At 45.5% G+C, this 57,671-nt stretch carries 42 protein-coding genes (2 of these 42 running past the window's edge); 19 read left to right on the top strand and 23 right to left on the bottom strand.

From position 1 onward, the window contains the following. Positions 1-796: the 5' portion of a DUF5686 family protein gene (locus HMPREF1212_RS14995; protein ID WP_081693451.1), read on the bottom strand. Its footprint begins 1,487 nt before the window's first position; only the first 796 of its 2,283 coding nucleotides appear in the window; the start codon lies at positions 794-796; its stop codon lies off the left edge, out of view. A gap of 90 nt (positions 797-886) precedes the next feature. On the opposite strand from HMPREF1212_RS14995, the gene HMPREF1212_RS14990 reads away from it, so the two are divergent. Continuing rightward, complete coding sequence (locus tag HMPREF1212_RS14990) at positions 887-1,558, top strand: Crp/Fnr family transcriptional regulator (protein WP_369800839.1); 672 nt, start codon at positions 887-889, stop codon at positions 1,556-1,558. Positions 1,559-1,639: 81 nt separating this feature from the next. Here the strand turns inward: HMPREF1212_RS14990 and kdsA are convergent, their stop codons facing one another. The 7 genes from kdsA to prmA form a co-directional block, all read right to left on the bottom strand. After that, positions 1,640-2,443, bottom strand: a complete 804-nt coding sequence (gene kdsA / locus HMPREF1212_RS14985; RefSeq protein ID WP_028730463.1) for a 3-deoxy-8-phosphooctulonate synthase — start codon at positions 2,441-2,443, stop codon at positions 1,640-1,642. 524 nt (positions 2,444-2,967) lie between these two features. After that, positions 2,968-3,885: a tRNA (adenosine(37)-N6)-dimethylallyltransferase MiaA gene (gene miaA, locus HMPREF1212_RS14980; protein WP_046149894.1), complete on the bottom strand. Its 918-nt coding sequence runs from the start codon at positions 3,883-3,885 to the stop codon at positions 2,968-2,970. A gap of 71 nt (positions 3,886-3,956) precedes the next feature. Further along, entirely contained in the window at positions 3,957-4,958 is a 1,002-nt protein-coding gene (gene gap / locus HMPREF1212_RS14975) for a type I glyceraldehyde-3-phosphate dehydrogenase (protein WP_028730465.1), read from the bottom strand. Between the two features lie 238 nt (positions 4,959-5,196). Further along, on the bottom strand, positions 5,197-5,586 hold the full coding sequence (locus HMPREF1212_RS14970) for a hypothetical protein (RefSeq protein WP_028730466.1): 390 nt from the start codon (positions 5,584-5,586) through the stop codon (positions 5,197-5,199). Then, on the bottom strand, positions 5,534-5,941 hold the full coding sequence (locus HMPREF1212_RS14965; protein ID WP_028730467.1) for a phage holin family protein: 408 nt from the start codon (positions 5,939-5,941) through the stop codon (positions 5,534-5,536). Before HMPREF1212_RS14965 ends, HMPREF1212_RS14970 begins: the two co-directional genes overlap by 53 nt. Positions 5,942-5,947: 6 nt before the next feature. Next, positions 5,948-6,169 carry a YtxH domain-containing protein gene (locus HMPREF1212_RS14960; protein ID WP_028730468.1) on the bottom strand — a complete coding sequence of 74 codons (222 nt, stop codon included), beginning with the start codon at positions 6,167-6,169 and terminating at the stop codon, positions 5,948-5,950. An 88-nt stretch (positions 6,170-6,257) separates the two neighbouring features. Further along, entirely contained in the window at positions 6,258-7,109 is an 852-nt protein-coding gene (gene prmA, locus HMPREF1212_RS14955) for a 50S ribosomal protein L11 methyltransferase (protein ID WP_046150419.1), read from the bottom strand. 335 nt (positions 7,110-7,444) lie between these two features. On the opposite strand from prmA, the gene HMPREF1212_RS14950 reads away from it, so the two are divergent. The 8 genes from HMPREF1212_RS14950 (at position 7,445) to HMPREF1212_RS14915 (ending at position 22,545) form a co-directional block, all read left to right on the top strand. After that, positions 7,445-8,056, top strand: coding sequence for an RNA polymerase sigma-70 factor (locus HMPREF1212_RS14950; RefSeq protein WP_028730470.1), 612 nt, complete (start codon positions 7,445-7,447; stop codon positions 8,054-8,056). A 67-nt stretch (positions 8,057-8,123) separates the two neighbouring features. Then, entirely contained in the window at positions 8,124-9,113 is a 990-nt protein-coding gene (locus HMPREF1212_RS14945) for a FecR family protein (protein ID WP_046149893.1), read from the top strand. 83 nt (positions 9,114-9,196) lie between these two features. Next, the gene (locus tag HMPREF1212_RS14940) at positions 9,197-12,601 is read left to right on the top strand and encodes a TonB-dependent receptor (protein ID WP_046149892.1); all 3,405 of its coding nucleotides are present in this window, start codon (positions 9,197-9,199) and stop codon (positions 12,599-12,601) included. Between the two features lie 27 nt (positions 12,602-12,628). Further along, on the top strand, positions 12,629-14,161 hold the full coding sequence (locus tag HMPREF1212_RS14935) for a RagB/SusD family nutrient uptake outer membrane protein (protein ID WP_046149891.1): 1,533 nt from the start codon (positions 12,629-12,631) through the stop codon (positions 14,159-14,161). A 140-nt stretch (positions 14,162-14,301) separates the two neighbouring features. Continuing rightward, entirely contained in the window at positions 14,302-15,192 is an 891-nt protein-coding gene (locus HMPREF1212_RS14930; protein WP_046149890.1) for a sugar phosphate isomerase/epimerase family protein, read from the top strand. Positions 15,193-15,288: 96 nt separating this feature from the next. Then, entirely contained in the window at positions 15,289-16,545 is a 1,257-nt protein-coding gene (locus HMPREF1212_RS14925) for a Gfo/Idh/MocA family oxidoreductase (RefSeq protein WP_028730475.1), read from the top strand. Between the two features lie 15 nt (positions 16,546-16,560). Next, positions 16,561-20,016, top strand: a complete 3,456-nt coding sequence (locus tag HMPREF1212_RS14920; RefSeq protein ID WP_046149889.1) for a DUF1080 domain-containing protein — start codon at positions 16,561-16,563, stop codon at positions 20,014-20,016. Positions 20,017-20,175: 159 nt separating this feature from the next. Continuing rightward, positions 20,176-22,545: a sensor histidine kinase gene (locus HMPREF1212_RS14915; protein WP_046149888.1), complete on the top strand. Its 2,370-nt coding sequence runs from the start codon at positions 20,176-20,178 to the stop codon at positions 22,543-22,545. Between the two features lie 3 nt (positions 22,546-22,548). Here the strand turns inward: HMPREF1212_RS14915 and upp are convergent, their stop codons facing one another. Continuing rightward, entirely contained in the window at positions 22,549-23,202 is a 654-nt protein-coding gene (gene upp, locus HMPREF1212_RS14910) for a uracil phosphoribosyltransferase (RefSeq protein ID WP_028730478.1), read from the bottom strand. Between the two features lie 340 nt (positions 23,203-23,542). Next, positions 23,543-23,833, bottom strand: a complete 291-nt coding sequence (locus HMPREF1212_RS14905) for an HU family DNA-binding protein (RefSeq protein ID WP_007652950.1) — start codon at positions 23,831-23,833, stop codon at positions 23,543-23,545. Positions 23,834-24,106: 273 nt separating this feature from the next. Here HMPREF1212_RS14905 and HMPREF1212_RS14900 point away from each other — a divergent pair, with 273 nt between their 5' ends. From HMPREF1212_RS14900 to HMPREF1212_RS14890, 3 genes are all read left to right on the top strand, one after another. Next, complete coding sequence (locus HMPREF1212_RS14900) at positions 24,107-25,066, top strand: hypothetical protein (protein WP_028730479.1); 960 nt, start codon at positions 24,107-24,109, stop codon at positions 25,064-25,066. A gap of 232 nt (positions 25,067-25,298) precedes the next feature. Next, positions 25,299-26,312 carry a UDP-N-acetylmuramate dehydrogenase gene (gene murB, locus HMPREF1212_RS14895; RefSeq protein WP_028730480.1) on the top strand — a complete coding sequence of 338 codons (1,014 nt, stop codon included), beginning with the start codon at positions 25,299-25,301 and terminating at the stop codon, positions 26,310-26,312. Beyond that, complete coding sequence (locus tag HMPREF1212_RS14890) at positions 26,312-27,076, top strand: MBL fold metallo-hydrolase (protein ID WP_046149887.1); 765 nt, start codon at positions 26,312-26,314, stop codon at positions 27,074-27,076. Before murB ends, HMPREF1212_RS14890 begins: the two co-directional genes overlap by 1 nt. On the opposite strand, the gene HMPREF1212_RS14885 is transcribed toward HMPREF1212_RS14890, so the two are convergent. From HMPREF1212_RS14885 to gpmA, 7 genes are all read right to left on the bottom strand, one after another. Beyond that, a complete protein-coding gene (locus HMPREF1212_RS14885; protein ID WP_046149886.1) occupies positions 27,040-27,942 on the bottom strand; it encodes a hypothetical protein in 903 nt (300 codons plus the stop codon). The genes HMPREF1212_RS14890 and HMPREF1212_RS14885 overlap by 37 nt on opposite strands. Before the next feature lie 3 nt (positions 27,943-27,945). After that, positions 27,946-28,587, bottom strand: coding sequence for an endonuclease III (gene nth, locus HMPREF1212_RS14880; RefSeq protein WP_046149885.1), 642 nt, complete (start codon positions 28,585-28,587; stop codon positions 27,946-27,948). A 5-nt stretch (positions 28,588-28,592) separates the two neighbouring features. Next, positions 28,593-28,979, bottom strand: coding sequence for a fluoride efflux transporter CrcB (gene crcB, locus HMPREF1212_RS14875; RefSeq protein ID WP_028730484.1), 387 nt, complete (start codon positions 28,977-28,979; stop codon positions 28,593-28,595). Between the two features lie 75 nt (positions 28,980-29,054). Beyond that, entirely contained in the window at positions 29,055-30,074 is a 1,020-nt protein-coding gene (gene pheS, locus HMPREF1212_RS14870) for a phenylalanine--tRNA ligase subunit alpha (RefSeq protein ID WP_028730485.1), read from the bottom strand. 295 nt (positions 30,075-30,369) lie between these two features. Continuing rightward, complete coding sequence (locus HMPREF1212_RS14865; protein ID WP_046149884.1) at positions 30,370-31,251, bottom strand: DUF3078 domain-containing protein; 882 nt, start codon at positions 31,249-31,251, stop codon at positions 30,370-30,372. A 97-nt stretch (positions 31,252-31,348) separates the two neighbouring features. After that, positions 31,349-31,909: an RNA polymerase sigma-70 factor gene (locus HMPREF1212_RS14860; RefSeq protein ID WP_087880928.1), complete on the bottom strand. Its 561-nt coding sequence runs from the start codon at positions 31,907-31,909 to the stop codon at positions 31,349-31,351. Positions 31,910-32,017: 108 nt separating this feature from the next. Next, positions 32,018-32,770 (bottom strand): 2,3-diphosphoglycerate-dependent phosphoglycerate mutase, encoded by a 753-nt coding sequence (gpmA, locus tag HMPREF1212_RS14855; RefSeq protein WP_028730488.1) that lies wholly within the window; start codon positions 32,768-32,770, stop codon positions 32,018-32,020. Between the two features lie 145 nt (positions 32,771-32,915). Here gpmA and HMPREF1212_RS14850 point away from each other — a divergent pair, with 145 nt between their 5' ends. The 5 genes from HMPREF1212_RS14850 (at position 32,916) to HMPREF1212_RS14830 (ending at position 44,077) form a co-directional block, all read left to right on the top strand. After that, positions 32,916-33,944 carry a FecR family protein gene (locus tag HMPREF1212_RS14850; protein WP_046149883.1) on the top strand — a complete coding sequence of 343 codons (1,029 nt, stop codon included), beginning with the start codon at positions 32,916-32,918 and terminating at the stop codon, positions 33,942-33,944. A 174-nt stretch (positions 33,945-34,118) separates the two neighbouring features. Beyond that, on the top strand, positions 34,119-37,223 hold the full coding sequence (locus HMPREF1212_RS14845) for a SusC/RagA family TonB-linked outer membrane protein (RefSeq protein ID WP_082099892.1): 3,105 nt from the start codon (positions 34,119-34,121) through the stop codon (positions 37,221-37,223). A 27-nt stretch (positions 37,224-37,250) separates the two neighbouring features. Beyond that, a complete protein-coding gene (locus HMPREF1212_RS14840) occupies positions 37,251-38,933 on the top strand; it encodes a SusD/RagB family nutrient-binding outer membrane lipoprotein (RefSeq protein WP_046149882.1) in 1,683 nt (560 codons plus the stop codon). Positions 38,934-39,118: 185 nt separating this feature from the next. Then, a complete protein-coding gene (locus HMPREF1212_RS14835; RefSeq protein WP_052725011.1) occupies positions 39,119-42,442 on the top strand; it encodes a SusC/RagA family TonB-linked outer membrane protein in 3,324 nt (1,107 codons plus the stop codon). 15 nt (positions 42,443-42,457) lie between these two features. Then, entirely contained in the window at positions 42,458-44,077 is a 1,620-nt protein-coding gene (locus tag HMPREF1212_RS14830) for a SusD/RagB family nutrient-binding outer membrane lipoprotein (RefSeq protein ID WP_046150417.1), read from the top strand. 9 nt (positions 44,078-44,086) lie between these two features. On the opposite strand, the gene HMPREF1212_RS14825 is transcribed toward HMPREF1212_RS14830, so the two are convergent. The 6 genes from HMPREF1212_RS14825 to HMPREF1212_RS14800 all read right to left on the bottom strand — a co-directional run bounded on the left by HMPREF1212_RS14825 (position 44,087) and on the right by HMPREF1212_RS14800 (position 53,313). After that, positions 44,087-44,860, bottom strand: coding sequence for a prephenate dehydrogenase (locus HMPREF1212_RS14825; protein WP_028730494.1), 774 nt, complete (start codon positions 44,858-44,860; stop codon positions 44,087-44,089). Positions 44,861-44,991: 131 nt separating this feature from the next. Next, complete coding sequence (locus HMPREF1212_RS14820) at positions 44,992-46,059, bottom strand: bifunctional 3-deoxy-7-phosphoheptulonate synthase/chorismate mutase type II (protein WP_028730495.1); 1,068 nt, start codon at positions 46,057-46,059, stop codon at positions 44,992-44,994. A gap of 9 nt (positions 46,060-46,068) precedes the next feature. Further along, positions 46,069-47,253 carry a pyridoxal phosphate-dependent aminotransferase gene (locus tag HMPREF1212_RS14815; RefSeq protein WP_046149880.1) on the bottom strand — a complete coding sequence of 395 codons (1,185 nt, stop codon included), beginning with the start codon at positions 47,251-47,253 and terminating at the stop codon, positions 46,069-46,071. After that, positions 47,228-48,073, bottom strand: a complete 846-nt coding sequence (locus HMPREF1212_RS14810; RefSeq protein WP_028730497.1) for a prephenate dehydratase — start codon at positions 48,071-48,073, stop codon at positions 47,228-47,230. Before HMPREF1212_RS14810 ends, HMPREF1212_RS14815 begins: the two co-directional genes overlap by 26 nt. Before the next feature lie 260 nt (positions 48,074-48,333). After that, positions 48,334-49,260 carry a hydrogen peroxide-inducible genes activator gene (locus HMPREF1212_RS14805; protein WP_028730498.1) on the bottom strand — a complete coding sequence of 309 codons (927 nt, stop codon included), beginning with the start codon at positions 49,258-49,260 and terminating at the stop codon, positions 48,334-48,336. A 6-nt stretch (positions 49,261-49,266) separates the two neighbouring features. Beyond that, complete coding sequence (locus HMPREF1212_RS14800) at positions 49,267-53,313, bottom strand: hybrid sensor histidine kinase/response regulator (protein ID WP_046149879.1); 4,047 nt, start codon at positions 53,311-53,313, stop codon at positions 49,267-49,269. 346 nt (positions 53,314-53,659) lie between these two features. On the opposite strand from HMPREF1212_RS14800, the gene HMPREF1212_RS14795 reads away from it, so the two are divergent. Next, complete coding sequence (locus HMPREF1212_RS14795; RefSeq protein ID WP_046150416.1) at positions 53,660-56,704, top strand: SusC/RagA family TonB-linked outer membrane protein; 3,045 nt, start codon at positions 53,660-53,662, stop codon at positions 56,702-56,704. A gap of 21 nt (positions 56,705-56,725) precedes the next feature. Beyond that, on the top strand, positions 56,726-57,671 hold the 5' portion of the coding sequence (locus HMPREF1212_RS14790) for a RagB/SusD family nutrient uptake outer membrane protein (RefSeq protein WP_028730501.1). 647 nt of this gene lie beyond the right edge of the window; the window shows 946 of its 1,593 coding nt (coding positions 1-946); its start codon is at positions 56,726-56,728; its stop codon lies off the right edge, out of view.

The following is a 57,671-nucleotide window of genomic DNA, read 5'->3' as shown; positions in this document are numbered from 1 at the left end:
CCCTGCCGAACGTCATTACCAGGTTGAACTCTGCGAAGTCGAAACGCCCGTTCACATCGATCTTGTCGATGATCCATGATTTATCGCGGATATACAGGTCGCCGCAGACCAGCTTCTGGCTCCACAACTTAGGCATAAACCTGATTTTATATATCTTCAGTCCGGTAGAGTCGGAGACTTCCTCGAGGTTGAAGGAATAAAACTTCGATGCGCTTTTGGTCATAGGGGTGATGATCCCCTCGTTATAGATAGTGGAGGAATATACGTTGAGGTTCAGGAAACCTAATGCTTCCTGCTGCTTTTTGCTGTTTGGGATGCTGTTCCCGTTCACTGCCTGGAAATTATGCAGGAAACTGTTCGGGGCGGTGAACTTGGAGTTGCTTACCATCTCGAAGATCATGTCTTTGTTTTTCCTGTCGACAGGAAAGAGATGGTGGCCGAACCGTAGCAGAAAGTTGTGTTTGAGTATCTCTGTACGTCCTTTGATGTAGATCTCGGCTTCGTACTTGGATAAGATATGCTGGTATTTATCGGCATTTTTAATTACCTCTTTCATAATGGAATCTGCCCGCACGGACGACTCCGTTTTCTCTTTTGAGTCGGGCAATACCCTGCTTCTATAACCACTTTCCGGTTTGGCGAAAGTCGTTACAGTCAATAAAATCAGAGCAAATATCAAAACGTATCTTTTCAACAAATTATCACCCCTTTTGCTACAAACGTAACGAATAAAATTTGAATTAGTAGTAAAAGAAAGTAAAATGTAATTGAAAATACAATTTATCGTATTAAACATTTTACTAATTCAAAAGAAAAGTTGTACATTTGTGCTTCATAAGTATGTTATAAAACAGTCGTGGTTAAGCAACAAAAAGAAGAGGTCGATCTGTCGGCCAGTTTAGCAGAAGTATGGAGAGTTCTGACCGATAAAGAACGGGAGGTGCTCCGTAATAATTCGACGATCCAGCATTTCAAACGTAACGAGTTGATCTATTGCGAGGGCGACGAACCAAGGGACATGATGTGCTTACTAAAAGGCAAGGTGAAAATCTTTAAGGAAGGTGTTGGCGGTCGAAGCCAGATTATCCGTATGATTAAGCCTGTTCAGTACTTTGGTTACCGTGCTAACTTTGCTCAGGAAAACTATTTGACAAATGCCTCTGCATTTGAAGCATCTGTCGTTTGCCTGATACCGATGACAGTTGTTACTGATTTGCTGATGGGTAATCCGCATCTGGCTATGTTCTTCATTCGTCAGTTGTCGTTTGATCTGGGAGTTGCGGACGAACGCACCGTGAATCTCACTCAAAAGCATATCCGGGGTCGTCTGGCAGAGTCTTTGTTATTCCTGAAAGATAGTTATGGCTTGGAAGAGGACGGTGCTACTTTAAGTATCTACCTGTCCCGTGAAGATCTGGCAAATCTGTCGAACATGACTACTTCCAATGCAATCCGTACATTATCTACCTTTGTCTCCGAACGTATCATCGCTATCGACGGACGAAAAATCAAGTTGATAGACGACGACAAGTTGAGGAAGATCAGTAAGATGGGATAATAAAGACCAGGATATTTGAGAATATAAAAGAAAGGGCTTTCGTTAATCGAAAGCCCTTTCTTTTTATGGTTAAGCGATTGTTTACCGGATCGCTTCGCGAATACGAACCAGGCGTGTCAGCAGTCCTTCCAGTAGATCCAGTTGCAGCATATTGGCGCCGTCGGATTTTGCCTTGGAAGGTTCCGGGTGTGTTTCGATAAAGAGACCGTCTGCTCCTACGGCAATGGCTGCTTTGGCGATTGTCTCTATCAATGCGGGCAGGCCACCTGTTACTCCTGATGTCTGGTTGGGTTGTTGCAGGGAATGGGTTACGTCCATGATAACCGGGTAACCGAATGTCTGCATTTCAGGAATGCCGCGATAATCGACAACCAGGTCGGTGTAGCCGAATGTCGTCCCGCGTTCCGTCACCATGACATTATTATTACCTGCATCGGCGACCTTCTGTACGGCAAACTGCATAGCTCCCGGAGAAAGGAATTGCCCTTTCTTGATGTTGACGATCTTTCCTGTTTGTGCGGCTGCAACCAACAGGTCGGTCTGCCGGCAGAGGAAAGCGGGGATTTGCAGGACATCCACATATTCGGCGGCCATAGCTGCTTCGTGTGTTTCATGGATATCCGTTACCGTCGGGATGTTGAAGGTTTCGCCTACTTTACGGAGTATCTTTAACGCTTTCTCGTCGCCTATCCCGGTGAATGAGTCCAGGCGGGAACGGTTTGCCTTGCGGTATGAGCCTTTAAAGATGTATGGTATATTCAGCTTTTCAGTAATACCAACAACCTTTTCTGCGATACGCAACGCCATATCTTCTCCTTCGATCACACAAGGGCCGGCCATCAGGAAGAAGTTCTCTTTATTCTTAAAATCGTTTACTGTTATCATAATTGTTTGAATTTATATTTCGTTATTAAGGTTCAACATTTTCTATATCTATCCGATATAACAAGGAATAAGCTATTTTAACTAATGCATGATCATTTTGCTCTCAAATAACGATCTGTGCTACTGCATACCGGCGTATTTATCCGTTTCCCCGGACTTTTTTCTTCCAAAGCTATTGCTTTATTACGCCCGGATACCTGCTTTTTGTTTCCGGAATGCCCGTTTCAATACTGTTTACACCCCCGTCTCAATGCCGCTGACACCCGGGTGTCGGGACTGTCAACACCCGGGTGTCAACCAACTTTTATTACTATCTATCTGAACTTTAGTCATATACTTTCTGAAAAAATACTACTTCCCGTTTCATTTTAAAACAGGATAGTGATAGTTCAGTGATAGATGAGTGATAGTTAAAACGACCAACTATCACTGTTCAAATAGCAGATATATAGCTATTTACATCAAAAAGTGATAGTGTGATAGTTTATTTTAAAAAAACATTTATGTATTCCTTTTTATATTGTTTATCCGTTCAATAATTCCAATGTCCTTTCTATCTTTTCTTCGGTCGGCAGGGTGGCATCGATCCAATGGATCGTGCATCCCCGGCGTTCCATTCCGCGGAACCACGTCATTTGCCGTTTGGCAAACTGGTGGATGGCTATCTCCAACTGGGAAACCATCTCCTCGTATGAAAGTTCACCGATGATATATAATGTCAGATACTTATATTCCAGTCCGTAGTAAATAAGATCTTCCGGCTTTACGCCCGAGTCGATGATCCCTTTTACCTCGTCGACCATGCCTTCATCCAAGCGCGTACGCAATCGTCTGGATATTTTTTCACGACGCAGCTCACGGTCTATATCTATACCGATGATCAGGCTGTCGATCGGATCGTATTCGTTGGTATCCGGGGCTTGCGCCTTGTAATACTCTTCGATCTCTATCGCCCGGATCGCTCTCTGGGCAGTGTCGACGTCTGTTTTGTTATGCAAAACCTTGTAGGTCGACAATATTTGCTCCAGTTCTGCCAGTGATTTCTCTTTTAATGACTCACGCAGCTCCGGATTCTGGGGGACATCCAGCAGTTTATATCCCTTTAGTACAGCTTCGATATACATGCCCGTGCCGCCGCAGAGGACAGGCAGTTTCCCTTTCTCCCGTATATCCTGATAGGCACGGAAGAAATCGTGCTGGTATTCGAAAACGTTGTATTTGTATCCCGGATCACAGATGTCGATCAGGTGATAGGGGATAAGCTTACCGTTGACGGTATAATCGGCCAGGTCTTTCCCGGTGCCAATATCCATGCCACGGTAGATCTGGCGGGAGTCGGCACTGATTATTTCCGTATCCAGCCGGTCGGCCAGGGCTGCGGCAAAAGGAGTTTTACCGGAAGCGGTCGGCCCAAGTATCGTAATAAGTTGATATGTTCTCATCTTAGTGCAAAGATACAAAAAAAGCCGTCCACTTTGCAGCGGACGGCTTCCATATACTGATTTGTATTTGATTACTTACCAGCGATAACGCGAGCCATTTCACAAACTTTGTTTGAATAACCCCATTCGTTGTCGTACCAAGATACGATCTTAGCGAAGTTGTCATCCAAAGAGATACCAGCTTTAGCATCGAAGATAGAAGTGTTAGAGCAACCACGGAAGTCAGTTGAAACAACTGCATCTTCTGTGTAACCCAGTACACCTTTCAATTCGCCTTCAGAAGCTTCTTTCATAGCAGCTTTGATGTCGTCCATTGTAGCAGCCTTTTCCAGAACTACTGTCAAGTCAACAACAGAAACGTCAGAAGTCGGAACGCGGAAAGCCATACCAGTCAGTTTACCGTTCAATACGGGAAGAACTTTACCTACAGCCTTAGCAGCACCTGTAGAAGAAGGGATGATATTTTCAAGGATACCACGGCCACCTCTCCAGTCTTTCTTAGAAGGACCGTCTACTGTTTTCTGAGTTGCAGTAGCAGCGTGAACTGTAGTCATCAAACCTTTAACGATACCGAACTTGTCGTTCAATACTTTAGCGATAGGAGCCAAGCAGTTAGTAGTACAAGAAGCGTTAGAGATGATGTCCTGTCCTGCGTAAGAAGTATGGTTAACACCATAAACGAACATAGGAGTAGCGTCCTTAGAAGGAGCAGACATGATCACTTTCTTAGCACCAGCCTGGATATGTTTGCGAGCTGTTTCGTCTGTCAGGAAGAAACCAGTTGATTCAACTACAACGTCAGCACCAACTTCGTTCCATTTCAGGTTAGCAGGATCCATTTCTGCAGTCAAACGGATTTTGTTACCGTTTACAACCAAATTGTTACCTTCTACAGCAACTGTGCCATCGAAACGGCCGTGTACTGAATCATATTTCAGCATGTATGCCAAATAATCAGCATCCAACAAGTCGTTGATACCTACGATCTGAATATCATTGCCGAAGTTTTTAACTGCAGCACGGAACACCATACGTCCGATACGGCCGAAACCGTTAATACCTACTTTAATCATTGTAATAAAACTTTTATGGGTTTATTAAAAATATTACGTAAAATCCATTTAACAGCCACAAGGAGTTGCGCACGAAACCAACATCAGGAGCATTCCTGTGAATGCGATCAAAAGAGAAATACTATGTTTCATTATTTATCCTTGTTTTTAACGACTGCAAATGTAGTCATGTTTTTTCTATTTTACATTTATTATGTAGAGAAAAATATGCCCTCTAACATAAATTAATTGTTCACGGCTATTTCTTTTTCTTGAACAATAAGCCTGTAAACCAGCTCTGAGCCTTTCGTATTCCCCAGGTAAGCAAAAATGGCTTAACAACGTCCCATGCGACGGGAAGAAGGCCTTGCGCTATGCTTAAGTAATCCGAGAAGCCGATAGGGATTGCTGCTTCTGCGGGGGAGGCGGATGAGGCCGACGGGTCGGCAGATTCTGTTTTTTTCGATTTAGTGTTCGGGAATAATAAGGTGGTAAAACCGGAAATCAGCAGATTTCCTGCATTCTCCTGGATATAAGAAAAGTCGTCATTCAGTTTTTGTTCCTGTATAACACATTGCCTGCGGATACGCTCTTTATCAGAAATCAGCTTCTCCAGCGGTGTCAGGGGCTTGTTTTGCTTCTGTTGCATCGTCTTTTTCGTCATTACCGTTTAATGCTGCGATCACTACGTTGAGTACTGTATGGCAGATTTTACCTTTGTTCATTATAATGAGCCCGATCAATAGGAGGTATAGTACTGCCACAAAGGCAAACCCGGTTCCCATCGAACCGAAGATATCTCCCATAAAGAACCCTAAAGCCAGGAATATGAACAGGATAGCGAAGAAAGCCAAAAACAGTAAAATTAAGCCATACGAAAGAACCGCGATCAGTTGGCCGCTTCTTTCGTATGTGCTTAACTTCAAAAGTTCAAGCTTTAACTCTACATAAGCTGAAACGTCTTCTTTCAGCTCACGAAAGATTTTTCCTGAATCCTTTTCCATAAATGATTATTCAGCTACAATTTCTTCTGTAGCTTTTACTACCTCAGCTTTACCTTCTTTGTACTTGGCGAGAGCGGAATTAAAGCCTTCTTTTACTTTTCCAACTACACCGTTCAATTCTTCCAGTAACTGTTCTCTCTTATCGGTAGCTGCCAGATATCCGACTGCTGCACCTACTGCTGCACCCACTACCAAACCTAGTAATAATTTAGAATCTACATTTTTCATAACTCTTACATTTAAATGTGTCTACTAAAATAACGCTTTTCTTCGAATGATAGTTTACTTCTGTGTTAACTTTTACTGTTAAATAAAGTTATGGCTTCTGCGTCTTGACAGCCACCCAGTTGTTTTTTTCGGCATGCGATAGGAATATCAACCCGTTACGTTCGCACTCTTCGCGGATGAAGGGGATATCCTGGGTGTAGAAACCGCTCATGAAAAGGAGCGCGCCCGGCTTCATGCATTCGGTATAATGTTTGATATCGTTCAGCAGGATGTTGCGGTTGATGTTGGCAAACACGATATCGAACTGTCCGAAAGCGGGGATCTGTTCGGCTCCGCCCAGTGCGACCTGTATATCTTCCGTATCGTTCAGGCGTGTGTTTTCAAGGGCGTTGTTGTAAGCCCATTCGTCTATGTCGATGCCGACCACCTTACCGGCTTTCTTCATCTTCGCCAGGATAGCCAGTACGGCTGTGCCGCATCCCATGTCGAGCAGGTCTTTTCCTTCGAGGTCGAGTTTCAGCATTTCGCTGATCATGAGGAAGGTCGTTTCGTGATTACCTGTCCCGAATGCCATTTTGGGGTCTATTACTATATTATATGTATAGCCCGGCTCCGGTTCGTGGAAGGAGGCGCGGATGATACAGTCGTTGCCGATACGGATGGGTTTGAAGTAGTTCTTTTCCCATTCCTCGTTCCAGTCTTTGCCCTCCACCTCTTGTGCGGTGTAATGGATGGCGACGTTTTCAAGCGGAAATTCCTTCAGTTTGTCCTGTAATGTATTTACATTATATAATGAGTCGGATACGTAGGCCAGCAACCCGTCTTCGCTTTCGGTGAAGCTCTCGAATCCGATCTCACCCAGTTCGGCGGCAAGAATGTCGCTGATGACAGTTGTTTCGACAGGCGATTCGTATGTGAATTTTAGTTCGTAGTAATTCATATTTTTATCTTTAGTAATTTGTAGGGGCAAAGGTATTGAATATTTCATATGCTACCTTTGTTTTTATTTATTTTGATACTACCTTTGCCAGACGTACTAAAAAAACGTAGAAGCGTTACATATTATCCTACATTTGAAATCTGGACAATTTCATCATACTGGATAATATCCAAGATGCTCCTACGCCTATGTTGTTATATACTTACCTGAAGAAGGAACCTATATGCAATCATAAGCGTGGGGCTATTGTATATTATAGTGTGATGGGCCGTCCAGAGCCTCAAATGTAGTAATATCAATAGCTTCCACGCTTTCTTTATAAATTTAATACAAGTATGTTTGATGTTGCTTTGTTAAGTCAATTGAAAGAAGGGAACCGGGAGGCTTTTAACAGTCTCTTCCGTCATTATTATCCTCGTGTTATGGCATATGTTACTACTATGGTGGAACAAGAGATTGCTGAAGATATCGTTCAGGATGTTTTTCTGTACGTATGGGAAAACCGCAATAAGTTGTATGCCGGGGATGGTTTTCATTCCTATTTATTTCAATCGGCCTATACCCGTTGCCTCGATCATTTTAAAAAGCAGCAATCAGCAGGAAAATACAACCTTCATGTAGAGGAAACCTATCTAAAGGAGTATGGTGATTTACTGAGGGAGGAAACTTCAGTAATGGAAAAATTATATTCGAAAGATTTCTATAAGCGGTTATATGATTTGTTAGACCAATTGCCTGCTCAGCGGCGTGAAGTATTTATTCTGACTTATATTAATGGATTGAAAGCAAAAGAAGTTGCCGCCCGGACTCAAATACCGCAACGGACGGTGGAGAGTCATATCTATCTGACTGTTAAGTATCTGAAAGAGCATATGTCTAAAAAAGATTTTTACCTGTTGTATATTCTTTTGCTTACAGAAGGAATGGTAATGAAAAATATTTCCTGATAAATCGTATTTGTCTCCGTAGTTTTTCCCGTTCGTTCGTTTCGCTTATAAAAAGAGAAATTGACGAATGGATTTTGATTACGGACTTCTTGCAAAATATTTAGCCGATAATATCTCACCCGATGAAATGCGTGAGGTGGTAGATTGGAGCAATCTGTCTTCCGAAAATAAGCAAGTGTTTTCGGAGGTAGTGCGTTTGCGTATCTCCTGGAATGCAGTGCTTTATGGTGATGCAGAGCGTATTGATGATGCTCTTGAAAAACTGAATGTAAGGATAGATCGTTCCAGCTATAAACGGCTTTTGTATAAGGTAATACAATATGCGGCAATCATCCTTGTTTTATTCTCTTTTTCTTATGGCGGATATGAATATTTCAAGCCTGAAAAACAGATAAGTATTACAGTTAACTCCGGCGAGGATGTAAGAAAGGTGATACTTGTCGATGGAACTACCGTTTGGTTGAGAGGTGGGTCTACACTGAAGTATCCGGAATCGTATTCTACTAAAAAACGTCGGGTTTCTTTACAGGGAGAAGCCTTTTTTGACGTAACGAAGAATGCTGAATCACAGTTCTGTGTTTCTACTGATTATATGCATGTGCGTGTAAAAGGAACTTCATTTGATGTGAAAGTAGACGCCGGAAATAAGAAAGTCGAAACGGTTTTAGTAACCGGAAAAATAGATTTGTTGGATAGAGCCTGGAATAAAGTGCTGGATGTTTCCCCGGGCGAAAAAGTGACATATAACCAAAGCAGGAATGAATATACTATGGAGACTGTAGACTCCAATATTTATACAGCCTGGCGTTTGAATCAGTTCGTTTTTGAAAATGCAACTCTCCGTGAAATAGCAAATAAACTTTCCGTAAAATTTAATGTGAATATAAACATTGAATCTTCTATTCTTGCCCGGCGTAAGTTCCGGTGTGTAATCAATGAGGATGAGAGCCTGCCTGACATCCTGAAACTTCTCACGTTTTTAGCTCCGATCCGGTACCGGATAGAGGGAAAAGAGGTCTTTATATATGAACAACAAAATGGAATGCCTATGGAGTAAAAAGAAGAGAGAGAAAGCGTATTCAGAAAATACGAAAAGAGAAGTTATAACTGAAATTAATACTAATTTATAAATCACATATTATGAATAGCAAAGCATATATTGCGACATTGGTTTTATTGCTAGGGGTTGTTCCGCCATCATTAGCTGTAAGCTCCCCTCAAACATATGTAAATTTGGAACTTTCATTGAATAAAACGACAGTTGGTGTTTTAGTCGAACATATCAGTAAACAAACCGGATATGAATTTTCTTATGATGAAGCCTTATTGGATAGAGAAATAAGAGATATCTCGGTTAAGATGAAAAACGAATCTATAAAGAATGTTTTGAACAGAGTTTTTAATAATACTGGTATAAGCTATAAAATTATAGATAATCGTATCTTTTTGAAAGATAATCTGAAATCAAAAGGGGAGAACGTTGTGAATAACGTTTTAGCGGTTGTGCAACAAGGCAAAAAAATATCGGGAACTATACTTGATGACTCTGGTATTCCTGTTATCGGAGCTAATATTGTAGTAAAAGGTACGACAAATGGAACGATTACCGATGTGGACGGTCAGTTTGTGCTTGATAATATTCCGGAAGGAGCCATATTGGTGGTTTCTTATATAGGCTATTTAGATCAGGAAATACCGGTTTCCGGAAAGAGCGTATTGAATATCAATCTGAAAGAGGATACACAAAAACTGGATGAAGTTGTGGTGGTTGGATATGGAGTCCAGAAGAAAGCAAATCTGACAGGCTCGGTGTCGACTGTAAAATATGGTCAGGAATTAGAAAATAGGCCTATTACCGACCCATCTCAGGCTTTGTCTGGAAAAGTGACGGGCGTTTGGGTTAGCCAGAATTCGGGTGCACCCGGTTCTGATGGGGCTACTATCAGAGTGCGTGGTTATGGTACGTTGAATAACACGGATCCGTTGGTTCTTATCGATGGGGTGGAAGGACGGATGTCAGAACTGGCTCCTAATGATATCGCTTCCATTACTGTTTTGAAAGATGCGGCATCTGCTGCTATTTACGGCTCACGTGCTGCAAACGGTGTTGTCCTGATCGAGACGAAGAAAGGTTCGGGCGATAAAGTCTCTGTTAATTATACGGGATATTTTGGTGTGCAGCAATTAGGTCGAAAATATGATATCATTACGGACAGTCCGGAGTATATGGAACTTTGGAACTCTGCATTTACCAACAGTGGTAGTAATCCTTTGTTTCCGGATGATGTGATCCAGGCATTCCGGAATGGAAATGATCCTTATAAATATCCAAGTACGAATTATTTTGATGAAGTATTCCATAATTCGTTTACGACCCAGCATAATTTATCGGCAACGATAGGTGGGAAAAAATCTAACAGTTATATCTCGCTGGGTTATTTAAAGAATAACGGTATTGTGAAAAATACGGATTCGGAACGTTATAGTTTGACTGTAAATACGGAAGCGAAAGTAAGTAACTGGTTGCGTTTGGGAGCAAGAGCCCGTTTAATGCGAAAGGTGAGTAATCAACCTTATGATGGGATTAGCCGTGTTATTTATATGATGGCAAACGGTCATCCGTTCTCTACTCCTTATCTACAGGATGGAAAAACATTTGGAGGAACGCAGGCTTTGTATCTTTCCGGGGATAAAGCCGGACAACCGATAGTTGATACCCGTAATCCTTTCCCTGATTTATATAATGGACAAAATCAGTCTATTAATAATTTTATGAAGGGAAATGTCTATGCCACGATTGACTTTATGGAGGGTTTGAGTCTGACTGCACAATATAGTGGACAATATAACAATAATAACCAGGATAAATATAACCAGCTTCATTATTGTTATACCGATCTGGATGGTTCCAATAAAAGTAAACCGTTAGATTTTCCTTCCACTTTAAATGTTTACCGTAAAGTGTCGGATGAGTTTTACTCCACATTCTTTGCCAATATCAATTTTAATAGAACCTTTGGTGAGATACATGATATATCGGCATTGCTCGGATATCAGCAGGAAGCTTTAACCAAGCGGGTGACCGAAGCTTCTAAAACAGACCCTTCCAAAGGAGATTTGCATCAGGTAAGTTCCGGAACAAAGAATCCGACGGCAATAGGTAATAAATACCAATGGCGTATGCTTTCTTATTTTGGACGTATAAATTATGCCTTAATGGGAAAATATCTTGCAGAAGTCAATTTAAGGGCGGATGCGTCTTCCCGTTTTGCAAAAGGGAACCGTTGGGGGTATTTTCCTTCTTTCTCTGCCGGATGGCGTTTAGGTGAAGAAGAGTTTATTAAAAAACTGGGTATTTTCGATAACCTGAAAATTCGTGCTTCATGGGGAAAATTAGGAAATCAGAATATCGGAGATCTCAGCAATCCTAGTAATGGAGACTATTTCCCATATCTGACAGTGTTGACACAGGATTATGAGAATAGCTATAATTTCAACAATACGCTGGCTCCCGGAGCTGCTATTACAGGTTTGGTTGATCCGATGATCACATGGGAAACAACCACCACTACAGATATAGGGCTCGATTTGGGTTTCCTGAAAAACAGACTGAATATAGAAGCAGATTATTTTGTAAGGAAAACGTCCGATATTATTGTACAGCTTCCTATTCCGACAATATTAGGTGGACTGACCGCTCCTTTTGAAAATGTAGGAGAGATGAAAAATGCGGGTTTGGAACTGAATGTCAATTGGCAGGATCGTATCGCCGCTTCTGATTTCAGCTACAGCATAGGTGCTAATTTAACGTATGTGGATAATGAAGTAACAAAATTCAGGGGAGGGAAAGCGCCTGATCAGCTTTATCTGATCCGTGAAGGATATTCTTATAAAACATTATATGGTTTTATTCAGGAAGGTGTTTACCAGACGGATGAAGAAGCACAGAAACATATGTATGACAATGGATATATGCCGACTGCCGGTGATTTGAGGTATAAGGATGTGAATGGCGATGGTAAATTGGATTACAGGGATAAAGAGGAAATTGGTAATACGATACCTAAATTTACGTATGGTATCAACGGTAGTCTCTCTTGGAAAAACTTTGATCTGAATTTCCAGTTTGCAGGGATTGCCGGTGTGCATGGTTATTTCCAGAATGCCTGGACTGAGCCTCTTGGCATTTCGGGTGGCTCTATTACAGAAAGATGGCGTAATGCCTGGACAAAGGAAAATCCATCGAATGAATTACCTCAAATAAAAGTAAATGACACTTGGAATAGACAGCAATCATCTTTCTGGGCATGTAATATGTCGTGGTTTAAATTGAAAAATATCCAGTTAGGCTACACTTTGCCTACGGCACTAGCCAATAAGATGTTTTTACAAAAATGTTATGTATATGTAAATGCAACAGATGTATTCACTATTGTAAGTAGTAAATATGAAGGGTTTGATCCGGAAAGGGACACTTTTGCTGATGGATATGGACATTATCCGATACCTCGTGTTTTTTCGATAGGCTTAAATCTATCTTTTTAATGTTGAATGATTCTAATATAAAGAAATATGAAAAAAATAGCAACACTAATATTATCTGTCGCAACATTAGGTTTTAGCAGTTGTGAGAGTTACTTGGATATCCTTCCGGATGATAAGATTACAAGCGAAACGTTCTGGACGACTCCTGAAGATGCAACTCTGGCCTTGAATGGGGTTTATAATGTTTTGAGGAATGATTATGTATATGGATATGGCGGAGGTGAAGATGCTTGTACTCCGAATGCTTATCAATGGGCACATTGGGAAGGACAGCATATGCAGGTTGGGGATGGTTCTATCTTTTCAGGTTCCGGGGCAATCGTTTCCGAACGTTGGAAATTTTGTTACCGTGGAATTTATCGTGCAAACTATTTTCTTGAAAATATCAATAAAATAGAAGGGTTGGATGAAGCAGAAAAAGAGGTGATGCTGGGTGAAGTGTATTTTCTGCGGGGTGTTTTTTATAATTTGTTAGTCAGGTCATATGGTGGAGTCCCAATTGTAACACAAACACTTACTTCGGAAGAAGGACGTAATGTGGCACGTGCTTCTGCTGAAGAAGTATGGGGTCAGGTACATGCCGATTTTGATGAGGCTATAAAACGGCTTCCGAAAGATGCCGTAGCAAATGGACATGCAACGTTGGGAGCTGCATTCGGCATGAAGATGAAGTCATATTTGTATACTTCTCAATGGGACAAGGTGTTGGAATATTGCGATAAAATCGATGCACTTGGGAAATATAAATTATTCCCCTCTTATTATGGATTATTTCAGTATGAAAATGAAGGAAATGACGAAACACTATTCGCTCTTTGTTTTATGGATGGTGCTTTTTCTCAGGGGAGTGCGTTCGACCGGCATTGGCAACCTCAAAATCTGAAATATGGAATGGATGGTTCCAATTCTGTTGCTCCGACTCAATTGTTGGTTGATGAATATGAAACATTGGATGGTTCACCTGTAGATCCTTCTGATCCTTATAAAAACAGAGATCCTCGTTTGGATTTTACGATCTTGCGTCCGGGTGCTTATTTTCAGGGACAATTATATCCGGTTGAAATAAAGAATCACACAGGGCAAAAAGTAGGTTTCGGCATACGTAAATATACGATTGAGACGATGCAGGTAGTCGCTAACCAGTCACCACTTGATTTTATGATTCTGCGCTATGGAGATGTCTTGTTATGTAAAGCGGAAGCCTTGATTGAAACGAATACGGATATAGACGGAGCCATCAATTTGATTAACCGTATTCGTTCTGAGCGGAATGATGTGAAGTTGCCTTTAATCAAAAAGGGAATAGGACAGGTAGAAGCTCGTAAGGTATTGCGTCATGAACGCCGGATAGAATTGGCTCTCGAAGGGCAATTCTGGGATGATATTAAACGTTGGAATGCTGGCCCTGAATTCTATCCGTGTGATGTGATCGGTGGTTTGGGAGAATTGATAGAGGTGAAATTTCCGAATGGTTATGATCTGAATAAAAATAACCTGCTGCCTATTCCGGATAGTGAAATATCTTTGAACCCGAAATTAGAACAAAATCCGGGATATTGATTCTGTCGGCTTTTTAATATAACAATATAATAAATTGTTACTTTTGTTTTTTCATAAATGGAGAGGGAAGCCAAAAGACTTACACCCCTTTGGTTGTCCCTCTCTTTTTCATTATTAATTAACTTAATCTATATCAGGCGATGAAAACTAAATACTCTTTATTGATCTTCGTTTTGCTGTTTATGTGTTTTGAAATGATAGCCCAGGATAAAATCACAATCGGTGTTATCCAGTATGATTTGAGTAATATCGATAAAAGTTTCAAAGATCTGCATGATCAGGGATTCGGTTCGTGCGAGATCAATTACAGAAAAAGTGCGTTGACGAAAGACTTTGCAGAACAGGTGAAAATGGCTTCAAAGAAGCACAATATTAAAGTAACGACGTTGGTCGGTGTGCCGGGAAGTAAAAGTGTATGGAACTTTCGGCAGGGGCCGGCTACTATAGGTCTTGTTCCTGTGGAAGAGCGTACGGATAAAATAAAAGTATATCATGAAATGATCGATTTCTGTGCAATGGCGGATATTCCGGCCATGCATTCTCATTTCGGATTTATCCCCGAAGATCCTTCTTCTGAACAATATAAGGATTTTATCAAAGTCATGCAGGATCTTGCTAACTATGCGAAAGAACGTAAGGTCATGATTTATTTTGAAACAGGACAAGAGACACCAACAACTTTGATTCGTGCAATTAAAGATATAGGTACCGGAAATGTGTTTATCAACTGCGACTTGGCAAATTTATTGATGTATGGCAAGGCGAATTCTCTGGATGCTGTGAAATTGTTTGGTCCGTTAATTAAAGAGTTTCATGCAAAAGACGGCAAGTATCCGGATCCCAATAACCCATATGAATTAGGGCCTGAGGTTCCTATACCTACTGGCGAAGTTGATTTTCCAGCAGTAATTGCCGAGTTAAAAAAACAAGGTTTTAAAGGGACTGTAACTATTGAATGTGAGTTAAATGGTTCCCGCCATGATTATGTCATAAAAACTCGTAAATATTTGCAAGAGTTATTGGATAAATAATATCTTTGTGAAACATTAGAGGGGTATTTGCTTTCTAATGTCTTTTTTAACATGGAAAACAGAAGTGATAGCTAATCATTTACATATATTCATACTATGAGAACAAACAGAAGGGACTTCCTGAAAACTCTGGGAGGTATTGCGGCCTTTTCTATTGTGCCGCGCCACGTGCTTGGAAAAGGCTTTATTGCTCCAAGCGATCAGTTGACAAAGGGTATTATCGGTACAGGCGGTATGGGACGAGGACATGTGAACTATGCCGGAACACGTCTGGTAGCGGTATGCGATGTCGACAAAAAACATCTTGAATTAGGAAAACAGCTGGTGAAAGATAAGATTGCCGCTTACCACGATTTCCGTGATCTGATTCTTGATCCGAACGTAGATATTGTACATATCGCTACTCCGCCCCATTGGCATGGCATTATGTCGACAGAAGCCGCCAAGGCTGGCAAAGACATCTGGTGTGAGAAGCCTATGACACGTACTATCGGCGAAGGTAAACGCGTGATGGAAGCCGTGAAACAGAACGGACGTATGTTTCGTTTGAACACCTGGTTCCGTTTTGCCGATCCGTTCTATGGTCTGGGTACACCCGTTAAGCCATTGAAAAAACTCGTTCAGAGCGGAATGCTCGGATGGCCGTTAAAGGTTACTATCAGTAAACACACCGGTTTCGACTGGAAGTTCTACTGGGTGGGTAAGGAGTATCTCGAACCACAACCCGTTCCATCCGAACTCGATTACGACATGTGGTTGGGCCCGGCCCCTTACAAGCCTTACAACGCCCACCGCGTACACGGTACTTTCCGCGGATACTGGGATTATGATGGCGGCGGACTGGGAGATATGGGACAGCATTATATCGACCCTGTGCAGTATTTCCTCGGAAAAGACCATACAAGCCCTGTGAAGGTGGAAGTGGATGCTCCGCAGCAGCACCCGGATGCAGTAGGTACATGGCGCTCAATTACATATACTTATGAAGATGGTTGCCAGATCGTTCTTTGGGGTGGCGACTTCGGTGATCCGAATACACCTTATATCTCCGGCCCGAACGGTAATGTATATAAGAACTTTGTATGCGATATCCCCGACTGGGAGAAGAAACTGGCTGATTATCCGGAACCGGAACCACAGGTGACCGACTTTATCGAATGTGTCAAGACACGCCAGCCTTTCGCCCTGAACGAGCAGAATGGTTTCCGTTCGGCAACAATCGTGAATATGGGTGCCGTTGCTCTCCGCCTGAACCGTACGCTGGAGTTTGACCCCGTTAAACTTGAGTTTATTAATGATGAGGCCGCTAATCGTTTGCTGGATCAGCCAATGCGTTCTCCCTGGAACATCTAATTAAATGAAAATAAAATGAGAAAAGTATATATATCTATTGCCAGCTTGCTGTTATTCGGCAGCGTCCTGATGGCTCAGGCACCGGCAAACCGTACAGCTAAGACAACTGCGGCCGATGTGTTGGCGCAGATGCCCGCGGAAAAGCAGGCTGAATATAATAAACTGATCAGCGATCTGAAAGGAACCGGTGAAGAAGGTGTTCTGATGCTGGTTAATATGATCAACGCTCCCGGTAAGGGAAGTAACGCGCAGGTAGACTATGCCCTGAGCGGGCTGACGCATTATGTGATGGCGAAAGGGGAGGAAAGTGCCCGTCTGGCAACCGCCAACGCTTATCTGAAAGCGCTCGATATGGTGAACGAACGCGAAACAAAAGCGTTTATCATCCGTCAGCTCCAACTGTTGGGACAGGATGAATGTATCGATGCCCTGTCTTCTTACCTGAACGAAGAGAGCCTGAGTGGCCCGGCTGCCCGTGCGCTCGCATCTATCGGCACCGAAAATGCAGGCAAAGCCCTGAAAGCGGCTCTGATGCGCCGTATGGGTACTCCGAAAACACAAAAAGATATTATTGTAGCCATCGGCGAAGCACAGGTGAAAGATTCGGAAGAACTGCTGAAGGCGCTCCTGGGTTCGGGTGACGAAAATATGCAGAAAGCCGTTTTGCACGCGCTGAGTCGTGTCGGTAGCAAGGCATCCATCAAGGAAATGGCCGATGCCGCTGCTGCTGCGGGCTATACGATGACCAATACGCAAGCGAACGAAGCCTATATCGCTTTGTTGAAGCGTGTGGCCGGACAAGGTGACGTGAAAGAGGTGGAAAAAGCAGCCAACGATTTGCTGAAGAAGGCCACGAAAGCCGGAAAGACGCAAACACGTGATGCCGCCCTGCAAATCCTCTTGTCGCTGAAGAAGGAAAACAGTACCAAGCTGTTGCTTTCAGCCCTGAAGGATACGGACAAGGCTTACCGCAACGCAGCTCTGAATTATGCTTCAGACTTTGTAAACAAAGAGGTATATATCGAAGTGATGAAGGCGATGCAGAAAGCAAAACCGGAAGCGAAGGTGGATATCATCAACTGGATCGGCCGTGAAGCGAAATGCCCGTCGAAACATGATGTTATCAAGAATCTCGAATTGCGTTTCGACCTGACTGCCATGCAGGTGCTGCTCGCTCAGCTGAAGAGTACCGACTTCGATGTGAAACAGGCTACGGTCTGGACGTTGGTTAAGATCGGGGACAAGCAGGTGATCCCTGTATTGGCCGAATTGCTTGCCAGCAACGACAAACAGATAATCCTGCTGGGTCAGGATGCCCTGGCTGCCTTTAACGGAGATATCGACCAGGCTGTGGCTCGCGTTATCCCGTCTGCTACGGATGCAGGTAAGATCGCAGCTGCTGAATTACTGGCTATGCGTAAGGCAACGGCCAACCTTAACAACGTGCTCGAACTGATTAAGTCCGGCTCTCCGGAGGTGAAGAAGGCTGCTTATACGGCTTTGAAGGATGTGGTTTCGGAAGGTGACCTGGTTAACTTGTGCGGTATGTTGGAAACGGCGGACGCTTCTGCCATTGCTCCTATACAGCAGGCTGTTATCTCCGCTATCTCCTCTATGTCTCCTGCCCAGCAACAGGAAACGATTACCCGCCGTATGCTTCAGGCTGGCGACAGCAAGAAGTATCTCTATTATATCGTTCTGGCAACAACCGGTCAGCAAGATGCCCTGGCAGCTATTGTGGATGGCTTCCATAAAGGGAAAGGCGATGCCCGTGACGCTGCGTTCGAGGCTTTACTGAACTGGAAAGGTATCGAGGCGGCTGACGAGTTATTCGCTATTTGCAAGGACGCTTCTTCGTCTGCTTACTTCGACCGTGCCCTGAAAGCTTATATCCAGTTGGTTGCAAATCCGTCCTTTACGGGTGAAAACCGTTTGCTGGGTCTGCGCAAGGCGATGGAAATAGCCAAGACGGATGAACAGAAAATAGTAATCCTGCGACAGATCGAACGGACAGGTACGTTCCTCGGTATGTTGTATGCCGGCGAGTTCCTCGATCAGAAGCCTGTCCAGCAAGCGGCTGCCAATGCCGTGATGAATATTGCTTTAGGCAATAAGGATTATATGGGTACGAACGTTCGCGAATTGCTGAACAAGGTGATGCAGGTGCTCGACAATCCGGACGCCGGTTACCAGAAAGAAGCGATTAAGAAGCATCTGGCTGAAATGCCGCAGGGAGAAGGTTTCGTATCTCTTTTCAACGGAAAGGATTTATCCGGTTGGAAAGGACTGGTTGCTAACCCGATTGCCCGTAGTAAGATGAAACCGGCTCAACTGGCGAAGGAACAGGAAAAAGCGGATCAGGTTATGCGTAATGGCTGGATCGTGGAAGATGGTGTCTTGATGTTTACAGGTAAAGGTGATAACCTTTGTACCGAAAAGCAATATGGCGACTTTGAAATGTATGTAGACTGGATGCTCGATCCGGCCGGCCCGGAAGCGGATGCCGGAATCTATCTGCGTGGAACGCCCCAGGTGCAGATTTGGGATACTTCCCGTGTAAACGTGGGTGCTCAAGTTGGTTCAGGCGGCTTGTATAATAACCAGGTGAATCCAAGCAAACCTTTGAAAGTGGCAGACAACAAGTTGGGCGAATGGAACAGCTTCTATATCAAGATGGTTGGCGACCGTGTGACGGTTGTACTCAACGGCGAGAAGGTGGTGGACGACGTGATCCTTGAAAACTATTGGGATCGTAAGCTCCCGATCTTCCCGGTTGAGCAACTGGAATTGCAGGCTCACGGAAGCAAGGTTTACTACCGTAATATATATGTGAAGGAATTGGAACGTAAAGAGCCGTTCAAACTTTCTGCCGAAGAACAGAAAGAAGGTTTCAAAGTCTTGTTTGACGGAACCAACATGCATCAGTGGACAGGTAACACCGTAGATTATACCATCGAAGATGGTTGTATCTCCATGATACCGAGCAAGAGTTATGGCGGAAACCTGTATACCAAGGATGAGTTCGGTAATTTCGTTTATCGCTTTGAGTTCCAGCTTACTCCGGGGGCTAACAACGGAGTGGGTATCCGTACCCCGATGGAAGGGGATGCCGCTTATGTCGGTATGGAAATCCAGATACTTGATTGCGAACATCCTATCTATAAGGATATTACCAAATATCAGCATCATGGTTCCGTTTACGGGATTATTCCTACGAATGCCGATCACCACAAGGCTTTCAAGCCAGTGGGCGAATGGAACGAGGAAGAGATCGTGGCTAACGGAGATAATATCCGCGTAACAGTGAACGGTGTGGTTATCCTCGAAGGTAACATCCGCGATGCTGTGAAGAACGGAACTCCCGACGGAAAGGAACACCCGGGATTGTTCAATAAGAAAGGGCATATCGGCTTCTTGGGTCATGGTTCGCCGGTTAAATTTCGCAATATCCGTATCAAAGAACTGAAATAAGATAGTATTGTCCATTTGCGAAGCGGAGGCCGGTTTTACCTGTCTCCGCTTTTGTTTTAACTGAAATCTTTGAAACCTCTTGAATATTAAAGTAATTAAAATTTGTGGATATGGTTTATTATAACGTATTTTGTATGCATATTAGCTATAAGAAAGCAAATGGATATAGATCAATATCAGTTGTTGTTGGATAATGCTCAGGTAGGTTGGTGGGAAGCCGACTTCGAAAATGGGTGTTATATATGTTCGGACTATATAATGAGTCTGTTGGAGTTGCATGACAGGAATATCCCTATCAATCATTTTATGGAATTGATCCGTGAAGATTATAGAAGCCGGATTGCCAGTGAATTCGCTTTTTTCAAGGAAATAGGTATCTATGAACAGATATTCCCGTTGAAGACTTGCTACGGGTTTAAGTTTGTCCGCTCGAAGATCTGCAAACGGGAGATCGATGCCAACGGGAAAATAGAAGTGCTGGGTATCCTGCAACTGCTCCCTCATAATGTGGAAGATACCCAGCAGAGTATGACCAACCAGGTGGATAGTCTTCTCCGACATTTAGGAAGCCTTTCGCGTGCACTGCACTCTTTTATCCAGACAAATGATTTGCCTAAGTCGATCCATGAGGTTCTTTCGGAAATATTATATTCGATCGGTGCACAGGGACGCGCCTGTATTATGGAGTATGGCAATAACCTACAAACGCTGAGTTGTACGCATGAAGTATGCAGCGAAGGAGTGGCTTCTGTTAGTTCCTCTTTACAAAATATACCCGTTTCTACACTTCCCTGGTCGACTAGGAAAATACAGAATTTCTATCCGGTGCTGATCAATAACCTGGATGAACTGCCCGTTGAAGCTGCCGAAGAGAAGCGCTACCTTCAACTCCGTGGATCACTCTCCCTGATACTGGTTCCGCTGGTAATAAAAAATAAGGCTTGGGGATATATCGGTATCGATATCATGGATAGGAACCGGCTTTGGAGCCTGGAGGATTACCAGTGGTTCTCGTCGATCGCTAACATCATCAGTATTATAACCAAGATGGCTCGAATCAACGAAGCACTTGACCGGGGCGAGAAGTTGTTGCGTAATATTTATACAAATATCCCGGTTGGAATTGAACTTTATGATAAGGATGGCTATCTTATTGACATAAATAAAAAGGATGTGGAGATATTCGGGCTGCGCTCTCCTAAGGATGCTCTGGGTGTGAATATATTTGATAATCCGGTGATCCCCAGTGATGTCCTCGACAAGATGCGCAATAAAAAGCCGGTATCTTTCCGTTTGAGCTATCCGTTCACTAAGGTGGTATCCAGTAATTATTACCCAACCCGCAAAGAAGGAGCGATCGACTTGCTCACAAAGGTCTGTATGCTTTATAATAATAAGGGAGAACTGATAAACTATTTGTTTATAAACCTGGATAATACGGATAAGACAATAGCCTATAACCGTATAGAAGAGTTCGAATATTTCTTTACGTTGGTAAGCCATTATGCTAAAGTCGGATATGCCAAGTTTGATTTATTGACTCGCGAAGGATATGCCATCAGCCAGTGGTATCATAATCTTGGCGAGAAGGATGGTAAACCGTTGGAAGAGATAATCGGTTTGTACGAAGCCGTGCACTCTGAAGACCGTGCTGTAATGCTCGACTTCTTTGAAAAGGTAAAGGAGGGAAAAGCTACAAGTATCCGTAAGGAGTTGCGTGTCAGGACGAAGGATAGCTGGAAGTGGATTCGTGTAAATGTCATGCGCAACCCTCAGTCGAACAATCCGGATAAACTGGAAATGATCTGTGTGAATTATGACATCACGGAACTGAAAGAAACTGAGCAGCAACGAGAGAAGGCGGAAGAACTCGACCGCCTGAAGTCGGCTTTCCTGGCCAATATGAGCCATGAGATACGTACGCCGCTGAATGCTATTGTCGGTTTCTCCACCTTGTTGGTCGATACCGACGACAGGGACGAGCAGCTACAGTTTGTCGGTATCATCCAGAAGAATAATGAACTATTACTTCAGTTGATCTCCGATATTCTCGACTTAGCAAAGATTGAAGCCAATACGATAGAATTCAAGCCGGTAGAGATAAAGCTGAAAGAGTTTCTGGAAGAGATCGTCCGTTCGATGAGTATAAAGGTAGGCGAGGGGGTAACGCTCGGTTGTGTACCGGGGCTGGAACCTTGTGTATTCAGTTTCGACCAGATCCGGCTGACTCAGTTGCTTGCTAATTTTGTAAACAATGCGATTAAATATACAGAGCATGGCTCGATCATGTTGGGATATGAGATCCGTCCGTCCGAAATAGAATTTTCTGTAACGGATACCGGGGTAGGCATGAACGAGGAAGTTCGTGCACATGTATTCGACCGTTTTTATAAAGGGAATGATTTCAAGCAGGGAACAGGTCTTGGCCTTTCTATCTGTAAAAGCATTGTGGAACAGATGAAAGGAAAGATCGGGGTAAGATCCGAAGTCGGTAAAGGTTCCTGTTTCTGGTTTTCCTTACCCCGCTGATTCCTATTCTTTTTCTCCGTAGGCCAGATCTCCGGCATCCCCCAGTCCGGGGATAATGTAGGAATGGTCGTCCAGTTCGTCGTCGAGGGCGGCGATCCAAACGGTCGTTTTATCATCCGGCATCTTCCTTTGCAGGTATTCGATAGCCTGTTTGCTGGAGATAATGGAGGCGACGTGGATATGGGCCGGATGGCCTTTTGTCAGCAATGCTTCGTAGGCCAGTTCCATCGAGCTACCGGTAGCCAGCATCGGGTCGGTGATGATCAGCGTCTTGTCTGTTAATCTCGGTGAAGCTATATACTCGATGTGAATATCGAAGTTCAGGCGATCCTTGTATTTGCGGTAGGCTGAGACAAAAGCGTTTTCCGCATAATCGAGATAACTCAAAAAGCCCTGGTGATACGGCAGGCCTGCACGCAAGATGGTGCTGATTACAACCCGGTCGTCGGGAGTGCTCATAGGGGCGATCCCCAGCGGTGACTGTATATCCTTTTGGCTATAAGAGAAATCTTTACTGATTTCGTAAGCCATAATTTCACCTATCCGTTCGATATTTCTACGGAAACGAAGGCTGTCCTTTTGAATATTGACATCCCGCAGTTCAGAAACGAACCTGTTTAAGATGGAGTTTGATTCTCCCAGATTAACTATTTTCATGTGAGTATTTTATATGTACCGGACAATTAATTTTTCGGAGCCGAAATTAGATATAATTAGAGCATCCTACAAATGTTTACCGATAAAATCCCCGTGTAGGCGCAAAGTTTCGTATTCCGAAACAAAGAGTTGTGTCCGGATTCGTTTGTTGCGATAATAGGAGTGGGGATATACATGCGGTTGTTTAATTAGAACCGGGCTGCTGTGGTATACTTTAAAAACACCTCTTTTTACTAAAATACTATGTGTATTTTTGCAGATGTCATAAAATAAGAGAAAAGGAGGTGAAAAAAACTTCCCCCATGCGTTAACATGAAGGAAGTTAGAAAAACAAATCATATTATTTTTTTTCGCCAGTGCCGTTCATAGCTTCCAGCAAGAATTTACCGGGTTTGAACTTTACCGTTGTTCTGGCTGGAATCTGTACCGGAGTACCAGTTTTTGGATTACGAGCCAGGCGACTTGTTTGAGGTCTAGGTATCAGTGTACCAAAACCAATAAGAGTAATTTCCTCTTTTTGTGACATTTTTTCGGTTACGATCTCGATGTAAGCATCTAATACTTTTTTTGCTTTCTGTTTCTGTAACCCTGCCTTATCTGCTAAGGCCTCGATAAGTTCTGCTTTGTTCATGAGTGTTTCTTTTTAATGATTATATACATTGCAAATGTACGCCATAGTATTTTCTAAATGGTGTCTTTTTGCAGACAAGAAAATCAGCGTTCATTTCTTATTAAACAATAGCTGCGGGCTTTTGTTACGATTAGAGAAACAAAAAACGTTAATTGATGGCTGTTTGCGGTAATCGAAACAAAAACAAGGCTTAATGCCATTTGCCCATACAAAGCCGGATATTTTTTTATGGAAAACATGAGTAAAAACAATAAAAATAGCACACTAATAATTATGAAAGATGCATTGAATAACGGGCTTATCAAAGCCATGAGGGAACATCTCCCGGAGGAGACTAATTTGGCTAACTATATTATGGATATAATATCCATAGGAAAGGAAGCTGTTTATCGCCGGTTAAGGGGGGAAGTTCCGTTTACTTTTTATGAGGTATCACTCTTGTCGCAGAGTCTGGGTATTTCGCTAGATCAGATTGTCGGTACGAACAGGGCTGAAGGTGCCGTGTTTAACCTGAATGTGGCCGATGGCACCAGTCATATCGATAACTACCATGATATCATCAAACGTTACCTTAAGCTATTCTCTTTTGTTAAGGATGATCCGAAAGCGGTGGTCAGTACAGCTTGCAATATTATTCCTTATACACTTTATTCGCCTTTCGAGCGAATGACCAAGTTCCGCCTGTGCCGGTGGATGCACCAGAATAACGGAATGAAGATGACCGGAAGCATGGCAGACGTAGTGGTTCCGGAGAAAGTGCTGGAGTCGCAGAAGAAACTGACGCAGGAGATTCGCCTGATGCCTACTACTTATACTATTCTGGATAATAACCTGTTCCAGTCGTTTGTAAGGGAAGTAAAATATTTTGCCGGATTGAACATGCTGTCGGATGAGGATATCGAGGTGATGAAGACCGAACTGCACCGCCTGTTGGACGACCTGGAATATGTTGCATCTTCCGGTGAGTTCTCCAACGGGAAGCAGGCTTACCTCTATTTGTCGAACATCAATTTTGAAGCGACCTACAGCTTTGTGGAGAAAGGTAGTTTCCAGTTGTCGATGTACCGCCTTTATGCTATTAATTATATGGATTCGCAACATCCGGAAATATGCCGCGCACAAAAGGAGTGGATACAATCCCTGAAACGATATTCCACCCTGATTTCCCAAAGCGGAGAAATACAGCGAATGATCTATTTCACGAAACAAAGGGAAATAGTCGATACATTATAGGTTTTGCCTATATATTAATGTATAGTAAAGGCACTTTGACATGGTTGTTTTTGCATCGGGTGTCAGTGTAACGTTGCATCGGGTGTCGATGTAGCGTTACACTTAGTCTCAATGCAGCGTTACATCGAAGCTAGATGCAACGTTGCGTTTGGGTGAGACGTAATTTTCAGTTTTGAATTCCCTGTTTTCAATTTTATAACTACTTTTGTCCTGCAATAAATAAACAGATATTATGAGGATAGAAGAAAATTACTCGCTGGAAAAGCATAACACTTTCCATTTGCCGGTTAAAACACGTTGGTTCATGGAGTATGCCGATGAAGAAGAGCTGGGACGTATTTTGCATGATGAGTATTTCCAGGAATGTTTGTCGTTACATATAGGAAGTGGTAGCAATCTGTTATTTATAAATGACTTCAACGGGATTATCCTGCACTCGGCCATAAAAGGCATGACGCCGGTGAAGGAAACGGACGATCATGTCTATCTCCGTGTCGGTGCCGCCGAACAATGGGATGATGTCGTTGCCTATGCCGTATCGAACGGGTGGGGAGGTATCGAGAACCTGTCGCTTATACCCGGGGAGGCCGGAGCAGCCGCTATCCAGAATATCGGCGCTTACGGTGCAGAGGTGAAGGATGTGATCGAAACGGTGGAGACCTATAACCAGTTGACTTTCGAGAAACGTATCTTCACGAACGAAGAATGCCTGTACGGTTACCGCAGCAGCTATTTCAAAAACGAACATAACGATCCGCATATTGTTACTTATATAACACTGCGGTTGGATAAACACCCCCGCCTGTCCGTTAACTACGGTAACCTGAAGGATGAGTTGGCTAAATACCCGGAAGTCACCCTGAAGACGATCCGGGAAGCCGTCATAGCCATCCGCCGGGAGAAACTTCCTGATCCGGAGGTGCTGGGAAATGCCGGAAGCTTCTTTATGAACCCGGTCATCCCTGCCGCACAGTTCGAGAAACTGAAGACGCAGTATCCGGAGATACCATCTTACCCTGCCGGCGAAGGCAAGGTGAAAGTACCTGCCGGCTGGCTGATCGAACAGTGCGGCTTCAAAGGAAAATCGCATGGGGCGGTGGGTGTGTACGAGAAACAGGCGCTTGTGCTGGTCAATCTGGGAGAGGCTAGGGGACACGAGATCGCTTTGGTGGCCGAAAGTATCCGTGCCGCTGTGAAAGATCGTTTCGGCATAGAGATAATGCCGGAGGTTAAATATGTAGGATAATGAAAATTACTTTTTTGGGAACGGGGACTTCTACCGGAGTTCCCGAAATTGGCTGTCAGTGTGAAGTTTGTACGAGCAAAGACCCGCGCGACTGGCGCCTGCGTACATCTGTCTTGGTGGAAACGGAAGGGAAACGCATCCTGTTGGACTGTGGCCCGGATTTCCGTTGGCAAATGATACGAAGTAAGACGTATGAGCTCGACGCCGTTCTGATTTCGCACGAACACTACGACCATGTAGGAGGGCTGGACGACCTGCGTCCTTTTACCCGTTATACGGATCTGGACATCTACGCCGAAGAATATGTGGCCGAGGCGATAGAAACCCGCATACCGTATGCTTTCCGTGAACATAAATATCCGGGCGTGCCGAAGTTCGCCCTCCATCATATTAGCAATGAACCTTTTATGGCAGCCGGCCTGCCGATCCTGCCGATCCGTGTGATGCACGGGCGCTTGCCTATCCTAGGTTACCGGATAGGGGATATGGCCTACCTGACCGACCTGAAGTTGCTGCCGGAAGAAGAATATGCCAAGTTGGAAGGATTGAAACTACTGATCCTCACTGCCCTTAAGCAAGGGGAACATCCTGCGCACGAAGGGTTGGAGGAAGCGTTGGCGAAGGTCGAACGTATCCGTCCGCAGGAGGCCTACCTCATTCATATGAGTCACCGGATAGGCTTGCACGCCGAGGTCGAAAAGATACTGCCCTCGCATGTGCATTTGGCTTATGACGGTTGCGTGGTGGAAGTGCACCCCGTATAAAACACTTTCCCGTCCTCTTCGTAGCTCTGGCTGGAGATATGGAGTTGCGGGAAATACTGTTCGAGCCGTAACGAAAGCGTATCGGCGATAGTCCGGTAGAGCGTGTCGGCCGGGGCATGGTAAGGCAGGTTGCTGAAATAACAGATGTTGCCTTCGCTCTCAAACAAGTCGGCTCCCAACCACCTGTCGTCAATCTTCCACTGGGTGGAGTCGTTCGTCTTTACGTAGAGGTTGAGCTTTTCAGAGCGGATCAGCAGGTTAAGGGGCGCATTCCGGTCGAGCGATTTGCACAGGTGGATTTGTTCTTTTTGCAGCTGATTCGTATGGTTGGTTTGCATGGTGGCTACTTCTTCAAGCAGCTTCTTGCTGTAACTGGCCACCCAGATGCCCTCGTACTGATAATATCCGAAAAAGCGATTTCCGGCATCCGGGAAATAAGTGAAAGTAATCTCTCCTTTTTTCTGTTTTTGGGGCTCGAATGCTCCGAAGGAACTCTTCAGTATTTTATTCTCGATATTGTCTACGATGCTTTTGTCCGCTTTGGCGTACATCACTACCCCTTGCGTGTGGAAAGAGAACTGTAAGGCAGGTATTGCCGTGTTCTTTTGGACGATCGAGAGGAATATCTCGGGTATTTCCGATGCAAAAGCCTGATATACCGGCTGCTTGGTCAGGATCAGTTTGGCAAAGGCGGCCGGGCGGTTTACGGACAGTATGGCCGCCGGCGAAGGAGCTGTCAGCGTATAAAGGTCGGTTTGCGCCACATTCTTACCCTCTTCCATATCACCGAAAAAGTAGTAGACTGCTGACAGCGTAGCGAGAGCAGTTATGATAAAAATGACTATTTCCCGCTTATAGGCCATCATGTTTTACGTTTTTGTTGTCAGGAAGTGTTTGCACCAGGGCTTGAGGCCGCACGCTTCGCATTTAGGTTTCCGGGCGATGCAGGTGTACCGTCCGTGAAGGATCAGCCAGTGGTGGGCGATTGGGATCATTTTCTCCGGTATATGTTTCACCAGCTCTTTTTCTGTTTCGAGAGGTGTTTTGCTGTTGTTGGTCAGTCCGATGCGGTTGGCCACGCGGAACACATGAGTGTCTACCGCCATCGCCGGCTTGTTGTAGACCACAGAAGCGATCACGTTAGCCGTTTTGCGTCCCACACCCGGCAGTTTCTGCAATTCGTCGATGTCGGAAGGCACTACTCCTCTGAAGTCGGAGATCAGCATCCGGGCCATCCCGACTAGGTGTTTCGCCTTGTTGTTGGGGTAGGAGACGCTGCGGATATATTCGAAGATGACTTCGGGGGTGGACGCTGCCATCACCTCGGCCGTCGGAAAATCTTCAAACAATGCCGGGGTTATCATATTTACCCGCTTGTCTGTACATTGGGCAGACAGGATCACGGCAATAAGCAACTGATAGGGGTTGTCGTAATGCAACTCCGTTTCTGCCACCGGTACGTTTTCGTTGAACCAGTTGAGCACACCTTTATATCGTTCCTCTTTTCTCATCTTTATTATTTCACGAAAGATAATACATTTTTTCCGACCAGCAAACCCAGAAATACGGCAATAAGTCCTAAAACATTGCTCGCCAGTATGTTTATGAATGCAAGTTTATAATCGCCGGTTTTCATCAGCGACATTGTATCGAGTGCAAACGAAGAAAAAGTGGTAAATCCGCCGAAAAGTCCGGTAAACAGGAATGCCCGTGTGTTGACGGAGAAGTTGTAACTTTCGGCCAGGCTCCAGCAAAAGCCGATCAGGAAAGAGCCTATTACGTTGACGGAAAGAATTCCGAAGGGAAAGGAGTATTGCAACAAACGCTGTACCCACATGGAAACTCCATAGCGTAATACAGTGCCGATTGCACCTCCTGTAATTAAAATTAAAACCTTTATCATATTATCCTCCTTTGTGTGTTTCCCCCGGGCTGGTTAAAGGCCCGGGGAAGATGGTAAATGATTTAGGCTTTCAATTTAATTGGCTGATTCGAATTGTTTCAGGAAACGAACATCGTTCTCTGAGAACATTCTAAGGTCTTTAACTTGGTATTTCAGGTTTGTGATACGTTCGATACCCATTCCCAGGGCGTAGCCAGTATAAACTTTACTGTCGATACCGCAACTTTCCAAAACATTCGGGTCTACCATACCGCAGCCGAGGATTTCTACCCAGCCGGTATGCTTACAGAATGCACATCCTTTGCCGCCGCAGAGGTTGCAGGAAATATCCATTTCCGCAGAAGGCTCCGTGAACGGGAAGTAGGAGGGGCGTAAACGTATTTTCGTTTCCGGGCCGAACATTTCTTTTGCAAAGAAAAGCAGGGCTTGTTTCAGGTCGGCAAATGAAACATTCTTATCGACGTACAGCGCTTCTACCTGGTGGAAGAAACAGTGTGCGCGGTAAGAGATCGCTTCATTGCGGTACACACGTCCCGGGCAAATGATACGGATGGGAGGCTGTTGAGTCTCCATCACGCGGGTCTGTACGGAGGATGTGTGTGTACGGAGTAAAACGTCCGGATTATGTTGTATGAAGAATGTATCCTGCATATCACGAGCAGGATGGTCTTCGGCAAAATTCAATGAAGAGAATACATGCCAGTCGTCTTCGATTTCGGGGCCTTCTGCGATGCTAAAGCCCAGACGTCCGAAGATGTCGCATATTTCCTTTTTAACAAGAGAAAGCGGGTGGCGTGTTCCCAGTTCAACGGGATAAGCCGTACGGGTCAGGTCGATATCATCGTTGCCTGTCTGCACGTTATCGAAACTCTCTTTCAGTTCGTTTATCCTGTTCTGAGTAGTTTCCTTCAGTTGGTTAAGGAACTGTCCTACTTCACGTTTCTGATCGGCCGCCACGTTGCGGAAATCATTCATCAGCGCGGAGATTTCTCCCTTTTTGCTGAGGTATTTGATGCGTAAAGCTTCCAGCTCTTCGGCATTTGCTGCCTTCATGTTCTCTACTTCTTGTAGCAGAGCCTTGATTTTATTGATCATTTCTAATCATATTTGTTTTCGACGTGCAAATTTAGTCCTTTCTTTTGGATACTGCAACCGATTGTAGCAGGTTTTTCAGGAAAAAAGATTGCTTCGGATGGAAAAGTTACTCTGATAGGAAAGAATGGTCAGTTTCAGGCTATCCCGGTGATTGTGCCATAGTAGTGGCACAATTGTGCACTAGGTATGGCATTTTTGTGCACTACGTGTGGCACAACTGTGCCATAAGCAATGCACAATTGCTTTATCCCTAATGGGGATCGATATCTGCTTCATGTAGAACCTGACCGATTGGTTAGAAATTGTAGGCCAGCCCCACGCCGAGTATCTCTTTGAACTGCACTTTTGCGCCGTGTTTGGTGCCGTTGTCGTCGAATGTTTTCACGTCGTTGTCGTATTTAAGCGTCGTGTTGAGCGTGGCGGAAAGGAATTTATTGATCTTCATGCTGATGAGCATATCCCAGTTGACGTCGATGTTGCCGAACTGGTTGCTGTAGGGGGTGAAGAAGTCGGCTGTCGTGATCAGGCTCACGTTTTCCATCACCGGCATTTCGGCACGGGCTTTAAGATAAGCGCCGCATTCGATCTTGAAACGGTCGCCCGGATCGACACCGAAGGCTCCGATCTCCGACAGGTAATCGTCTTCCACAAAGGTCATCTTGGCCGAAACGGGAGAGAGGTAGACCGAATAGTTGCTCTTCGGACGGTATTCCATACCCAGCGAAACGTTGGAGTAGGCCGGGGCGAAGAAGTTGGAGATATAATGCTCCTTGTCCGGGTAATTGTAACCTTTGGCGAACTGCGTGTTGAGGTCGCCCATCAGGGTGTAGAACCAGACATTGTTGGTCGAGTAGCCCAGCTGGGTGGAAAGTCCGATCTTGTCGGTGCTCTTGCGCATGCCCTGCGACTTGGTTTTCGTCAGTCCGTAGTCGAGTACGAGGTTGGTCACCCAAAGCCAGTTGCCGCTTTTATGTGTCAGCGAACCGTTGAGGTAAGCATTTCCGGCTACGGAGTTCTCGCCGCCGGCCGACCAGTTGGTCATCGCCGTTTGCGACAGGTTGAGGCCTGATACGCCTTTCAATACATATTTTCCTTCCTCATAGCCTTTGTCGTCGGTCTGAGCATATCCGATCGTTGCCAGTGCGGCAAATAATATCATGAATAATGTACGTTTCATTTTATCGTTTATTTTAGTTGTTTTAAATAGAGGGTACCCTATTATTTAAACATGTTTGGTTATATTTTGTTTAAACGTACATTTGTTTTGATTTCATTTAGCTCAGCAAAACCATGAGCAACGGCATATAGTCTTTGAGTTCGACGCGGAGGATCTTCAGCGCTTGTGAGATGCGGTAGGCCACAGTTTTGGGCGAAACCCCCGTCCTTTCTGCAATCTCATTATAGGTAAGGTTGTCGAAACGGTTCATTTCGAACGCTCTTCTATAATCCTCCGGGAGCTCCCGGATCGCCTTGGCTGCCAAGGCGATCAACTCGTTTTCTATGTAAAAGTCGGGATCTTCAAACTGGTTTTCGAATTTGGCGAACAGCTTTTCATGCACCCGTTGCTTAATCTGGTTGTGGGTGATGTTATTCAGGCATTTGTTTTTCACCATCATAAAGAGCAATGATTTCAGCGACAGTTCGGGAACCAGCGAAGCACGGTTTTCCCAGAGCCACATCATTACTTCCTGTACGATTTCTTCTATCTCAGTTTCGGCTACATATTGGGAAGCGAAGGCGCACAGCCCCCGGTAATATTGCTTGTAGATCGTGTCGAAGGCGTGTTCGTCCCCCGTTTTTAAGAGATGTAAGGTTTGTTCATTTTCCGTAATCACAATAGCTAGTTTTTTTGTTTCGTACAAACATAGGCAATTATTTCCTTATTAAACAGGCAAAGCCCGGAATTTTTTTATGCTTCCGGGCTTTGAATTTGAATTAAATAACTATTTCTTAGCTTTCTTTCCCTGGTTGGCTACCGCTTCCATCAGCTTTTTGATTTCTTCGGGGTCACCCAGGAAATAATCTTTTACCAGGATGCCGTCGTCGTCGAATTCGAGCACGTAAGGCACTGCGGTGGGAAGGTTCAGATGCACGATGTCTTCGTCGGCTATATCGCGTACATATTTAATGATACCCCGCAGGCTGTTGCCGTGGGCGGTCACCAGGATCTGGTCGGACGTCTTGAGCGAAGGGAAGATAACCTCTTTCCAGTAGGGCAGGATGCGTTCTACGGTATCTTTCAGCGACTCCGTGCGCGGCAGCTCATCGTCGGGCACATTCTTATAACGGAGTTCAAAGCGCGGGTTGCGAGGGTCGTCCTCTCCGAGGGCATGCGGGGCCACATCGTAACTTCTGCGCCAGATGTGTACCTGTTCGTCGCCATACTTCTCGGCTGTCTCGCTCTTGTTGAGCCCCTGCAGGTCGCCGTAATGCTTTTCGTTGAGTCGCCAGCTTTTTTCAACTGGTATCCAGTCCTGATCCATCCGGTCGAGTACGTTATTTAAAGTTTTTACAGCACGTTTCAGATAAGAGGTATAGGCTTTGTCGAAAACGAACCCCTCTTTTCGCAGCAGGTCACCTGCCTTACGGGCTTCTTCTATTCCTTTTTCGGTGAGATCGACATCGGTCCAGCCGGTAAAACGGTTCTCCTTGTTCCAGGCACTTTCGCCGTGGCGGAGTAAAACAATCTTTTTCATAAACTTTTTTATTAGTGATAACTCTCTGTCTTATAGGATAACAACCGAACAAGCGGAAAAGATTTTGAATTTTTTCTAAAAATAATTGCATTTCTGTTTAGTAGGTTTATTCGCTGAATTGTATTAATATTAGAAGCAGAAGAATATGGAAACGATAAACGAGGAAATATTATTACAGTACATCGACGGAATGTTGACCGCAAATGACGCGGCAGCCGTGGAAGAGTGGCTGGCTGCTTCTCCCGAAAACGAGAAGTTGCTGGAGCAGCTTTATTTCACCCGTGAAGTGGTGAGCCGGGTACGCGTGATGCAGTCGGTCGACCCCGAACAATCGTTACGCCGTTTCAAAGCGCAAGTTCATAAGTTAGATAAGAAGGTTCGCCTTCGCCGGATGATTGGTTTAGCACAGCGGGTAGCCGCAGTTCTGTTTGTTCCGTTATTAGTTTTAGCTGCATTCTTCTGGATGCAGGGAGGTAAAAAGGAGGTGCGCATGGTTGAAGTGCGCACCAATCCGGGCGTCGTTTCGATGTTCAACCTGCCCGACGGTTCACGCGTTTGGCTGAGCTCGGCCAGCCAGTTGACGTATCCGTCCGACTTCGTGGCCGGTAGCCGCGAGGTGGAACTCGAAGGACAAGGCTATTTCGAAGTAACGCATAATGCTGCACAACCTTTTATCGTCCATGCCGGACAGGAGTATGAAGTGGAAGTGCTCGGAACAACTTTCAACGTCGCAGCGTATTCCGACGACGACCGGATCGAGACAACGCTGGTGGAAGGCTCCGTCAACGTACATGTAAAGACTGTCGGCGGACAGGAACTATCCCGCCGGATAAGGCCCCGCGAAAAGGCAACCTTCACCAAAACAACGAAAGAGCTTGAAGTGGAAACCGTTAATCCGGAACATGAAACAGCCTGGAAAGATGGCGAACTAATCTTCCGCAATCATCCGATGTCGCAGGTACTTAAGGTATTAAGCCGTCACTACCATGTGAAGTTCGAGGTGAAAGACTCCCTGGTACTGAAGTCGATCATTACAGCCAGGTTTAAAGATGAACAACTACCCCAGGTGATGGAATATCTCCGTCTGGCTTCGGGGATCAAATATACTATCCACAAAGTACCTGTAAACTCAACTCAAACGCAAGACATCCCGATAATAGAAATATCAAAATAATAAACTAGTATTAATTGTTAAATAATCTGATTGCCTATGGAATATACTTAGGAATTTCAACCGACGTGTGCTGTTTTGAACGACAGCCTTATATATCTATTGTTTAATTCATTAAAAAACACAAAGTTATGAAAACCAATTCATAAATACTTTGTAACCCTAAATAAGAACGATATGAGATACTCTTTATTAAAGAATTGCTCAGGATTAAGAAAATTACTGGGTATTTTCATCGCACTGGTAGCATGTGGTTACCTGAGTGCACAGCAGGTTTCCGGCGTAGTGACGGATGCAAATGATGGTTTCGGACTTCCGGGCGTAAGCGTTTTAGTACCCGGTACTACTAACGGTACAATCACCGACGTGGATGGTAACTATACACTTGATGTGGATGGTGGAAAAGATCTGCAATTCAGTTATATAGGATACGCAACGATTACGGTTGCCATCAACGGCAAGACTAAGATCGACGTAGAATTAAGTGAAGACACACAGAAAATAGACGAGGTAGTGGTTACCGCTTTGGGTATCAAGCGTGAAAAGAAAGCGCTGGGATATTCCATGCAGGAACTGAAAGGGGAGTCGCTTACCCAGACTCGCGATGCAAACGTGGCTAACGCCCTGGCTGGTAAAGTGGCCGGTTTGCAGATCAAACAGAACGGTACCGGTGTAGGCGGTTCTACCCGTATCGTGATTCGTGGTAACAACTCGATTGCCGGTAACAACCAGCCGTTGGTTGTAGTCGACGGTGTGCCTATCGACAACTTCAGCGGGGGTACCGACGACTTCTACGGTAACGGTAACGTGGACAAGGGTTCCGGTATGTCGGATATTTCGCCCGACGATATCGAAAGCATGTCTGTTCTGAAAGGCCCGGCCGCAGCTGCGCTGTATGGTAGCCGTGCCGGTAACGGCGTTGTGATGATCACAACCAAGAAAGGTTCGCAGTCGAAAGGCGTAGGCGTAAACTACAACCTGAACTTTACTGCCGAGAACCCGATGCAGACTCCTACTTTCCAGAACGTTTACGGACAGGGTGCTGCCGGTGCCTTTGATAATAATGTATATGGTAGCTGGGGCCCGAAGATGGACGGATCGACAAAGGACATGGCTTTAGGTTCATTCGGTTATGCTGCACGCGACAACAATTTGTATAAAGACTTCCTGCGTACCGGTACTTCCTGGACGAACAGTGTCGACATCAGCAAGAGCTCTGAAGATATTACTTTCCGTGCAGGTGTGACCCGCCTTGACAACAAAGGGGTAGTTCCTAACAGCGGCCTCGACCGCACCTCTATCAATTTGCGTTCTACCGCTAAATTGGCTAAATGGTTATCTGCCGACGTGAAAGTAAACTATATCAACCAGCATACCAATAACCGTATCAAGCTGGCTACCGACCCCGACAACATTTTCCTGAATTACCTGAGCATGCCGCGTAGTGTGGGCTTCTCCGATTATTCCGGTTATGAATCCAACAACTGGAAACGTGCCGATGGTAGTGCCGCCGGTTTCGTAGTGGATCACAAGACAAATGCGGAGAGCCCCTTCTGGTCTGCCTACCGTATGACTAACAACGATAAGAAAGACCGTTTGATTGGTTTCGCAGCTTTGGATTTTACATTTACAGATTGGTTGAGCTTGAAACTGCGTTCAGGTATGGATAACTATACCGTTCAGTATGAATGGGTTCGTGGAACAGGTACACCGTATTGGGAAACAAACGGTAGTATGCAGGCCAAATCCGAAAAATTCAACGAGATCAACTCCGACTTCCTGTTGACAGCCAAAGGTAACTGGGATCGTTTCGGTATCGTGGGTACAGTAGGTGGCAATATCATGTATCGCTCTACCGCTCTTTATACCGAGAACTCCGGCGAATTTATCATTCCCGATTTCCATGCTATCGCCAACGGTAAGACACATGGCGGCGAGTATGAAAAGACACGCAAACAGATCAATTCTGTCTATGCAACGGCTTCTATGTCATGGGACGATTACCTGTATCTGGATTTGACAGCCCGTAACGACTGGTCGTCTACCTTACCTAAAGACAATGCTTCTTATTTCTATCCGTCAGTGGGTGCAAGCTGGATCTTTACCCAGATGATCAATAAGATGGGTGGTAGCACAGGTTTCCTTACTTTCGGTAAACTGCGTGCTTCCTGGGCACAGGTAGGTAATGATACCGACGCATATATGTTGCGCGACTATTATAAGATCGGTTATGATATCAAGGGTGGTATCTTCAGCGCGAACAACGAAGATTGGATGGCTAATCCTAACCTGAAGAACGAAACGATCAACTCCTGGGAATTGGGTCTTGAACTGAAAGGTTTCAACAACCGCGTAGGTGTTGATCTGGCTTACTACAAGAAAAACTCAAAAGATCAGATCCTTAAGATCGATGTTCCTTCCGCAACCGGCTTTAAGAAGAAAATGATCAACGCTGGTAATATAGAGAATAGCGGTGTCGAGATCGCTCTTAACGCTACTCCGGTGATTACTGAAACAGGCTTTACCTGGGACACTCAGCTGAACTGGTCAAAAAATAAGAATAAGGTCGTTTCACTGACCAGCGATACGAAAGAGCAGATTTTAAGTGACCCTTCCGTTACCTTCCTGAAAATCGTGGCTCACGAAGGGGGTGCTTTTGGCGATATCTACGGATATGCTTACGAGCGTGACGATAATGGTAACATAATGGTCGGTGCCGACGGTGTGCCCTTGCGTTCAGAAGATATGGTGAAACTGGGTAACAACCAGCCGGACTGGCTGTTGGGATGGAACAACTCTTTCTCTTACAAGAACTTCTCTTTGAACTTCTTAATCGATATGCGTAAGGGTGGTGATGTATACATGGGATCTATCCGTCAGGGTTCAACCAATGGTTCGTTAGAAATGACACTCGACGGACGTGAAGACGGTATCGTTGTTCCGGGTGTACTGGCCGACGGTTCCAAGAATACACAGAATGTAAGTGCTGAAAAGTATTGGAACGGTATCTCCGGTATTACAGAAGCCTGGATGTATGATGCAACCAATATCCGCCTGCGCGAGCTGAGCCTGGGTTACAGCGTGCCGAAGTCAATGCTTTCAAAGACTCCGTTCACAGCATTAAAGCTTAGCTTCGTTGCCCGCAACCTGTTTATGATCTACAGTAAGACCAAAGGGTTCGATCCGGAAGCAGCTTATACTTCAGGTAATGCACAAGGTATTGAATACGGTTCTATGCCGACGATGCGTAGTTTAGGTTTCAACCTGAATGTGGCTTTCTAAAATCTACTAATCTAAAAAAGAATTGTTATGAAAAATGTTAAGATATTAGCTGCTTGTTCACTTCTTTTACTGGGCGTGTCCAGTTGTGATCTGACGGGGTTGAACGAGAACCCAAACAAGCCGTCCAACGATGTCGATTATAATATGAACGAGCCGCGTCTGCTCGGTACCGTCCGTGGAGGTAAAATCATAGACGGTGATGTTGAACAGCGTTTAAAAGCCTTGCAGGTTGACCTGTATTCTCAGATGCTGGTCGATGGAGGCGGTTGGTCGACAGCCAACTATGTTCAGAACGATGGGTGGAACCTGGTTATCTGGGAACAATACCTCAAACAGCTCGCTTCCCTGAATATTGTGATCCGCGACCTTTCGGCCCGTGAAGATGCCGACAGTTATGCAAATACAATAGCCTTTGCACGTATCTGGCGTGTGTATGTACACTCGATGGCTTCCGACCTGTTCGGCCCGATGCCTTTCCCGAAACCGTCCGACGACGCCGAGGCTAACCCGCCTTACCGTGAGATGGAGGATATCTATACAGAGTATTTCGCCGAACTCGACGAAGCTCCGAAGATGTTCACTTCCGGTGCAAAGAGTATTTTCACGGATAAGAGCAACGATATCGTATACCAGTGCGACAATGAGGCCTGGAAGCGTTTCGCCAATTCACTTCGCCTGCGTCTGGCTCTCCGCGTTTCCGAAGTAGCTCCCGACGTTTGTAAGGCACAAGCTCAGGCAGCGATCAATGCCGACGGTGGCCTGATCAGCAGCTCCCGCCAGAACGCCTACATGCCTCCGAAGGCTGACGGCTCATGGGGACAGGATTACAACTACGTGATGTTCCAGATCACCTGGGGCGGCCCGTTGAGTATGTCGAAATCGTTTGAGAAACTGGTTACTAACATCGGTGGTGTTGCATGGCCTGACGGCGTTGAAAATACGACTCCGACACTGAACGGTGATCCGGCAATTCCGGTATCTTCCGTTCATCCGGCTAAGGTCGACCCGCGTGCCCCGAAAATTTTCCAGCCTTCTATCACAGGCGGTAACTGGCAAGGTCTGCCGTATGGTGCCCGTTCGGAAGAACAGAACAAGGGCGAGTACGTGGTGAAGAACTACGCCGAACTGGGTTACCTGGTGAAAGACGGTGGCAAATACAACTCACGCCCGTACGACGTATTCCTTTACGAAGAAGTATGTTTCCTGAAAGCTGAATTGTTTGCCCGTGGTATTCTGTCGGGCGATGCCAAGCACGAATATGAAGAAGGTGTAAGGTCATCCTTCGAAAAATGGGGTGTAGGTAGTGAAGCCGATGCATACCTGGCCTCTACGGAAAAGAACCTGGCCGGAACAAGTGCCAAATATGACGATCAGTCCGGAGCTGGCAACACCGCTCTTGAAAAGATCATCACTCAGAAATACATTGCCGGTACTCCCGATTTGTCCTGGGAAGGTTGGAGCGACAAACGCCGCCTGAACCTGCCGCGCCTGGATGTAGCTATCTACCGTGATGAAACCGTTTACGGAGGTTATTCGAAAGATATCAAGGATCCGAAGAACTTCATCAAACGTATCAAGTATCCGGTAAAGGAAAGTCTGGTAAACAAGGATGAATATAATAGAGGTGTCCAGATGTTGGGTGGTAAGGACAACGTTGCAGCCAACCTATGGTGGGACAAAAATGCAAACTACTGTACCTCTGCCGAATAAATCCGGTTGGACATGTTTTGAAATTATTTCAACATAATTAATAGTAAGCTCACCTGAAGTGCTCTTTCTGTGAAGATGGGGCCTTCAGGTGAGTTTTTTTATGGGCTGAAGTTGTATTTGTGTAATAATTGCGTACATTTACCCGAAATAAGATCTGATTATAAAGCATGATAAATAACGTTACTATGAAAATTTACCTCTTAATGTTGGGGTTGCTTTTGTGTGTCGGGGTCAAAGCACAGGTAGTCCGGGACGACCTGATTGTGCTTAAAACCGATATATCCGGGAAAACGCTGGCGCAGATATTGGACATGATCGAGCAACAAACCCCTTATTCCTTTATATATGACGCGCAGGTGATTGACCTTTCTGTTCCCGTCCGCGACAACTGGGAAGGTAAAACCCTGTTCGATCTCTTATATCTTTTATTTAAAGACACCGATATCGCCTACACGGTCGTTAACAAACAAATCATATTGAACCACCGCGAAGATGTGATCCGTATGCAGCAAAACGCTCCCCGCCGGGTAACAGGCACCGTAAAGGATAAAAGCGGTGAGCCGGTTATAGGTGCCAACGTCCTGATCAAAGGCACGAGCCAAGGCACTGTGACCGATCCAGACGGCCGTTTCACGCTCTATCTGCCGCCCAAGGCTACTCTCCAGGTGTCGTATATCGGCTATCTTCCGCAGAAAATCCAGTATGATGGAGAGAAAACCCTTCAGATCCAACTTGCGGAAGACTCCCAGCAGTTGGGTGAAGTGGTCGTTACCGCCCTCGGGCTTCATAAGCAGGAGGCCTCCCTTCCATACGCTACCCAATTGGTGGCCGGTGATGAGTTGGTGAGGGCGAAAGACCTGAATTTCATTCAGACGCTGGCTGGGAAAACCGCCGGTGTACAGATCAACCGCACCTCTTTCGGACTGGGTAGCTCGGCAAGAGTTATCATCCGTGGTTACCGGTCTGTGTCGGGAAACAACCAGCCTTTGTATGTGATTGACGGCGTCCCGATGCTGAACAGCAGCAACGAACAGGCCGTATCCGCCATCGGTGGCACGGCGGATGCCGGAAACCGCGACGGTGGCGACGGTATCTCCAACCTCAATCCCGACGATATCGAGAGTATAAGTATCCTCAAAGGTGCATCGGCTGCCGCTTTATATGGATCGCAGGCCGCTAATGGCGTGATCTTGATCACTACCCGGAAGGGACAGGAGGATGTGCAGCGCGTCACCTTCTCGTCGAGCCTGACGGTCGACCATGCCGTGAGTCTCCCCCGGTTCCAGAACGACTACGGCATGGATCGCGAAACAAAGACCAGCTGGGGTGCGAAAACCGCCTTGCCTCGTTACGACAACGTGGGCGACTTCTTTCGCAACGGCCTGACCGCTATCAACTCCCTGTCGTTCACAACCGGCAACGAGAAGATGCAGAGTTATTTCTCTTATGCCAACACTTCGGCCCGGGGCATCGTCGAACACAACAAGATGCAGAAGCATAACCTCAACTTTCGCGAAACCGCCAGCTTCTTCGACGACTACCTCAAACTCGATGCCAACGTCAATCTGATGACACAGAGCATCAAGGATCGTCCGGCTTCGGGCGGTTACTACATGAATCCCCTGGTGGGACTTTACCGGTTCCCGCGAGGCGAAGACATCAACGAGTACCGTACCCGTTTCGAAACCTTCAACGAGCGACGCAACCTGATGGAACAAAACTGGTACACCGATGGCGAGCTCGACATGGAGCAGAACCCATACTGGCTCACCAACCGCATCAAGAGCGACGACAAACGTACCCGCGTCATCGCTTCCCTCACGGCATCCCTGAAGATTACGGACTGGCTGAATTTACAGGCTCGCGGTACGGCCGACTACGCACACGATACATTCGAACAGAAAATGTATGCCTCTACCGCTCCGGCCCTAGCGGGAGCGAACGGTCGTTACATCAACCTCAATTATACGGAAAACCTTTACTATGGCGACGTGATGGCGATGGTGAATAAGAAATGGGACGACATCACCCTGACGGGAGCCCTCGGGGGAAGCATCAACAGCCGGATAGTCAATTCGTTGAGGCTCGACTCGAAAACGGCTTCGCTCTACTACCCGAACCTTTTCACGGTGGCCAACATCATCATGTCGACCGCCGCCTATATCAACCAACAGATCAATGAAAAGCGCGTCATCCAGTCGGTTTTCGCCACCGCGCAGCTGGGCTGGAAGGAAAGCCTGTACATTGACCTGACCGCCCGCAACGACTGGTCGTCAACGTTGGCCTACACCCGCTACAAAAGTTTCTTCTACCCTTCGGTGGGGCTCTCGTGGGTACTCAACAATTCGCTTGCGATGCCGGAATGGGTCAACTACGGCAAGTTGCGGAGTTCGTGGAGTAAGGTGGGCAACGACCTACCCCTGTTCCTCAGTAACCCCATCGCCGGAAGCAACGACCAGATCATAGCCGGGGGGGCGATCCAGACAAATACCGGAGCACCTTTCGACGAGCTGAAGCCCGAAATGAGCACTTCCTGGGAGGTCGGTACGGAATGGAAATTCTTCAATTACCGGGTCGACTTCGACTTTACCTATTATAAAACCAACACGAAGAACCAACTCTTCACGCTGCCTTCATCCGCCGGTGCGACCTATAAGTACTACTATGTCAACGCCGGGAATATCCAGAACCAGGGTATCGAAGCCAGCCTGGGCGTCACGCCGGTGCTGACAAACGATTTCCAGTGGAAGACCTTACTCAACTTTTCGACCAACCGCAACAAGGTGATCGCGCTTCATCCCGACCTGAAAACCTTTATTTATGGTGACGAGGGCTTCTCGTCCTCTTACTCCATGCGCCTGGTCGAAGGCGGCTCGATGGGCGACATCTACGGAAAGGCTTTCAAGCGCGACGCGAACGGCCGGATCGTCTACACCAAGGATGTGGATGGCGACCAGGTACCCGTGGTGATCGGCTCGGGCAACACAGAGAAGGTGGGCAACAGCAACCCCGACTTTATGCTCGGCTGGGGCAATTCGCTTAGCTATAAGGGGTTCAACCTCTATTTTCTGATCGATGGACGTTTCGGTGGTGATGTGCTGTCGCAAACACAGGCCGATATGGATCAGAAAGGCGTCAGCTGGGAGTCGGGCGAGGCGCGTAATGCAGGCTATGTCGATCTCGAAGGTACCCACCTCGACCCGTCGAAGTTCTATACCATCGTGAGTGGCCGTAACGGTTGTTCCGAATACTATATGTATAGCGCCACGAACATCCGCCTGCGCGAGCTTTCGCTGGGCTATACGTTCCCGGAGAAGCTGATGGAAAAGTCGAAGCTGTTGCGCGGAGTGCAGCTCTCGTTCGTTGGCCGCAACCTGTTCTTCTTGCATAAATCGGCACCGTTCGACCCCGATGCAGTGCTTTCTACGAAGAATGATAATCAGGGCGTGGACGTGTTCGGTATGCCGACCACCCGCAGCCTGGGACTGAATGTTAAACTTACTTTCTAACGGTGACAGATGAAGATGAAAAAGTGCACAAGATATATCGCCTTTGCCCTGCTGCCCTGTCTGCTGGGCATGGTTTCCTGTACGGGTAGTTTCGAGTCGTATAATACAGACGATACCGGCTTTCCGGATGGGTTGAAGGAACAGGAATTCAATAAATACGGCCTTCCGCTGAAAGTTGTCCAGCAGGGAATCTATTTCAACTACGACTGGGGTGGGGGAAAGAACTGGACGTTCCAGGTAATGCAGAACCTCGGTGCGGATATGTTCGCGGGCTATTTCCACGATTTCAATCCCTTCATCGAGGGACGGGGCAACACCATCTACAACATGCAGGACGGTTGGAACGGTTCCTTTTGGGAAAACACCTACGGTTTCATCCTACCCGAAGTGTTGAAGGCGCAGGAACTGACCGAAAAAAAGTATGCCTCCTTTTTCGGAATAGCATGCATCCTGAAAGTGGAAAGCATGCACCGTGTTTCGGATTTGTATGGGCCCATTATCTACACGGACTTCGGGTCGAAGACCGGATCGAAGCCCGATACCCAGCCGAAGGCTTACCGCGCTTTCTTCAAAGATCTTGATACCGGTATCGAAATGATCCGCCAGTATATGGCTGAACATCCGGAAGTGGAGAACTTTGCCAAGTTCGATATCCTTATGCCTGTGGGGAAACGTACTTATGCCGAGTGGATCCGTTTTGCCAATTCCCTGCGTCTCCGCCTGGCTGTCCGTATTGCGATGGCCGACCCGCAGCTGGCCGCTTCCGAAGCCCGTAAAGCTCTGTCCGACGCGGGAGGATTGTTGGAGGAGGACGACGATATCGTTGCCGTCTCGGCCAACGGTAGCGGCTACTATAATCCGCTGGGAGAGATCAACGTAGCTTGGGGCGAAGCGATCATGAATGCCAATATGGAGTCGTATTTGACGGGGTATCAGGATCCCCGCCTGCCGAGATATTTCTCCAGGGCCGTCGGTGGTAAAGGTATTGAACTCTTTCCGGTGGACGGTACCTATAAGGGTATTCGCCAGGGAACGGGGTTCAACCATAAGAATTATAGCGGGCATTCAAAAACGACGATTACCCAGTCGACCAATGCCGTGCTGATGACTGCTGCCGAGGTTTGGTTCCTCCGTGCCGAGGCTGCCTTGCGGAAATGGTCGACGGAGAACGTGCAGTGGTGCTACGAGAATGGCATCCGGGCTTCCTTTGCGCAGTGGAGTGCAGGCGATGTCGTGCCATATCTTCAGAATACCCGTACGCCGGTTGCGTATAAGGATGCTTTCAATGCTGCCTTCGACGTGCAGCCCGTGAGCCGGGTTACTCCGGCCTGGGACGAAACGGCTTCCCCCGAAGTGAAACTCGAAAAGATCATCACCCAGAAATGGATCGCCTGTTATCCCGAAGGCTGCGAAGCCTGGGCCGAACAGCGTCGTACGGGCTATCCGCGTCTCTTTCCCGTCCTGGTGAACGATAGCCAGGGAACGGTCGATACCGCCCTGGGCCCTCGTCGTTTCAATTTCTTCGTCGGTATCAAGACCGCCAACCCGGAGCAGTACAACGCCCTGGTCGAAGCCCTTGGAGGCCCCGATAATTGCGGTACCCGGTTGTGGTGGGATACGGGAAGGAATTTCTGATGTTATTTCTTATTCGATATTCTTGCGTATCTTGGTCAGATACCCTTTCATCGCTTCCGAATCCTTGTCTTTGATAATTTCCTGCAGGATATTCAGTTCTTCCTGTATGCGGGAAATCTGTTTCGGGGTACGCGGGTTGAAGAGTATTTCCGTCAATAGATAATCATCTTCAGACAGCAAACCGCGGGCAATCTTCATATGGCGTTTGAATGTCGTACCCGGAGCATCCTGATGCTTCATGATGGCAGCAAATACCATTGTTGAAGCGAACGGAATACCTAAAGAATAGGCAACCACCTTGTCATGTTCCTCAAATGTATATTCGCGGATATTCAGACGCAGGGCGGAATAGATATCTTTGAAGAATATCTTTCCCAGGTGATCCCCTTCCGATATGATGATCGTATTCTCTTTTTCCAGGCTACCCAGATTGGCGAATGTCGGGCCGAACATCGGGTGAGTGGAAACATACGGGAAACCACAGGTTTCGTAAAACTCTTTCAGATGGGTCTTTACGGATGCTATGTCTGAAATGATACAGTATGGCTGCAGGTAAGGCAAAACTGCCTTGAATGCTTCAATCGTGTAATTCAATGTTACGCAATTGATAACAAGTTCGGGGGCAAACCCTGCAACCTCTTCCGGTTTCTGCAGGCGAAGGGCATTGTAGATGAAACGCATCCGCTTCGGATCGTTTTCCAATACAGCCACTTCATGGTCAAAACTCAGCAGGTCGGTGAAGAAAGAACCCATCTTTCCGGCACCTAATATTAATATTTTCATTGTCTTATTCTTTTTGTCTATAATTTACGCTACCCGTCAACGGGAGGTGACGGGTAACGTCTGGCCTCGTTGACGACAACCGTCAACGAGGGGTGACGGCTGCCGTCTCTTACCGCCGATGAAAACTGCTATTATTCATTCATGATGATCATCTGCTGGCGAACAGATTCTTCATGTATCTCTTTCAATATCTCCTTTACAAAATCAACATTCAGTTCCATCGTCTGCCCCATATCCGAACGTTTTTCCAGGATTTCGCTGTAACGCGGTGACTGGAGGATGGGCATGTTATGTTCTTTCTTATACACACCGATCTCGCGGGAGATGCGCATACGTTTAGCCAACAGTTCGAGTAGTTGTTCGTCGATGCCGTCGATCTGGCGGCGTAGTTCGGCCAGGTTTTCGGTAGTCTGTGTCTCGTTACGGATAACCAACAGGTTGACAACATAATCGAGTACATCCGGTGTGATCTGCTGTGAAGCGTCGCTCCAGGCACAATCCGGACAAGGATGCGACTCGATCATCAAACCGTCGAAGCTCAAATCCATCGCCTGCTGTGACAGCGGAGCTATCAGTTCGCGCTTACCACCGATATGGCTGGGATCGCAGAAAATCGGCAGGTTTGGCATACGGCGGCGCAGTTCGATAGGGATGTGCCACAACGGTAGGTTACGGTACATCTTCTTGTCGTAAGAGCTGAAACCGCGGTGGATGGCACCCAGACGACGGATACCTGCACCATACAGACGTTCGAAAGCACCGATCCATAACTCCAGGTCAGGGTTTACCGGGTTCTTGATCAGGACAGGTATATCCACGCCTTTCAAAGCGTCTGCAATTTCCTGTACGGCGAACGGGTTGACAGTGGTACGTGCACCGATCCACAGAATATCGATCCCGGCTTTCAATGCTTCGAATACATGGTCTTTTGTTGCCACTTCGGTAGCTACATACATGCCTGTTTCTTTCTTTACACGTTTCAACCACTGCAAGCCTTCAGCTCCGATACCTTCGAAGCCACCCGGTTTCGTGCGGGGTTTCCAGATTCCGGCACGGAATATTTTAACGCCTTTGGATGCCAGCTGGGTAGCCGCTTCCATTACTTGCTCTTCTGTTTCGGCACTACAAGGGCCTGAGATGATGATAGGACGCTGAGGGTCTACACCGGGTAATAAGATTGATTCTAATTCCATTTCCATGATGATATTCTATTTTATTATTTTTGTTATTCTGTTTAATGCTTCCTGTAATGCTTCGTTCTTGCAGCAAAGTGAGATACGGATGTAACGTTCGCCGCAGCTTCCGAAGATAAATCCGGGGGTGATGAATACGTTGGCTTCATACAACACTTTGTTTGCCAGCGCTTCGCTGCCTTCCGCTTCTGCCGGGATCTTTCCCCAGAGGAACATTCCTACCTGGTTGTCGTCGTATTCGCATCCCAGCGTGTGCATGATCTGTCCGGCCAGGTCGCGGCGGCTGCGATAGGTACGGTTCATGTTGTCGTACCATTCTTTCGGCGCTTTCAACGCTTCAACGGCTGCATGCTGCATCGGTTTGAACTGGCCGGAGTCGATGTTGCTCTTTACTTTCAGTATCCATTGGACGAACTGTGCGTTCGAGGCCAACATCGCCATACGCCAACCCGGCATATTGTGCGCTTTACTCATCGAATTCATTTCGATACAGATATCTTTGGCTCCCGGAACACTCAGGATGCTTAACGGCTGATCGTTCAGGATGAAGCTGTAAGGGTTATCGTTACAGATGATGATACCGTGTTTGCGTCCGAAGGCAACCAGCTTTTCAAAAAGCTCCATGCTGGCGTTCGCGCCGGTCGGCATGTTCGGGTAATTGACCCACATCAGCTTTACGCCAGAGAGATCCGTCTTTTCCAATGCTTCGAAATCCGGTTGCCATCCCAGCTCTTCTTTCAGTTCGTAGGAGATCAGGTTGGCCTGTACCAGTTTGCTGACAGAGCTATAAGTAGGATAACCGGGATTGGGAACCAATACGCCATCTCCGGGATTCAGAAATGCTAGCGAGATATGCAAAATTCCTTCCTTGGAACCGATCAGCGGCTGTATCTCTGTCTTCGGATCCAGTTCGACTCCATACCATGTCTGATACCAGTCGGCGAAACCTTTACGCAGTTCGGGGATACCCACATACGGCTGGTAACCATGCTCATTCGCATTATGTGCATGTTCGCACAAGGTCTCGATGGTCTGTTCCGAAGGGGGCAGATCGGGGCTACCTACGCCCAGACTGATCACATTCTTGCCTGCGGCATTCATTTCGGCTACCTCTTTCAGTTTCTTTGAGAAGTAGTATTCCTGTACGCTGCCTACACGGTCAGCGGGTGTGATGTTACACACTTTGTTTTCCTTCTGCATATTCGCCTAAAATTTTTAAGTCCTTTGTTAATGGTATGATTGCATCCAATGCCTGTCTGTATCTTGTATAATCAGTAAATGTAAGGTCGATATAGAACAGATATTCCCATTCGCGGCCGATGATCGGCAACGATTGTATTTTAGAAAGATTCATGTCGTAGAAAGAAAGAATAGAGAGAACTTTGGAGAGACTGCCGGAGGTGTGAGGGAGAGCGAATACCAGTGAAGATTTGTTGACGTCTGACTTCTCAAGAAGATCTTCAGCTGTCCAGCGGTCTGCTATGGCAAGGAAGCGGGTGAAGTTGCGTTTGTTGGTTTCTATCCCTTCGGCCAGTATTTCCATCTTGTAGATCTGGGCGGCCAGTTTCCCGCAGATAGCAGCATGTCCTTCGAGCTTATTCTCGGCAATCCATCGGGCACTCATCGCGGTATCTTCTTTTTCCACCACTTTGGCATTCGGCAAGGTATCGAGGAAGTCGGTACATTGCATCAGTGCGATGGGGTGGGAGTTGACTTCCGTGACATCGTGTATCGACGTTCCCGGCAGCGCAACCAACGAATGCGAAATGCGTAGTTTGTATTCGCCGATCACCCGCAGACCGCTTTCGCGGATCAGTTCATGATTCTGCAGCAAGCTTCCTGCAATGGTATTCTCGATGGCCATCAGTCCTAACAAAGACGGGTCTTTCTTTATGGCTGAAATAACATCTCTGAATGTATTGCATCCAACAATTTCAATATCTTCACCTTCATAGAAGCTACGGGCGGCGATGTCGTGATACGAACCGGCTATTCCCTGAATTGCTACTTTCTTTTTCATCTTTCTAATTTATTGTCACAAAAAAAGTCCCACCGAAACCGGCAGGACTTTATATTATTTATTGATACATTTCTATCATCAACGCTTTACATACAAATTCCTGCCTTCACTCTGCTAAAGTAAAAGTAATAAAAGAAATATGTAAAGCTAAATCGATTCATTTGTTTCGTTTGTTTTTAAATACGCAGCAAAAGTAACGCTTTTTTGGAAACTACAAGCAAAAAGTGATAATATTTTTCGTCATGCAGTAAAAATAATGTTTAGACGACCTTTAATCCGGCCTGTAACGTCAGCATTTCTTTAGGCACAGACTTTTTGATACTCTCTATCAGCATACCGGCAATGGTATGACGGATAAAGTCTTTGCGGGTGATCCATACGATTTCGCGTGCCGGTTTGGGGATGGCGAAAGGACGTACCAGCTTCTTTTGTTCTTCGCTGAGTTGCAGGGTGGCCAGTTCGGGAATAAAAGTGACTCCGTTGCCGCTTTCAACCATGCGCATGAATGTTTCCAGACTTCCCAGGCGATAGGCGGCCTGGCGTAGTTTCACTTTCTCCATCTGGCAGAAACGCATCAACTGGTCGCGGAAGCAGTGTCCTTCATCCAGTAGCCAGAGATGTTCGTCGCTGATATCGGCTGTGCGGATCAGCTCTTTTTTGAATACGGGATCATTCTCGGCTACGTAACCGAAGAATTGTTCGTAATATAATGTATCTCCCTGAAGCTGCGCTTCCGATGGCTGGTTGGCTATGATGGCGGCATCGATCTCACCATTCAATATGGCAGCCATTGTGGGAGCCGTTTTCATTTCCAGGATACGGATATCCAGATCCGGATGTTTTTCCGATAGCTGCTGGAAGAAACGGGGAAGCAGGTAAGGGGCGATGGTCGGCAGGACTGCCAGGCGGAAAGTCCCTTTCAACGATTGTTCCTCTTCATTCACGATATCCTTGATCAGGGAAGCCTGATATAGAACGGTACGTGCCTGGTCAATCACTTTGCGTCCGGCCGGGGTAGGGCAGACGGGTTGCATGTTGCGGTCGAATAATTTGATACCCAGTTCGTCTTCCAGCTTTTGAATCATCATGCTGAGGGTAGGTTGTGTTACTCTGCAGTGCTCTGCTGCTTTTGCGAAATGGCGATAGGTGTCTACTGCCAGAATGTACTCGAGTTGTTGTATATTCATACTACTTTAGTTTTTTTTGTTCATAAAATCTTTCGGTAAAACTCCGAATTGTTTCTGGAAACATTTGGAGAAATAAGAAGGGTTGTTGAAACCAACCTGGTAACATATTTCGTTGATGCGATATTTCTGTGTTGCTAACAGCTCGGCGGCTTTTTTCAGACGAACCAGCTGTATCAGTTCGTTCGGGGTCATTTCCACCAGCGTCTTTATTTTGGCGAACAGGCCGGATCGGCTGATACATAATTGTTCTGCCAGCAAATCGATGGAGAAGTCTACATTCGAAATATTCTTTTCGATGATCTCGTTCATCTTCGAAAGGAATTCTTCGTCTGCTTTATTGACGGCTACACTATCCAGGGGAACGAACGGCATTTCGGAGAACTTTTTCCGAAGCTTCTTCCGCGACTCGAGCAGATTCTCGATCTGGGCGCGCAGCACCTGTGTGGAAAATGGTTTTTCTATGTAGGCATCGGCTCCGGACTTTATGCCGGCAACCTTTGATGTATTGTCGGTCTTGGCTGTCAGCAAGACCAATGGGATGTGACTGTACGAGAGGTTTTCCTTCACTTCTTTCGCAAAGGTGAAACCATCCATTACCGGCATCATCACATCGCTGATAATCAGATCGGCAGGTTGTTTCTTCAGTTGTTCAAGTCCTTCCTGCCCATTCCCGGCCAATAGTATATTATATGTATCCATGAAGCTGTCGTGGAGGAAGCTTCGCATATCCGTATTGTCTTCTACAATTAGTAGAGTAGGGCGGATGGAAGAGGTGGCGGATTGCCTGGTGGCATCTTCTGCGGTGTATGGTTCTTCGTCGGGAACCGTACAAGCCGTTACCAGATTATTTTTCTTTGCTACGGTTGGAAGGGCGTTCTGCTGTACCAATGGGATTGTAACAATAAATGTAGTGCCTTGATTTGTCCCACTTTCTACTTCGATCCTGCCGTGGTGGGCATCCACCAGCAGTTTGGCCAGTGAAAGTCCGAGTCCCGTACCCGGTCTATGGCTTTGGGCAACCTGGTAGAAAGGAAGGAATATATTTTTTAGTTCTTGTTCGGATATTCCCCGGCCGTCATCGCTTACTCTGACGACAACGAACCGGTTGTTTGTTTCGCAGGTCATTGTTATTTTCCTGTCTGCATATTTGGTCGCATTGGTCAGCAGGTTGCTGATTACCTTGGTGATCGCTTCTGGATCGACGATAGCTGTAATTTCTTTGTCCGGCATTCCAAAAGAGAAAACAATCCCTTTCTGTTCGATCATCGGCTTGAAACGATCGTACAGGTTCAGGAGCAGTTCGTATATGTTTTGTTCGGAGAAATTGATCACAAACGCGCCTTGCTCCGCTTTCCGGAAATCCAGTAACTGGTTGACCAGCGACAGAAGCCGTTGGCTGTTCCGGTCGATTATCTTCAGGGCATCCTGGATTGTCGCAGGAAGTGTGGACGAAGCTTCCATTATCTTTTCCAGCGGGCCGATGATCAGCGACACGGGGGTTCGTATTTCGTGGGCGATCAATGTAAAGAAATTGATCTTTGCGTCATGCAGCTCTTTTTCTTTTTCTACACTTAGCTGAAGCATTCGGGCCTTATGACGTTTCTCCGTCCGCAGTTTCATGGCATATATAATGTAGCAGATCAATCCTATGATAGAGATGATATAGAGGAAATAGGCGAAAGTGGTACGCCAGAAAGGGGGATGAATAACGATATCTACAGTTGTAGCTTCTTCGTTCCATATCCCGTCGTTGTTGGAACCCATTACATGGAACTTATATTTGCCGGCCGGCAAGTTGGTATAAGTCGCTTTTCGCTGGTTGCCGACAAAATTCCAGTCTTTGTCGAAGCCTTCCAGTTTGTATTTGTACTGGTTTTTTGCCGGTACGCTATAACTCAGACTGACATATTCGATACTGAATACATTATATTTATAGGAGAGTTCGATTTCTTTGATGCTGGTTGTCGATTGGGGCAGGAGGCTCTCATTTCCTATCTTAACATCTTTGTTGAATACCTGCAGGTTGGTAATAACTACCGGCGGTATATAAGCGTTGAGGGAGATCGTCCGGGTATCGAGTTCGCAGAAACCGTTGGTCGTTCCCAGGTATAGAAGTCCGGAGGAGGCCAGTAAAACGGCATTGACTCCATACTGGTCGCTCTGTAAACCATCGCTTTTAAAGAAAATCCGTTGCTCTCCGGTGTCAGGACAATAAGAGATAAGACCGTTTATCGTGCTGATCCATAAATATCCCTGATTAAAAACAATACCGGTTACGGCAGCCTGTGAAATGCTCAGCGGTACGCGGATAAAGTTACCGGTTGTTTTGTCGTACCGGCAAATCCCGTTATCGGTACCCACCCATAATTGTTGTTTGTCATCCAGGCAAAGGCTATTTATCTGGTTGGTTGATAATGTGTTTTTATCATCCGGGCTGAATGTGTATTGTTTCCATTCTTCTTGTCCCGGCTTAAAACTGTAAAGTCCTTTGCCCAATGTCGCAAACCAGATATTGTCGTCGGTGTCCTGCAATATGCAACTGGTCGTAGTTCCGGTTTCTTTGGCATTGATGAAACTGTCGTTTTTACGGTCATAACGTATGATATTCTGCATTGTTCCGAGCCAGATATTGCTTTGTTTATCTTTGTAGATAGAATAAACACTACTCATATCTGCCGGGATCTTATCGGACAAGCCGGCCGGGTATTGGGTGAATTTGCCGGTACGGGTATTCAGTATGTTCAGGTTGCCGGAATATGTTCCGATCCATAAGTTATCATTATCCAGGAATAAAGCATGGATATTATGATATGACAGGCTATTACGGCTGGGATCCGGCAGATAGTTCCTGAATGTCTTGTTTTGCGTATTGAAATAACTCAGGCCGCCGTCATCCGAACCGATCCAGATATTTCCGTCCGGATCTTCGCAGAAACAACTGATGATATTTCCACCGACGGAATTGCTGTAGTCGGAGTGAGTATATCCGTTGATCATACCTTTTATCGGGGCGGCGTAGTTCACACCACCATAATAAGTGCCGACCCATACACCACCTTCCCGGTCTTTGTAGATCGGATAGATGAATTTATTCGAGAGGCTGCTGTTCTTTAATTCGGTGGCCGTCATGACTTCTGCTTTTCCTGTTTTTGTGTCGAAGTAAGCGAGTCCGTCGTCTGAGCCGATCAAGAGGATGCCTGGTTGATACTCGGCTATATAATGGACATGAGAAATGCCGTTCGGTGTTCCCGGAGCTAGATATGATTGCATTTGCAAGCTCTTCTTATCAAGCCGGCAGATGCCGTGATTCCAGGTTCCTATCCATAGGTTATTCTCATCGCCATCTTCAATTGCATAGATTCGCAGGTCACACGGTTCCCCGTTCCTCTTTGTTATCTGGTAAGTGATGAATCGGTCGTGATCCCGGTCATAGCAGCTTATAGCTCCTTTGTTTTGTTGCGGGGCAACCCATATCGATCCCTGATTGTCGATATGTAAATAGAAAATTGTATTTGAACTCAGCGTATTCCCGTCACCCGGGACAGATATATATTGCTTTAGTTGCTGTGTCTGTTTGTTATAACAGAATACACCTTGTCCTAATGTGGCAAACCAGATATCTCCGTCGGATGCTTCTGCGATAGCTGTGATATTACTCTTGATATTGACCCCTTCGTCTGTTTGGACTGCAAAATACTTGAATTGTTCGAGTTCTGGGTTATAGATATAAAGTCCTTCATCCGTACCTACCCAGAATGTTTTATCAGAATCTTCCAATAAGGAATAAATATAGTTGTTGCCGATAGAAGTGGAGTCTCCGACAATGTTTTTGAATATCTTAAAATTATAACCGTCAAATCTGTTCAGCCCGTTTTCCGTACCAAACCACATGAATCCCTGGCTATCCTGCGTGATACTGCGGACTGTATTGGAAGACAATCCATTTTCAACCTCGTAATGGATGAACCTGAATTGTTCCGCATAAATCCATTGGCAGGATAACAGGAAAACAATGATAATATTAATATATCGGACTTTAGATAGTGCTTTCATGTTATTATCGGAGATATACTATAGGGTACAAAGGTAGAAAATATATAGAATATCCGGGCAGTGCAGGTAAAAATTACACTATTCCGGAACTTCAGTCAGGCAATCTGTTCATAGAAAAGCAATAGAATCTGTCCAATAAAATAACAAAATAGTCTACTGGAATTGTCTGTATATTGTTTATCAATCCTTTTTGCCGATTGTCAACTTTTCGGCAAATGTATTATTCTTTCATCGTATTAAACGATTTTTGCATGATAAATGGCGAATGTACGCTTATTTTGCTGTCGTTGATTTAATAAAAATATCCGATCTGTTCAATGTTAACAACCTACTAATATATAATGATATGAGAAAAAGATTCCACAATCAAGGCTACAGCAAGTTCTTATTATCTGCTTGTCTTTTACTAAGTGCGAATGCCGGAAGCCATCAACTGTTTGCCAATACAGAAAACAGTTTATTGGAAGTTTCACAGCAAAAGGGTACAACGATTACCGGAGTGATCAAGGATGCTTCAGGTATGGAATTACCGGGAGTAAATGTGGTTGAGAAAGGAACCATGAACGGAACTATGAGTGATATGGACGGAAAGTTCACGCTCACTGTATCTGATACGAAAGCAATCTTACAATTTTCTTACGTCGGTTTCCAGAGTCAGGAGCTGGCTGTCGGTAATCAAAAGTCTGTCACTGTGAAGTTGATGGAAGACTCACAACTGGTAGATGAAGTGGTAGTTATTGGTTATGGAACACAGAAGAAAGGGGATGTGACCAGTGCTATTTCCAGTGTAAAATCAGAAAGTTTTGTGAAGGGGGCTGTTCTCGATGCCGGGCAACTGGTTCAGGGAAAAGTTGCTGGTCTGAATATATCGATGCCTTCGGGTGACCCGACCGGAAGTACCCAGATCATGTTGCGTGGTATTTCTTCTTTGAAAGGGGGAACATCTCCTCTTGTTCTGATAGACGGTGTTCCCGGTAGCCTGAATACGGTGGCACCGGAGGATATTGAATCTATAGATGTCCTGAAAGATGGTTCTGCTACTGCTATCTACGGTACTCGTGGAACGAACGGTGTAATTATCATCACAACGAAAACCAGCCAAAAGGAAATGCCTCCTACGATCGATTATTCGGGATATATCTCAGTCTCTAATACATTAAGAAAACCTGATTTCATGTCGGCAAGCGATTTGCGCCAGAAATGGTCGGAAGGATATGAGTTTACTGGTGCTAATAATGAAGACTTCGGGTATGATACTGATTGGTTAGATGAAATTACCCGTACCGCAGTCAGCCATGTGCATAATCTCTCTTTACGTGGTGGTAGTAAACAAACAAATTATACTGCATCCTTGAACTACCGTAACCGTCAGGGTACATTTATCAACACGGATTTCGAATCGTTGACCGGCCGTTTCGATATCAATCATTCGATGTTCGATAATAAGATTACAGCAAATGTATCTGCTGTTTTGAGTGAACATACAATGCCGCGTAGCTGGAATAATTATGCATATCGCCAGGCTTTGATCCATAACCCGACAGAACCTGTAAAGAATGAAGACGGAAGTTGGTTTGAACGTACCCTGTATTTTTATGATAACCCGGTAAGTTATGTAAAAGAAACTATCGGTGAAATGAAACGTAAGAATACCCGCTTTACCGGTAGCCTGACTTATCGTCCTGTAGAAGGATTGACATTAAAAGCCATGTATGCCCGTAGAAGTACCACCACTATGGATGGCTATTACCAAACCAAAAAGCATGTCTCCAATACAAAGAATGGTAAAAACGGATATGCCTATCGTAAAGACTCCGATTTTTCAAATAATCTGGCCGAACTTACTGCCAATTATCAGAAATCATTTGGTAAACATAATCTGAATGCATTGGTTGGATATAACTACGAAGATAATACCAATTCGAATATGGCGATCGACAACTATGACTTCCCTTCCGATATTTATTCTTATAATAAAATGGAAGCAGGAGCCGCCCTGCAAAGAGGTGAAGCGACGATGTCGAGCTATAAAGATTCCGATAAATTGATTGGCCTGTTTGCCCGTGTGGGATATAATTATGACGATCGTTATTTGTTTATGTTCTCGATCCGTCGCGAAGGTTCTTCTAAATTCGGTGCCGATCATAAATGGGGTAATTTCCCGGGTGTTTCTGTCGGCTGGAGAGTCAATAAGGAAAAATTTATGAAAAATTATACCTGGCTGGATAATCTGAAATTAAGAGCCGGTTTCGGTGTTACAGGTATCAATGTTGCTGATCCTTATACTTCTATCAGTAGTATAAACTATCAAGGTTCTTTTTTATATAACGGAACTTGGAAGAAAGCACTGATTACCGTTCGTAATAATAACACGGATCTTCGCTGGGAAAAAAAGCTGGAATATAATGTCGGTTTAGACTGGGATGTTTTGGGGGGACGTTTGGGTGGAACGTTAGATTATTATACCCGTATTACGAAAGATGCAGTCTGGGATTATAGCGTACCTGTTCCTCCTTATTTGTACGGAACGATATTGGCTAACGCCGGAGAATTGAAAAATAACGGTTTTGAAATGTTGGTACATGCTACTCCGGTTCAGACAAAAGATTTTCAATGGAGTACAAATGTGTCTTATTCCACCAATAACAATAAAGTGGTGTCTATCCAAAACGATAAGTTCCAGATGACGAATGATTATTTTTATACCGGATATGTAGGAGAACCCATACAGACTACTTCGCATATTGTAAAGGTCGGTTTGCCCGTAGGAACATTCTATGGTTTGAAATCGATCGATATCACAGACGATGGCTTATGGATTGTCGAAGGCTTCAACAATGAAACTCAAAAATGGGAACCGATGAGAGCCGACGAAACCGATGCAAACAGCTGGCAGGTATTAGGAAACGGTATTCCCAAACATTATCTGAACTGGAACAATACGATCAATTATAAAGGTTTCGACCTGGGTATCAATATGCGTGGTGCATTTGGTTTCGAGATATTGAACTATCAGCGTATGTATTATGAAAATGCCAAGCCGTCCATCCAGTACAACCGCCTGAATTCAGCCTTCGATCCGGTATATGGAAAGAGCCCGGTTAAAGATGACCAGCGTTATGTCAGCCATTATATAGAGAATGGTAATTACTGGAAGATCGACAATGTTACATTAGGTTATACATTCAATCTGGGCAAACAAAACATCATCAAGAACCTGAGAATTTACGCTTCTGTATTGAACCTGGCAACTATTACCGGTTATAAAGGCATAGACCCTGAAGTACCGTTGAGCTCAAACGATTACGGTCTGCTCGATGCAGGTACGGATAACCGCGATAAATATCCAACCGTGAGAAGCTATACTTTCGGTGTTAACGTAACATTCTAATCACACAAAATGCATTTGATCATGAAAAGATATAAATATGGCATATATGCCCTTTGCTTAGGTTCCATGTTAACCTTGAATGGTTGTTTTAATCTGGATGAAGAAACTTATTCTGAAATTACAGAAGATGTCTATGTCCCTTCAACAGAAGATGAAGTGCCTGTATTGGCAACCGCTTATACGCCTCTCCGTTTTATTATGGATTGGTATGGATATTTTGATTTACAGGAAGAATCGGGTGATGTGATTGTCACACCCACCCGTCCGAACGGTTGGGATGACGGTGGTGTCTATAAAAGGATGCATCTGCATACCTGGACTAATCAGCAGGGGCAACCGCAAACTACCTGGGAGAATTGTTTTAACGGAATTAATAATGCAAATAAGATACTGTTTAGAGCAGATGAAGGTTTCTTTGTCCCGGAGCGGAAGGATGCGATAGTTGCTGAAGTCAGGGCAATCCGTGCTTTGTGGTATGCAATTCTTTGCGACTCTCATGGGAATGTTCCTATACAAACCAGTTTTTCGACGGATATTCCAAAACAATCTACCCGGAAGGAGGTATTTGATTTTATTATCAAAGAGTTGACGGAAGTGCTGCCGACCTTGTCAGAGGATGTGAATAAGTCTACTTATGGACGTCTGACCCAGTGGGGAGCTCGTTGTCTGTTAGCCCGTATGTATCTGAATGCGGAAGTATATACCGGTACTCCGGCGTGGGACAAGGCTTTGGAACAATGTAATAAGATCATTGAATCCAACAAATTTGTTCTGGAAGATAATTATAAAGATAACTTCAAGACGGATAATGAAAATAGCGGCGAAGCCATCTTTGCCATCCCTTATGATGCTATCTTTAATATGGGAACCAATAATGGCCCGGTGTTCGGAATGCATATGAAGTGGTTAGCTTCGGAAAGTAATCAGGTATACGATATGTTGGCTCAACCCTGGAATGGCAGCGGAG

This window comes from Parabacteroides sp. HGS0025 (assembly GCF_000969845.1).
Lineage (GTDB): Bacteria > Bacteroidota > Bacteroidia > Bacteroidales > Tannerellaceae > Parabacteroides > Parabacteroides gordonii.
This window is presented reverse-complemented; position numbering and strand designations above follow the sequence as displayed.

Coding starts and splice junctions, on each gene's coding strand:
- kdsA (WP_028730463.1), bottom strand. CDS start 2,443: ATGATAACAGTAAACGATTTTAAGAATAAAGAGAACTTCTTCCTGATG.
- miaA (WP_046149894.1), bottom strand. CDS start 3,885: ATGAGAACATATCAACTTATTACGATACTTGGGCCGACCGCTTCCGGT.
- gap (WP_028730465.1), bottom strand. CDS start 4,958: ATGATTAAAGTAGGTATTAACGGTTTCGGCCGTATCGGACGTATGGTG.
- HMPREF1212_RS14970 (WP_028730466.1), bottom strand. CDS start 5,586: ATGCAACAGAAGCAAAACAAGCCCCTGACACCGCTGGAGAAGCTGATT.
- HMPREF1212_RS14965 (WP_028730467.1), bottom strand. CDS start 5,941: ATGGAAAAGGATTCAGGAAAAATCTTTCGTGAGCTGAAAGAAGACGTT.
- HMPREF1212_RS14960 (WP_028730468.1), bottom strand. CDS start 6,169: ATGAAAAATGTAGATTCTAAATTATTACTAGGTTTGGTAGTGGGTGCA.
- prmA (WP_046150419.1), bottom strand. CDS start 7,109: ATGAATTACTACGAACTAAAATTCACATACGAATCGCCTGTCGAAACA.
- HMPREF1212_RS14950 (WP_028730470.1), top strand. CDS start 7,445: ATGTTTGATGTTGCTTTGTTAAGTCAATTGAAAGAAGGGAACCGGGAG.
- HMPREF1212_RS14945 (WP_046149893.1), top strand. CDS start 8,124: ATGGATTTTGATTACGGACTTCTTGCAAAATATTTAGCCGATAATATC.
- HMPREF1212_RS14940 (WP_046149892.1), top strand. CDS start 9,197: ATGAATAGCAAAGCATATATTGCGACATTGGTTTTATTGCTAGGGGTT.
- HMPREF1212_RS14935 (WP_046149891.1), top strand. CDS start 12,629: ATGAAAAAAATAGCAACACTAATATTATCTGTCGCAACATTAGGTTTT.
- HMPREF1212_RS14930 (WP_046149890.1), top strand. CDS start 14,302: ATGAAAACTAAATACTCTTTATTGATCTTCGTTTTGCTGTTTATGTGT.
- HMPREF1212_RS14925 (WP_028730475.1), top strand. CDS start 15,289: ATGAGAACAAACAGAAGGGACTTCCTGAAAACTCTGGGAGGTATTGCG.
- HMPREF1212_RS14920 (WP_046149889.1), top strand. CDS start 16,561: ATGAGAAAAGTATATATATCTATTGCCAGCTTGCTGTTATTCGGCAGC.
- HMPREF1212_RS14915 (WP_046149888.1), top strand. CDS start 20,176: ATGGATATAGATCAATATCAGTTGTTGTTGGATAATGCTCAGGTAGGT.
- upp (WP_028730478.1), bottom strand. CDS start 23,202: ATGAAAATAGTTAATCTGGGAGAATCAAACTCCATCTTAAACAGGTTC.
- HMPREF1212_RS14905 (WP_007652950.1), bottom strand. CDS start 23,833: ATGAACAAAGCAGAACTTATCGAGGCCTTAGCAGATAAGGCAGGGTTA.
- HMPREF1212_RS14900 (WP_028730479.1), top strand. CDS start 24,107: ATGAAAGATGCATTGAATAACGGGCTTATCAAAGCCATGAGGGAACAT.
- murB (WP_028730480.1), top strand. CDS start 25,299: ATGAGGATAGAAGAAAATTACTCGCTGGAAAAGCATAACACTTTCCAT.
- HMPREF1212_RS14890 (WP_046149887.1), top strand. CDS start 26,312: ATGAAAATTACTTTTTTGGGAACGGGGACTTCTACCGGAGTTCCCGAA.
- HMPREF1212_RS14885 (WP_046149886.1), bottom strand. CDS start 27,942: ATGATGGCCTATAAGCGGGAAATAGTCATTTTTATCATAACTGCTCTC.
- nth (WP_046149885.1), bottom strand. CDS start 28,587: ATGAGAAAAGAGGAACGATATAAAGGTGTGCTCAACTGGTTCAACGAA.
- crcB (WP_028730484.1), bottom strand. CDS start 28,979: ATGATAAAGGTTTTAATTTTAATTACAGGAGGTGCAATCGGCACTGTA.
- pheS (WP_028730485.1), bottom strand. CDS start 30,074: ATGATCAATAAAATCAAGGCTCTGCTACAAGAAGTAGAGAACATGAAG.
- HMPREF1212_RS14865 (WP_046149884.1), bottom strand. CDS start 31,251: ATGAAACGTACATTATTCATGATATTATTTGCCGCACTGGCAACGATC.
- gpmA (WP_028730488.1), bottom strand. CDS start 32,770: ATGAAAAAGATTGTTTTACTCCGCCACGGCGAAAGTGCCTGGAACAAG.
- HMPREF1212_RS14850 (WP_046149883.1), top strand. CDS start 32,916: ATGGAAACGATAAACGAGGAAATATTATTACAGTACATCGACGGAATG.
- HMPREF1212_RS14845 (WP_082099892.1), top strand. CDS start 34,119: ATGAGATACTCTTTATTAAAGAATTGCTCAGGATTAAGAAAATTACTG.
- HMPREF1212_RS14840 (WP_046149882.1), top strand. CDS start 37,251: ATGAAAAATGTTAAGATATTAGCTGCTTGTTCACTTCTTTTACTGGGC.
- HMPREF1212_RS14835 (WP_052725011.1), top strand. CDS start 39,119: ATGAAAATTTACCTCTTAATGTTGGGGTTGCTTTTGTGTGTCGGGGTC.
- HMPREF1212_RS14830 (WP_046150417.1), top strand. CDS start 42,458: ATGAAAAAGTGCACAAGATATATCGCCTTTGCCCTGCTGCCCTGTCTG.
- HMPREF1212_RS14825 (WP_028730494.1), bottom strand. CDS start 44,860: ATGAAAATATTAATATTAGGTGCCGGAAAGATGGGTTCTTTCTTCACC.
- HMPREF1212_RS14820 (WP_028730495.1), bottom strand. CDS start 46,059: ATGGAAATGGAATTAGAATCAATCTTATTACCCGGTGTAGACCCTCAG.
- HMPREF1212_RS14815 (WP_046149880.1), bottom strand. CDS start 47,253: ATGCAGAAGGAAAACAAAGTGTGTAACATCACACCCGCTGACCGTGTA.
- HMPREF1212_RS14810 (WP_028730497.1), bottom strand. CDS start 48,073: ATGAAAAAGAAAGTAGCAATTCAGGGAATAGCCGGTTCGTATCACGAC.
- HMPREF1212_RS14805 (WP_028730498.1), bottom strand. CDS start 49,260: ATGAATATACAACAACTCGAGTACATTCTGGCAGTAGACACCTATCGC.
- HMPREF1212_RS14800 (WP_046149879.1), bottom strand. CDS start 53,313: ATGAAAGCACTATCTAAAGTCCGATATATTAATATTATCATTGTTTTC.
- HMPREF1212_RS14795 (WP_046150416.1), top strand. CDS start 53,660: ATGAGAAAAAGATTCCACAATCAAGGCTACAGCAAGTTCTTATTATCT.